The organism is Lentibacillus daqui (assembly GCF_027186265.1).
Classification (GTDB): Bacteria; Bacillota; Bacilli; order Bacillales; family Amphibacillaceae; genus Lentibacillus_C; species Lentibacillus_C daqui.
On the sequence record NZ_CP114176.1, the window covers coordinates 575925 to 633595 of the forward strand.

Genomic DNA, 57671 nt, shown 5'->3' on the forward strand with positions numbered 1-57671 from the left:
TTTTAGGGACAACAATAGCACTTACACTTTATTCATGCGGATAAACTTTAAGTAAAAAAGGAGTAGACTATTAAGGTGACAACATTTTATGATTTAGGTGTTTCGCAACCAATTATGAAAGCTTTGGAAAAAATGGGCTTTGAAGAATCGACACCAATACAAGCAGAGACGATCCCGCTGGCAATGCAAGGTAAAGATGTCATCGGCCAGGCTCAAACAGGTACAGGTAAAACCGCGGCATTTGGCATCCCGATGATTGAAAAAATTGACAAGTCTGTCCGGAAAATCCAAGGGCTGGTCGTCGCACCTACCCGGGAATTGGCTATCCAAGTTGCCGAAGAAATCAACCGATTAGGGAAATTCAAAGGGCTTCGTACACTGCCTGTATATGGTGGGCAGCACATGGAACGACAAATTCGGGCATTAAAAGATGGGCCGCATATCGTTGTCGCAACACCAGGCCGCCTGCTTGATCATATGCGCAGAAAGACAATTCATATTGATCATGTAACAACGGCCGTACTGGATGAAGCGGATGAAATGCTTAACATGGGATTCATCGAGGATATTCGGGAAATTTTAAAAGGGATCCCGGAAGATAGACAAACCCTGTTGTTTTCCGCAACTATGCCAAAGGAAATTCGTGAAATTGCGACACATTTGATGAAGAACCCGGAAGAAATCAAAGTGAAGGCAAAAGAAATGACGGTCGAAAATATCGATCAATATTTTATTGAGGTTCCGGAAAAATATAAATTTGATACGCTTACCAATCATTTGGATATTAATGGACCGGATTTGGCGATTGTGTTCAGCCGGACGAAAAAACGGGTCGATGAAATTACGGAAGGATTGCAGGCACGCGGATTTCGTGCTGAAGGAATCCATGGAGATCTAACCCAGGGTAAACGGATGTCTGTATTAAATAAGTTTAAAAACGGCCGTGTAGAGGTGTTGGTGGCAACCGATGTAGCTGCACGCGGACTTGATATCTCAGGGGTTACCCATGTATATAATTTTGATATACCGCAAGACCCGGAAAGCTATGTACACCGGATTGGCAGGACTGGACGTGCGGGTAAAACCGGCGAAGCAATTTCCTTTATTACGCCACGGGAGATCGCTCACTTGCATTTGATTGAAAAGACGACAAAAAGCAAAATGAAGCGAATTATGCCGCCATCAGGTCAGGACGCATTGCGCGGACAGCAGCAGGTTGCCGTGGACAAGCTTTTGAAGACGATTGAGAATAAGGATCTAAAGGCGTATCATGAGACTGCCAATGAACTATTGCAGGATCATGATTCAATCACGGTTATTGCAGCAGCGTTGAAATTGCTGACAAAAGAGCGACAAAACACGCCTGTACGGATATCGTCCATCCAGCCAGTCAGTGTGAAAAAAGCACAACGAGGCAAGGATAATGCAAATAGAGGGAACAAGCGCAACTTCTATGGCAAACGTAATCAAGGCGGGCGTGGCAAAGGCGGACGTAATCAATATAGCAGCCGCAATCGCAAAGGAAACTACCAAAAACACCATAGCCGTAATAATTAATGACATATAAAAAAGCTCCCTTACAAGGGGAGCTTTTTTATACATTTAACGCATGAATCTGCTAAATAGACCAAGGATTACCAGGATAATAAGAATGACCCAGAACACTTTTTTCCCCGTTTCATTTGGTAACCGTCGTCTTTTATATGGTGCCCCGCCTGCATGTCTTCGTGGTTGCGGGGTAGTGAACGGGACGGTACGATATATTACCAGCCGGGCAACAGCAAAACCGCCGATAAAGCCAAAGATATGGGCATACATATTAATCCCTGGTTGTATAAATGTCATGATTAGACCAATCACAAAGATAACCAGAATGATTTGGGCATTTGCGCGGTCAATTAAATCTTTACGAAATACAACCATATAGACATAGATTCCAAATAAACCATATATGGCTCCGGACGCACCGACATAAGAATAGAAAGCAGTCGGATTAATCAGGTATGTAGCCAGGTTACCAATAAAACCGGCAATCAGATAGGCCAGGATAAATTTACCCTTTCCCAGCATTTGTTCAAGGGCAGGTCCAAATAATACTAAAGCAAATGAATTAAAAATGGTATGCATGAATCCATTGTGCAGAAAGATTGCTGTTAACAGACGCCAATATTCCCCTTGATGGATAAATAGATTGTTTCCTGCTCCCCATTGAAAGAGCCTGATGCCAAATGGCAGATGTAACAGCTCAATAATGACCCATAAGGCTAAATGAATGATAACTAAGGTAGAGACAACAGGATAAAATTGCATGAAATCTTTTATACTTTTTTCTGTACGTATGAACATTGGTAATCTCCTCAAGGAAAGTTTTTAAAAAATGAATGATCGGGTATTATTATTGTAAGCGTCTTTTTTACATAGTATGACCAGTTTTTAGCTTACTAAAATTGGATGACAGGTTGCAAGCACAAAGACGCTGAACTGAATTCTTATAAATGGAATGACATCAACATAAAGAGGTGTAGCGGTTGATCAGGGGTATTGGGCTGGATATGATTGAACTATCCCGAATCCGGCGAAATATTGAGCGAGATTCGGGGTTAATCGAACGTGTTTTAACTGATAAAGAACAAGACAAGTTGCATTCGTTTACGAGCATATCGAGAAAAACCGAGTTTCTTGCTGGTAGATTTGCTGCCAAAGAGGCGTTCGCCAAGGCAGTGGGCACCGGCATTGGAGATTTAAGTTTTCATGATATAGAAGTATTAACAGGGAGTGCGGGTGCTCCTGAAATAACGGTTAAAGGGTATGATGATGTACATGTGTTTATATCGATTACTCATACAAAGGAGTATGCTGCGGCACAGGTTGTCATAGAAGAGGTTGTTCAAAAACTCCGGTGAAAATGACATGCCCCTGCAAAAGGGGTATGCCGACGCCTGAGCGCAAGCCCGTTTTTAGTCGGCCTCCCTTTGAAGAAGTTCGTTGGCTTGCTTTTCCGCTCCTCATGTACCTTTTATGTACACTCCGGTGCTCAGAGCTACGCCGCCTTGAACTGCTCGGTCCTTTTCATCCTCGTTTTTGAACACTCACTAGAGGATAAAAAGCATAATCGATGAGGTTGTCTCATATATTTTAGTGCGGGTAGGAGGGAACGAAATTGTATATTGTCACCGCAAAAGAAATGTACGAATGGGATCATTACACGATAGAAGAAATAGGGATGGACGGGCGATTATTAATGGAAAATGCGGGACGTGCCATCGCAAGCCGGGTAATGGAAATCATAAAAAGTCAAGACCAAATCACTGTGTTTGTCGGTAAAGGGAATAATGGTGGAGATGGGTTTGTTATTGCACGCACACTTTTGAATCTAAACTATAACATTACGGTCGTCCAAATCGTTCCAGATGAAAAAATAACAGAAGAAGCAGCTTATCATAAGCAATTATTTCTAAACATTGGTGGTCATATGACCGTAACCCGTGATCCAGAAGCGATTGCTGAATTGGTTGGTCAATCAGATGTGGTTATTGACGCGATGATTGGAATCGGGGTGCATGGGCCACTAAGAGAGCCAGTTGCATCCATTGTTTCGACAATTAATAAAAAAGCGGCATGCATTATTGCGATAGACATTCCAACTGGGCTGCCAGCCGATGAAGGTGTAACAAATTTTTCAGCTATTCAAGCGGATTATACATTTGTAATCGAAGCAGCAAAAATGAGCATGTTTCTTCAGCATACAGCACCCTATTACGGGGCGTGGGAAGTCGTTTCCATTGGGATACCGGTAAATAAGCTGGCAGGCGATCTGCAATGTAAGATTTGGGAGCAGCGTTGTTTTCGACAGACATTGCCAAAGCGAGATCCATACGCGCATAAAGGGAGTCATGGGAAAGGACTCGTTATTGGCGGCTCCAGCGTAATGCCAGGTTCGATTGCCATGACGGCCAAGGCTGCATTAAGAGCAGGTGCAGGGCTGCTCACGATTGGGACAACAGGTGAAGCCATTGTGTCTATTGCTCCGACATGTCCGGAAGCTACTTATTTGAAGCTGGATCATTCCAATGAATCGATATCGCTGGATCATTTTGATGCAATTGCTATTGGCATGGGCCTGGGACGTGGGCGTTTTGCCGGGAAATTGGTGATGCAGATGGTGCAAACAGCAAATGTTCCGCTGGTAATCGATGCTGATGGATTGTTTCATGTCAAAACAGATTTGTCCATGCTGGCGAAACGATCCCAGCCAACCATTGTGACCCCTCATCCTGGTGAAATGGCTATGCTTTTAGGGATAACCATACCTGAACTCTTGGTCAAACCTTTTCATTATGCCCGGGAATTTGCATCAAGTTACCAAACCTATGTCGTGTTGAAAGGGAAGCATACCATTATTACCGCGCCAAATGGGCAACAGGCGGTGAATCGAACCGGAAATCAAGGCCTTGCCAAAGGTGGAAGTGGTGACGTATTGTCCGGAATTGTATTGGCGATGCTGATGCAGCATGAACATACATTTGCGGCATTATGCAATGCTTGTTTCATCCACGGTGCCGCCGCTGATATCCAAGTAGAAAAGAATCATTCTTATTATGATTTACTGGCGACTGATGTGATCGATGGTATCCCTGACGTATACCGTACATTTCTTAAAAAGCAGTGACACGTTCTCTTTGTCCTGTTGAAAGAAAACTGGAGGCGTAATCGATGTTGCGCCTTTGTTCTGAAACAAGACAAGGGAGATATGTCCATGAAGAAGATTGTTAGTGTTTGGTTAGTTGTTGTCTTTGGCCTGATTACGTTACTTGTTGCCTGTGGGGAAAAATCCCAGGAAGATGTCATAAAAAAATTGGACGATAAAGTTTCATCCATGGATGGCTATAAGACAAAAGCGAAAATGAAAATGAACACCGGCCAGGATAGTCAAACATATCAAATTGATGTTTGGCATAAGAAAAAAGAATACTATCGGGTGGCATTAAAGAATGATCAGGATAAAAAAGGAAATCAAATCATCCTAAAAAATAAAGATGGCGTGTTTGTTCTGACGCCGGCATTGGATAAAAGCTTTAAATTTCAAACAGACTGGCCGGATAATAGCAGCCAGCCGTATCTTTTTAAATCACTTGTAAATGATATTAAGGAAGATACAGATGCTACATTCAAGGTTAGTGACTCCAATTATATATTCCAGACAAAAACCAACTATCAAAGCAACAATAATTTGCCATATCAAGAAATTTATTTTGATAAAAAGACATATGCGCCTAAGTTGGTAAAAGTATTGGATAAGGACAAGAATCCGCTGGTTGAAGTGAAATTTTCCGGATTTGACATGAAGCCAAATTTGCAGGAGAAAGATTTTGCCATGGATAACAATATGAGCTCTGGTACGGCTGAAGCACCTGTCTCCGGTGATAAGAATCAGAACTCGGACACCGAGAAGCAGACGGATGCCAACAAGACGAAGACAGAATCATTCAAGGTAGCACTTCCATTAGAAATGGCTGGGGCAGAGCTTTCCGAACAAAAAGAAGTGGAAACAGCGAATGGGAAACGAGTGATTATGACTTATACCGGAGAAAAGAATTTCACCTTGATTGAGCAGCAGGCAGAAGTTGAGCAAACATTAGCTGCTCCTCAGGAAGTAAGAGGCGATATTGTTAATCTTGGACATTCTATTGGAGCACTTTCCGATAGTGCGATTCAATGGAACAATGATGGGATGAACTTTTATCTGGCAAGTGAGGACTTGACAAAGGAAGAGTTAATTGATGTTGCGAAATCAGTCCAAGGCAAAGCAGTGAAGTAGAATGATCGCTTGTAAGCAGATTCTTCTGGAGAGGAGGTCTGCTTTTCTCTTATCAGAATTTCTTGACAGGCACATAAGAAAACGAAATAATTGGGACACAGGGGACGGCTCTCCTGTCCCGCGGGATAGGAGAGCCGTCCCCTGTGTCCCAAAGGAAGGAATGGTGTATGATGCAAGAGAAAGTGCACTACCGGGAGACATGGGCGGAAGTGAATTTGGATGCAATTGGTTACAATGTACAGCAAATGAAGCAAAAATTACCTGAAGAAACGAAAATGTTCGCTGTAGTAAAAGCGGATGGGTATGGTCATGGGGCCGCGGAAGTTGCCAAACGTGCGCTCAAAGCGGGTGCAGATGCATTGGCTGTCGCGCTTTTGGAGGAAGCGTTGGAGCTTAGAGAAGCAGGTATAACAGTGCCTATTCTGGTATTTGGCTGGGTTGCCCCGGAGGATACCCCGATTGCTGCTGATCATCAACTTACTCTGACATTCTTTCAAAAGGAGTGGATGGAGCAAGTGAAATTGTACCAGTTTGCCCAGCCGCTTAAACTAAACATGAAATGGGACACTGGCATGGGTAGGGTAGGAATTCGTACAGAAACCGAATTAGAGGAGTTAGTCGACGAATTGGCCGATGCGCCAAACGTTCGGTTAACCGGCATCTATACCCATTTTGCCACAGCAGATGAACAAGATTTGACCTATTTCAAACGACAGCAAGCAAGATTTCAATCGCTATGGCAGACATTTCACAAACGATGGCGGTCACCTGTGGCGATTCATATAGGAAATAGCGCTGCATCGATTCGCTTTCCTGATGACATGTATCATTTTATTCGGTTTGGCATTGCCATGTATGGTTTATACCCGTCAGAAACCGTGAAACAAGAAGATATGATTGACTTAAAGCAAGCATTTTCGCTACATAGCCGGCTCATTCATGTGAAGCAAATAGATGCCGGTGAATCCGTTAGTTACGGTGCAACCCATACAGCGGAAAAACCGGAATGGATTGGTACGATACCAATCGGGTATGCTGATGGTTGGATTCGTAAGCTACAGGGGTTTGAAGTATTGGTTGATGGAAGACGCATGCCGATTGTTGGAAGAATTTGTATGGATCAAACGATGATTCATTTGGACAAGGAATATCCAATCGGGACAAAGGTAACACTAATCGGCAAACAGGGCAATGAAGCAATCAGCATGGATGAAGTCGCCCGTTACCTGGACACGATTAATTATGAGATTCCCTGTAACATCGGCAAACGGGTGCCAAGAATTTATGTAACCGAAGAATGATTCAATAAGCTTGTCTTTTACCACAAGATGGTATAATTTTGATAAAATAAAATAAGTATAATAATACAGCCCTATAACCGTGAAACCTGTAAAATGCTTTTGTTAGAAAAAAAGTTCTCAGGTAGCCTTTGCAAACCAGGGGAGACAATGATATTATTAAATGGAAAAATGTATATTCGTTCGTTCAACAGTTGGCGGAGGTGTAAATCTTGTCAGAGAGCTTGCAAGAAGTCTTAGTACGGATACCAAAAAACCTGTTAAATGAGGTGGATGGATTAATGAAGTATGAAAATAGCGATTTGAGCGATTTCATATGTGAAGCAACCAGAAATTATTTAGAATCCAAGAAAGAGGAGCACATCCAACAATTCCGTGATTCCATGATCAAAGGCTACACGGAAATGGCTAGAATTAATCTAACAATCGCTTCAGAAGCATTTCAGGCCGAAGAGGAAGCAGAAAAGAACACCGTAGAGCGCTCTGTCATCGGGGTGTAAGTTTTGATTGTGCAAAGAGGCGAAGTTTATTTCGCCGATCTATCTCCTGTTGTCGGATCAGAACAGGGGGGCATCCGCCCGGTATTGATCTTGCAAAATGATATTGGTAACAGGTTTAGCCCAACCGTTATCATTGCAGCAATTACCGCACAAATTCAAAAAGCAAAACTTCCGACTCATGTCGAGATAAACGCAAAACGCTATGGATTTGATCGGAATTCTGTTATCCTGCTTGAACAAATCAGAACACTTGATAAGCAGCGATTAACTGACAAAATAACAAAGCTGGATAAAGAAATGATGGAAAAGATCAACCATGCATTGGAAATAAGCCTAGGGCTGAAGGATATGTATGGATCATAACAAAACCCTTGTTAAACAGTTTAACAAGGGTTTTGTTATGCCTTGGAAGAATGTTGTATGATACAATACAAACAGATAATATTTTGACGGAAGATGATTATGTATGTGGAATTTTGACGGCTGGCCCGGAATAAGAAATGATACAGGGGGTATGTGAAAGTGGATGACAAATTTAAAAAGTTAGTATTGGAACATAGTGATTCCATCGTTCAATTATGGATGGATGAAGTTGATTCCAAGAAAGACGGCAATTATACTTCGGCAATTTCCGATGATTTGTTTGAAAATACGAACCGAGAGTTTGTCAATGTGATTTTTTCCAGCATTAAAAGTCAGGGTTCCACAGAAACGCTTGAGACTTTTTCGGAAAAACTGATCAATTTGGGCTGGCCATTAAGTTATATCACGGACGGTCTGCAAACATTCCGTCGCGTAACCATTGATTATATTCTCAGCCAATCTGACCAGGTTGATTCTACGTATATCTCCAATGTTCTGCAAAGTGTGGATCAATGGGTTGAACCAATCATTCGACAACTGGTTAATGAGTATTCCGGCAGCTGGGAACATATCGTCTCTTTACAGCGGATCGCTTTACAGGAATTGTCAGCACCATTGATCCCGGTTATGGACAATATCACGATTATGCCATTGATAGGTACCATCGACACAGAGCGGGCCAAATTGATCATGGAAAATTTGCTTGATGGTGTGATTAAACATAATTCAGAAGTCGTTTTAATGGACATTACAGGTGTTCCAGTTGTCGATACCATGGTGGCACATCATATTATTCAAGCAGCAGAAGCAGTCCGACTGGTGGGTGCAACCTGCATCTTGGTAGGAATCCGTCCCGAGATAGCCCAAACAATTGTAAATCTGGGTATTGATCTGGGGAAATTCCCGACTAAAAGCTCATTGAAAAAAGGCTTTGCCAAGGCTTTGGAAATGACCAATCGAAAAATTGAAGACCTGGATACAAGTGAATCAGAGATTGAGAAACTGCTTAAAACGTTGGACAGGGAGTGATACTTGTTGCGAATCCCAATTTTAAAATTACATCACTATTTGCTGGTGTCGATCCAAACAGAAATTGACGATCATACCGCTATACAATTTCAGGAAGATTTACTGAATCAGATTCACAAGAGTGGTGCAACTGGCGTAGTTATTGATTTGACATCAGTAGAAATGATTGATTCGTTTATTGCCAAAGTGTTGGGCGATGTGGTGACTATGTCAGATTTGATGGGGGCAAAAGTAGTTTTGACAGGTATTCAGCCTGCTGTTGCTGTAACACTTATCGACCTCGGAATTGAAATGAAAAGTGTTTCCACTGCATTAAATTTAGAACAGGGATTGATTAAATTACATCAGGAATTGGGGGATTAGGATGAGTCTCCAAACCTGTGTGAACATAAAAAAAGAATGGGATATTGTCGGAGCACGTCAAGTCGGCCGTGATATAGCAAAAGAAACAGGCTTTGGCACTGTGGATCAGGCCCGCATTGCTACTGCGATATCCGAGCTTGCACGTAATATATACCTATATGCTGGCTCCGGTCAAATTTATTTTGAAGTAGTCGAAGAAATGAATCGTAAAGGGATTTGCATGACAGCTGTAGATACCGGTCCCGGAATTGACGATTTGAGTCAGGTAATGGAGGATGGCTTTTCAACCTCGGGTGGACTCGGTGCGGGTTTACCGGGTGTCAATCGCCTGATGGATGTGTTCGACATTAAATCAGAAAAAGATAAAGGCACAGAGGTAAAAGCAATTAAATGGGTGCGTTGAAAATCCGGGATGACTTTACAGCAGGTCATCCCTGGCTAGCAGGGTAATGATTGAGCGCCAAATAGAAACGGGGGTATATTGAGATGAAAACAATCGAAACGGATATTGAGCATTACAAAGATCTCCTCAAACGGTATATTGAAACACAAGACGAACAATCGTTGTACGGAGCTGAGCAAATCAGTAAATCTTTTATTAAAAATAATATACTTCCCGAAGACATTGTCAATCTGCATATTCAGGCTTTGGCAGAATTGTTCCCGGACTTATCCAAGGAACTGAAGATGTCCATGAAATTTCTTTTGGAAACAATGATTTCCTATGGCCTTGCCCTTCAGGAATTCCAGACATTAAGGGAAAAACAACTGGAATTGAAATCAGAAATTGAGGTTGCTGCCGGAATGCAAAGAACCCTTTTGGGGACAAGTAAACCTGCCATTGAGGGATTGGATATCGGCGTGGTCAGTATTCCCGCCCACCAGATGAATGGCGACTATCATCATTTTATCAAAGGCGAGGATGGTACACTGGGAGTTGCCCTGGCAGATGTCGTTGGTAAAGGGGTACCAGCGGCTTTGTGCATGTCCATGATTAAATATTCCATGGATAGTTTCAAGGAAGAAATGATGCAACCGGAGTCAATTTTGGAAAGCCTCAACCGGGTTGTGGAACGAAACGTTGATCCAAGCATGTTTATCACCATGATTTACGCACAATACCTCCCTGATAAAAACCTGCTCCGTTATGCCTCTGCTGGCCACGAACCTGGTTTCATCTATCATAAAAAAGAAGATCGATTTGAGGAAATGGAAACCAAAGGGCTTGTGCTCGGTGTTACCGGGAATACGACGTATCAACGGTATGAGCGTAAAATTGAACCGGGTGATATGGTCATTCTGTTGACAGATGGCGTAACTGAATGCAGAGAAGGAGACCGTTTTATCGAAACAGAGGAATTGCTTGAAGTGATCAAGAGCTATTCCCATTTACCGGCACAGGACATGGTCGATCAGGTATATAAATATTTTGAACGAATGCAGCATTTTGAGCTTCGTGATGACTTCACCCTGATTATTTTGCGAAAAGATGTTTAACAGGTTGTTTCAACGGGTAGTCATACAGTGTTGAATATGGTGTAACCTATGAGTTTGAACTTCATCTTGAAGGGAGAAGAAATAATGGACTTGGAAATAGAAGTAATCGAGGAATCCGACAAGTCAAAGATCGTTTTGTCGGGTGAGGTTGATGCATATACTGCACCGAAGCTGAAAGAAACGCTTTTACCCCTGACAAAAGGTGCGGGACACATCGTGGAAGTTAATTTGGAACAGGTTAACTATATGGATAGTACCGGACTTGGTGTGTTTATTAGTGCATTGAAATCGACGAAAGAAAATGATAGTCAGTTGAAGCTGGTTGATTTGCAGGATCGCGTGTTTCGCTTGTTCCAAATCACCGGCTTGATTGAAATCATGGATATTAAGGCAGCGATTCGAGGTGGCAGTGAATGATGGAAGTATTTGATTTTATCGAAATGAAAATTCCCGCAAAAGTAGAATACGTGGGTGTTATCCGGTTGAGTGTTTCCGGGGTTGCGAACCGGATGGGTTTTTCCTATGAGGATATTGAAGATTTAAAAGTTGCTGTCTCTGAGGCGATAACGAATGCTGTAACGCATGCTTATGATCCGGAAGATGATGGAGAAGTTACGATCGGATTTGGTGTCTATGCCAATCGTTTGGAGGTAATGGTGGCTGATTACGGCGGCAGCTTTGATTTGGGGCAGGTGAAAGGATCCATTGGCCCATATGAACCCACAGAATCGGTCGAAACATTAAGAGAGGGCGGACTTGGCCTTTTTTTAATTGAAGCACTAATGGATAAAGTAGAGATTAACAATGATCATGGCGTTATTGTGCTAATGACAAAGTACCTTCAGGAAACCGAGGTGGGTTTTAATGGCGACCAAATCTCAACCACACAATAAAGGAGGAGACGAGGTTTACCAATGGATTGAATATCTGCAGGACGAGCCAAATGATGAAACAATACAGGAAAAAATTGTACTAACCTATCAAAATCTTGTAGAGTCCATTGCTCGTAAGTATTCCAAAAATAGTGGGATTCATGAAGATTTGGTGCAAGTTGGGATGATCGGATTACTGGCTGCAGTGAAACGTTATGATGCAACCTATGGCAAATCATTCGAGTCGTTTGCAATCCCGACAATTATTGGTGAAATTAAACGGTTTATTCGGGATAAAACCTGGAGTGTTCATGTGCCAAGGCGCATCAAGGAGTTAGGTCCGAAAATCAAGAAGGCAGTAGAAGAATTAACGACATCGAATCAGCAGCCACCGACTGTTCCGCAGATCGCCGAATATTTAGATGTGACCGAGGAAGATGTGCTGGAAACCATGGAAATGAGCAAAAGCTATAAAGCATTGTCGGTCGATCGGAAAATTGAAGCGGATTCGGATGGCAGTACAGTCTCGATCCTTGACCTGGTAGGCAGCGATGACCAAGATTTTAAAAATGCCGATCAGCGTATGCTCCTGGAGAAAATTTTGCCGACCTTATCCGAACGAGAACAACAAATCTTGCAATATACCTATTTTGACAACCGCAGTCAAAAAGAAACAGGGGAATTACTGGGTATTTCACAAATGCATGTTTCCCGATTGCAGCGACGGGCCTTACGAAAACTCCGCGAAACGATTCAGTCCGATAGCGAAGAGGTATTAGATTGAATACAGCAGCAAACAAAATGCAAGTAGCGGTTTATCAAAAAGCAAAAAACGGCAATATTCATTGCGGCGACAGTTATTATTACATCGAGACTGATAAAGAATTTGTTTGTGCGATTGCCGACGGATTGGGCAGTGGAGAATACGCCAAAGAATCATCGCAAATCGTAATTGACATCATTGAGAGCAATATTCATGCAACAGTTGGACAAATTGTAAAGCGGTGTAATCAGGAGTTGTTCCGAAAACGCGGAGTAGTGCTGGGAATACTTAAAGTTAATTATTCCTCTGAACAATACGCTTTTTCCTCCATTGGTAATATTGGTATTTTGACGGTAACGCAAGATGGAAAGAAAAAGCGGAATATCCCCAATGCCGGGTATTTGGCTGGGTATCCAAGGCCCTTCAAAGTGGTTAACGGCACATTGGAACCACAAATGAATTTTATTATGTTCTCCGACGGTGTCTCTGATGCGGATTTGACAAAGAAGTTTATCTTGAATCGGGATGTAAACGACATCATCAACGCATATGCATGCTTACATGGAGAATCGCCAAACGATGATACGACATTAATTGCAATGAAATATGGGGGATAATCATGGCTGTCAGCGAAAATGGCAGTCACTTTTATTGGAAAAGTCGTGGTATGCTCTTTTATTTGCAGGGCTGGATCATCTCAGGTAAGGATTGGGAAAATAACATATGTTTTGGTAAAATGAAAGGGCACGCTGAAAGAGGAGGAAATCATTGTGGCTGTTGAAATAAATCAGGAGATAACCAATTGGGTGGCCAAAGAAGCCCAAGTCAAAGCCAGTACGGTTGATAAAGTAATTGCAATGCTTGATGAAGGAAATACCGTACCATTTATCGCTCGCTACCGGAAAGAAGCAACCGGTGGCCTCGATGAAGTGCAAATCAAGCTCATCCAAGACAAATGGAATTATGCGGTCCATTTGGAGGAACGCAAACAGGAAGTAATCCGCCTGATTGATGAACAAGGCAAACTAACTGAAGAGCTTGCACAAAACATCAATGAAGCAACCCAGTTACAGCGGGTGGAAGATTTGTATCGCCCATATAAACAAAAACGCCGGACAAAAGCGACCATTGCCAAAGAAAAAGGATTGGAACCATTAGCCGAATTGGTCTGGAAATTGGAAGATATCGACATTCAAACGAAGGCAGTGGAGTTTTTCTCAGAGGAACACGAGGTACATACAATAGACGATGTATTAACCGGTGTGAACGATATTATTGCCGAATGGATTTCCGATGACCCGGAATTTCGCGATTACATTCGGGACGAAACATATAAAAAAGGTATCATTCGTTCAGAAGTAAAGTCGGCTGCATCAGATGAAAAAGGCGTTTATGAGATGTATTATGAATACCATGAAGCAGTTCGTTCGTTGGTTTCCCACCGGATCCTCGCATTGAATCGCGGTGAAAAAGAAGGAATTTTAAAAGTCAGCATTGAACCACCGATCGAACGAATAAGCGAGTTTTTACGAAAGAAACTGATTAATAAGCAAGCCAATCAGCATGTTACGGAGGTGATGGACGCCGCAATTGCCGATAGTTATAAACGGTTAATCCAGCCTTCGATTGAGCGTGAGATTCGTAATAGCTTAACAGAAAAAGCGGAAACACAGGCAATCGATGTGTTTGCCAAAAACTTAAAAAATTTGTTGCTACAACCACCGCTTAAAGGAAAAACTGTTCTTGGTGTTGATCCTGCTTTTAGAACTGGCTGCAAACTGGCAGTGGTTGATGAAACTGGAAAGGTCCACAAGGTTGGGGTCATGTATCCAACCGCACCTAAAAAAGATGTGGCAGGTGCTGAAAAAATTGTCATGGAACTTATTCAGACATACAAGATCGAGCTTATTGCGATTGGGAATGGAACGGCATCACGGGAAACCGAACAATTCATTGCGGACACCATTGGCAAACATCAATTACAAGTCCCATATATTATTGTCAATGAAGCGGGGGCAAGCGTGTACTCCGCCTCCAAGTTAGCCCGTGAAGAATTCCCTGATTTACAAGTTGAGGAAAGAAGTGCAGCATCCATTGCCAGACGGGTACAAGATCCACTTGCCGAACTGGTTAAGATTGATCCAAAATCGATTGGGGTAGGGCAATACCAACATGATGTCAGCCAGAAAGCACTAAATGAATCACTGACATTTGTAGTTGAAACAGCCGTTAACCAAGTCGGGGTCAACGTCAATACAGCGTCAACCTCATTATTGCAGTATGTATCCGGATTAAGTAAAACGGTAGCCAATAATATTGTGACCAAACGGAATGAAGAAGGAAAGTTCACGAACCGGAAACAATTGAGCAAGATCCCGCGGTTAGGTGCTAAAACATATGAACAAGCAATCGGTTTTTTACGGATTATCGATGGAGATAACCCACTGGATCGAACCCCTATCCATCCGGAAACCTATGAGCAGGTAACCGAACTCTTGCGTATACTTGATGCTGAATTAACGGATATCGGATCAGATACATTAGACGAGCGTCTGCAATCAGTGGACAAGAAGGAGATTTCAGAACAGCTTGGTATTGGCGAGCCAACATTGATTGATATTATGAGCGCCTTAAGCCGTCCAGCACGAGATCCGCGGGATGATTTCCCACAACCATTATTAAAGCAAAATGTGCTCTCATTGGAAGATTTACAGCCAGGCATGGAAATGCAAGGCACAGTACGAAATGTAGTTGATTTCGGTGTGTTTGTGGATATCGGTGTAAAGCAGGACGGGCTTGTGCATATATCCAAAATGGCTAACAAATTTGTCAAACACCCAATGGATATAGCATCTGTCGGGGATGTGGTAACGGTTTGGGTTGAGAATGTTGACACCGAAAAAGGTCGAGTGGCGTTATCGATGATAGGAAATAAGTAATCAAAAGCTGAATTACGTTGTTTAAACGTAAAAAAAGAGGGCTTACCCATGTGCTGGGAAGTCCTCTTTTTAGTTGACGATCTATTATTTTACCCCTTCAGGAACAGATAGTCCTAAACCGGCAGCGATTCGCTCGCCCCATTCCGGATCAGCTTTATAGAAATGCTCGATTTGGCGTAATTTGATTTCATCTTTTTCAACTGGTTTCATGTGTTCTACAAAGTTTTCAATGAGACGTGTTTTTTCATCTGCACTCATTAAACGATATAGATCTCCAGGTTGTGTGTAATGATCTTCTGAGTCATGGGCGACACTTTCAGCCAAACCTTGTACTTCAAAAGGTGTATTTTTGCTTGCTGGGTCTTCTTTTGGCCCATCAAAGCTGTTTGGTTCATAGTTTGGTGCACCGCCGCCATTGCCGTCTACACGCATATAGCCATCGCGTTGATAGTTGTTAACCGATACTTTTGAACGGTTGACAGGAATTTGTTGATGGTTGACACCAAGACGGTAACGGTGTGTATCTGCATAACTGAAAAGTCGGCCTTGTAACATTTTATCTGGAGATGCTTCAATTCCAGGAACTAGATTAGCTGGTGTGAAAGCTGCTTGCTCCACATCGGCAAAATGATTTTCCGGATTACGGTTTAATACCATTTTTCCTACTTCAATCCGAGGGTAATCTTTTTTGGAAACTGTTTTTGTGACATCAAACAGATCCCATTTATACGTTTTATAATCTTCGTAAGGAATAATTTGCACGTATAATGTCCATGATGGGAAATCACCCTCCTCGATTGCGTTGTAGAGATCCTCACGATGGTAATCAGGATTTTCCCCGGAAAGCTTATCTGCCAGGTTAACATCCATCCCTTTCACACCCTGGTCACTGATGAAGTGGTATTTTACCCAGAAAGCCTCTCCTTTATCATTGACCCATTTAAATGTATGACTGCCATAGCCGTTCATATGACGGTATGTTGCCGGGATACCACGATCTCCATGTAAATAAGTGATTTGATGCAATGATTCCGGTGACAAGGACCAGAAATCCCAAACCGCATTCGGGTCTTTTAAACCTGTGCGCGGATTACGTTTTTGTGTATGGATAAAATCAGGGAACTTAATGGCATCACGAACGAAAAAGATCGGCGTATTATTACCAACTAAGTCATAGTTTCCTTCATCGGTATAAAATTTTAAGGCAAAGCCGCGTGGGTCACGAACTGTATCAGCTGAACCAAGTTCGCCGGCAACAGTTGAGAAACGGGCAAACATTTCGGTGCGTTTTCCTTTTTCACTTAAAAAGTCGGCTTTCGTGTATTTGGAAATTTCATCATTGGTCACTTCAAAGTAGCCAAAAGCACCCGCTCCCTTGGCATGCACCACACGTTCCGGAATACGTTCTCTATCAAAATGTGCCAGCTTCTCCAACAGATGAAAATCCTGAATCAGACTAGGCCCATTATGTCCTGCAGTAATAGAGTTTTGGTTGTCTCCTACTGGAATTCCTGCTCCGGTAGTTAAAGTTTTACGATTATCGCTCATAAATTAAAGCTCCTCTCCTTTATTCATAATTGATATCTCTAATACTAATTGTAATATAAACTTTTTGAAAGTCAATATTTAATTATAATTGTTTTAAATAAAATCGGTTGCAATGCTCTCTTGGATAACCCATTCTTTTAAAAAACGACGATATGATCTATTACCCGTAAAGCGTATGATGTAAACATGGACCTATTATAAAAACTAAACAGACTGAATGAGTATTTCCGGCAAAGCAACCCGGTATCCTTTAGAAACGTATTGCACTGTCCTAATATTTACTTGTCGTTATTAATCGATTATATGCTAGAATAGTAATGATGATTATTGTGCATATAAATGGGAAGGGATATTGTTAAATGGATTTATTAAATGATAATAAGTCATTATATAAGCTGGTTAATGAAGTATCCATACAGTACTTTCAAAAGCCGTTTTTACATCAGGTACAATTCAATCATCGGCTGCGAACGACTGGAGGACGATATATTCCGGCTAAAAAGATCATTGAACTCAACCCCAAGTATTTGACCGAGATGGACGAACATGAGTTTATTGGCATAGTCAAGCACGAATTATGTCATTATCATCTTCATATTGAAGGAAAGGGATATAAACACGGGGATGCAGAATTCAAGAACCTATTGAGAGCAACCGGATCACCAAGACATTGCCGTCCATTACCATCCAATGAAGACAGGTATAAGTACAAGTATGTTTGTAATAACTGTAAACATGTTTATAAAAGAGCCCGGAGAATCAACGTGAATCAATACAGATGTGGTAAATGTAATGGAAGACTGTCCATGTTAGAGGGATAAAGTTAATGCTTGCAGCTTGGGGTTGAGGAGGTCATTTGTATTAAACGACAGCATTTTTCTTCATTTATTATAGATTCAGATCTTGTTTCAATGACGTTTGGATGGTTGTTTTTAACTTTTTTGATGAAAGGTATTGACGAAACTTGTTAGAACTGGTAAATTAAATAGGTCTTGAGCAAACGGGAAGCGTTAGAAAATGTCTTGAGAAAAAATGTTGACAATGAGCAAAAATTAGTGTATTATAATTTTCGTTGTCGTTATCAGATTGTATTTTGTGCAATGGGAAATTACATATTTATCAATCCACAGTAGCTCAGTGGTAGAGCTATCGGCTGTTAACCGATCGGTCGTAGGTTCGAATCCTACCTGTGGAGCCAAACGGAGAAGTACTCAAGTGGCTGAAGAGGCGCCCCTGCTAAGGGTGTAGGCCGTGTAAGCGGCGCGAGGGTTCAAATCCCTCCTTCTCCGCCATTTTTATGGCCCGTTGGTCAAGTGGTTAAGACACCGCCCTTTCACGGCGGTAACACGGGTTCGAATCCCGTACGGGTCATCTTATTTGAATAAAGTAAAAATATTGCTTTGGTTTGGTCCGGTAGTTCAGCTGGTTAGAATGCCTGCCTGTCACGCAGGAGGTCGCGGGTTCGAGTCCCGTCCGGACCGCCATCATTGGGCTATAGCCAAGCGGTAAGGCAGCGGGTTTTGATCCCGTCATTCCCAGGTTCGAATCCTGGTAGCCCAGCTTTATTTTATCCATATAAGTAAGAAATAGAATACGATGAGCCATTAGCTCAGTCGGTAGAGCATCTGACTTTTAATCAGAGGGTCGGAGGTTCGAATCCTCCATGGCTCACCATTACATCATAGCGTTTAGCGGGTGTGGCGGAATTGGCAGACGCGCTAGAATCAGGCTCTAGTGTCCTTTACCGGACGTGGGGGTTCGACTCCCTTCACCCGCATTTATGAAATACGAGGTGCTGTGGCAATCACGGCATTTTGTTTTTGCCTTTTAAAATACGCGGTCGTGGCGGAATGGCAGACGCGCTAGGTTGAGGGCCTAGTGGGTGTATAACCCGTGGAGGTTCAAGTCCTCTCGACCGCACCAAAAATACTTGTAATCGACTTCTGAATGTGCTAATATAATAGAGTTCGCTTAAATGCGCCCGTAGCTCAATTGGATAGAGCGCTTGACTACGGATCAAGAGGTTAGGGGTTCGACTCCTCTCGGGCGCGCCATTTAACGGGAAGTAGCTCAGCTTGGTAGAGCACATGGTTTGGGACCATGGGGTCGCAGGTTCGAATCCTGTCTTCCCGACCATGCGAGATATAAAATTTTATGATGCGGGTGTAGTTTAGTGGTAAAACCTCAGCCTTCCAAGCTGATGATGAGGGTTCGATTCCCTTCACCCGCTCCATACCATTTGTTGGGCCTGTAGCTCAGCTGGTTAGAGCGCACGCCTGATAAGCGTGAGGTCGGTGGTTCGAGTCCACTCAGGCCCATTTGCTTTTAAAAAGCAAAATAAAGGGTTGACAGTAACGAGGTTAATTGTTATACTAATTAAGTTGCTGTTAAAAACAGCGTTATGAAATTTGCTCTTTGAAAACTGAACAAAACAACCAGTATGTAATAGATGTCAGAGGTTGAGGTTAGAAGTTAGATCAATTGATTTGATGGAAAACGCAGACCCTGGAATCAATTTTTGAAGCTAAGAATTTAGATGAAATTAATTGGTGTTAATTTTATCACAAACTTTTTTGGAGAGTTTGATCTTGGCTCAGGACGAACGCTGGCGGCGTGCCTAATACATGCAAGTCGAGCGCGGGAAGCAAGTAGATCCTCATCTGAGGTGACACTTGTGGAACGAGCGGCGGACGGGTGAGTAACACGTGGGCAACCTGCCTGTAAGATCGGGATAACTCGCGGAAACGTGAGCTAATACCGGATAATACTTTTTCCTGCATGGGAGGAAGTTGAAAGATGGCTTTGGCTATCACTTACAGATGGGCCCGCGGCGCATTAGCTAGTTGGTGGGGTAAAGGCTCACCAAGGCGACGATGCGTAGCCGACCTGAGAGGGTGATCGGCCACACTGGGACTGAGACACGGCCCAGACTCCTACGGGAGGCAGCAGTAGGGAATCTTCCGCAATGGACGAAAGTCTGACGGAGCAACGCCGCGTGAGTGATGAAGGTCTTCGGATCGTAAAACTCTGTTGTGAGGGAAGAACAAGTATTGTTCGAACAGGGCAGTACCTTGACGGTACCTCACCAGAAAGCCCCGGCTAACTACGTGCCAGCAGCCGCGGTAATACGTAGGGGGCAAGCGTTGTCCGGAATTATTGGGCGTAAAGCGCGCGCAGGCGGTCTTTTAAGTCTGATGTGAAATCTTGCGGCTTAACCGCAAGCGGTCATTGGAAACTGGAGGACTTGAGTGCAGAAGAGGAGAGTGGAATTCCACGTGTAGCGGTGAAATGCGTAGAGATGTGGAGGAACACCAGTGGCGAAGGCGACTCTCTGGTCTGTAACTGACGCTGAGGCGCGAAAGCGTGGGTAGCGAACAGGATTAGATACCCTGGTAGTCCACGCCGTAAACGATGAGTGCTAGGTGTTAGGGGGTTTCCGCCCCTTAGTGCTGAAGTTAACGCATTAAGCACTCCGCCTGGGGAGTACGGCCGCAAGGCTGAAACTCAAAAGAATTGACGGGGGCCCGCACAAGCGGTGGAGCATGTGGTTTAATTCGAAGCAACGCGAAGAACCTTACCAGGTCTTGACATCCTCTGATGACGGTAGAGATACCGAGTTCCCTTCGGGGACAGAGTGACAGGTGGTGCATGGTTGTCGTCAGCTCGTGTCGTGAGATGTTGGGTTAAGTCCCGCAACGAGCGCAACCCTTAATCTTAGTTGCCAGCATTAAGTTGGGCACTCTAAGGTGACTGCCGGTGACAAACCGGAGGAAGGTGGGGATGACGTCAAATCATCATGCCCCTTATGACCTGGGCTACACACGTGCTACAATGGATGGAACAAAGGGCAGCGAAGCGGCGACGCATTAGCTAATCCCATAAAACCATTCTCAGTTCGGATTGCAGGCTGCAACTCGCCTGCATGAAGCCGGAATCGCTAGTAATCGCGGATCAGCATGCCGCGGTGAATACGTTCCCGGGCCTTGTACACACCGCCCGTCACACCACGAGAGTTGGCAACACCCGAAGTCGGTGAGGTAACCTTTTGGAGCCAGCCGCCGAAGGTGGGGCCAATGATTGGGGTGAAGTCGTAACAAGGTAGCCGTATCGGAAGGTGCGGCTGGATCACCTCCTTTCTAAGGATTATATTACGGAACGGGAAGTTTATTCCTAAGACATACTCGGTTGTTTGGTTCAGTTTTGAGAGAGTAAATCTCTCTATTTGTACCTTGAAAACTAAATAAGAGCAAGACAAACAACGACATCAACTTTTAAAGTTCTTAAATATAGTTAAGTGAAAAAGAGCGCACGGTGGATGCCTTGGCACTAGGAGCCGATGAAGGACGGGACTAACACCGATATGCCTCGGGGAGTCGTAAGTAGACTGATCCGGGGATTTCCGAATGGGGAACCCGCTGCTCGTAATGGAGCAGTACACCTATCTGAATACATAGGGTAGGTGAGGCAGACCCGGGGAACTGAAACATCTCAGTACCCGGAGGAAGAGAAAGCAAACGCGATTTCCCAAGTAGCGGCGAGCGAAACGGAAACAGCCCAAACCAACAGGCTTGCCTGTTGGGGTTGTAGGACACTCCAATGGAGTTACCAAGAAATTCTTTAGATGAATCGATCTGGAACGATCAGCCATAGCGGGTAAGAGCCCTGTAATCGAAAGAGAATTTCCTCCGGAGTGGATCCTGAGTACGGCGGAACACGTGGAATTCCGTCGGAATCCGGGAGGACCATCTCCCAAGGCTAAATACTCCCTAGTGACCGATAGTGAACCAGTACCGTGAGGGAAAGGTGAAAAGCACCCCGGGAGGGGAGTGAAAGAGAACCTGAAACCGTGTGCTTACAAGTAGTCGAAGCCCGTTAATGGGTGACGGCGTACCTTTTGTAGAATGGACCGGCGAGTTACGATCGTATGCAAGGTTAAGTGGAAGACACGGAGCCGTAGCGAAAGCGAGTCTGAACAGGGCGTTTGTAGTATGCGGTCGTAGACCCGAAACCGTGTGATCTACCCATGTCCAGGGTGAAGGTCAGGTAACACTGACTGGAGGCCCGAACCCACGTATGTTGAAAAATGCGGGGATGAGGTGTGGGTAGGGGTGAAATGCCAATCGAACACGGAGATAGCTGGTTCTCTCCGAAATAGCTTTAGGGCTAGCCTCAAGAAAGGGAAGTACTGGAGGTAGAGCACTGATTGGACGAGGGGCCCTCACCGGGTTACCGAATTCAGTCAAACTCCGAATGCCAGCTACTTGATCTTGGGAGTCAGACTATGGGTGATAAGGTTCATAGTCGAAAGGGAAACAGCCCAGACCGCCAGCTAAGGTCCCAAAGTATACGTTAAGTGGAAAAGGATGTGGCGTTGCTTAGACAACCAGGATGTTGGCTTAGAAGCAGCCATCATTTAAAGAGTGCGTAATAGCTCACTGGTCGAGTGACGCTGCGCCGAAAATGTACCGGGGCTAAACGTATCACCGAAGCTGCGGATTGTTCTGAAAGAACAATGGTAGGAGAGCGTTCGAAGTGCTGTGAAGTCAGACCGTGAGGACTGGTGGAGCGCTTTGAAGTGAGAATGCCGGTATGAGTAGCGAAAAAAGAGTGAGAATCTCTTTCACCGAATGCCTAAGGTTTCCTGAGGAAGGCTCGTCCTCTCAGGGTTAGTCGGGACCTAAGCCGAGGCCGACAGGCGTAGGCGATGGACAACAGGCAGATATTCCTGTACCACCTCATGACCGTTTGAGCAATGGGGAGACGCAGAAGGATAGGGAAAGCGCACCGATGGATGTGTGCGCCCAAGCAGTAAGCGAGTTGGATAGGCAAATCCGTCCAGCAATCGCAAGCTGTGATGGGGAGTGAAAATGGTCACGAAGTTCCCGATTTCACACTGCCAAGAAAAACCTCTAGCGAGGTCACAGGTGCCCGTACCGCAAACCGACACAGGTAGGCGAGGAGAGAATCCTAAGGTGATCGGGAGAACTCTCGTTAAGGAACTCGGCAAAATGACCCCGTAACTTCGGGAGAAGGGGTGCTTCTTGCATGAGAAGCCGCAGTGAATAGGCCCAAGCGACTGTTTAGCAAAAACACAGGTCTCTGCGAAGCCGAAAGGCGAAGTATAGGGGCTGACACCTGCCCGGTGCTGGAAGGTTAAGGGGAAACGTTAGCTCACAGGAGCGAAGCGTTGAACCGAAGCCCCAGTAAACGGCGGCCGTAACTATAACGGTCCTAAGGTAGCGAAATTCCTTGTCGGGTAAGTTCCGACCCGCACGAAAGGTGCAACGACTTGGGCACTGTCTCAACGAGAGACCCGGTGAAATTATACGATGCGTGAAGATGCGCATTACCCGCGACAGGACGGAAAGACCCCGTGGAGCTTTACTGTAGCCTGATATTGCATGTTGGTACAGCTTGTACAGGATAGGTGGGAGCCATTGAAACCGGAGCGCCAGCTTCGGTGGAGGCACCCGTGGGATACCACCCTGGTTGTACGGACATTCTAACCCAGAACCGTGATCCGGTTCGGAGACAGTGTCAGGCGGGCAGTTTGACTGGGGCGGTCGCCTCCTAAAAGGTAACGGAGGCGCCCAAAGGTTCCCTCAGAATGGTTGGAAATCATTCGCAGAGTGTAAAGGCACAAGGGAGCTTGACTGCGAGACCTACAAGTCGAGCAGGGACGAAAGTCGGGCTTAGTGATCCGGTGGTTCCGCATGGAAGGGCCATCGCTCAACGGATAAAAGCTACCCCGGGGATAACAGGCTTATCTCCCCCAAGAGTTCACATCGACGGGGAGGTTTGGCACCTCGATGTCGGCTCATCGCATCCTGGGGCTGTAGTCGGTCCCAAGGGTTGGGCTGTTCGCCCATTAAAGCGGTACGCGAGCTGGGTTCAGAACGTCGTGAGACAGTTCGGTCCCTATCCGTCGTGGGCGTTGGAAGTCTGAGAGGAGCTGTCCTTAGTACGAGAGGACCGGGATGGACACACCGCTGGTGTACCAGTTGTTCCGCCAGGAGCATAGCTGGGTAGCTACGTGTGGCAAGGATAAGTGCTGAAAGCATCTAAGCATGAAGCCTCCCTCAAGATAAGACTTCCCATCACTTCGAGTGAGTAAGATCCCTCAGAGACGATGAGGTTGATAGGTCCGAGGTGGAAGCGTGGTGACACGTGGAGCTGACGGATACTAATCGATCGAGGACTTATCTATATTGTTTGATTCGTTGATACCATCTTCTCTTATTTAGTTTTCAGGATATAAAAACATTTGCATTTTTTATCAGAAATGCATATAATATATCTTGTCCTTGTTTTTAACACTTCTGTAAAGAAAAGATAAACAAGGTGATCATATCTAAAGGTCTGGTAGCCATAGCGGAGAGGCCACACCTGTTCCCATGCCGAACACAGCAGTTAAGCTCTCCAGCGCCGATGGTAGTTGGGGCTTTGCCCCTGCAAGAGTAGGACGTCGCCAGGCTTTACATTTTCATTATATCGCGGGGTGGAGCAGTCTGGTAGCTCGTTGGGCTCATAACCCAAAGGTCGTAGGTTCAAATCCTGCCCCCGCAACCAATTCAATAAAAACTGTATACCTGATGTAACTATGCTGAATTATTTATCAGTAAATACATAGGTCTGGTAGTTCAGCTGGTTAGAATGCCTGCCTGTCACGCAGGAGGTCGCGGGTTCGAGTCCCGTCCAGACCGCCATTAACTTAGAGACGTTCAAACACATGATTTCGCTTTACGAAGTCATGTGTTTTTTATTGTGTAACCAATATTCCAAGCAGGCACGTTGTCTACAAGGATTCCCCGTTGGACGAAAGCTGTTTCTGCTGCTGCCTCCATCAAGTCTAATGGTTCATCTTCCGTACCCCCGCTTTTTGCGAATGAGGTATTCAACCTGGATTCCCGAAATTTGTAACGAGTATTCGTAATGAAAGCCCTTATTTGCAACATTTATAACGCATTTTCTTCATAATACCTCATTACATATTTTGAATATATAACGTGTAGGAAATCCTGTGTTTTCAGGGATTCTGAAGGCCCCTCGTTATACAATCCGGTAATGTAGGATTCAAAAACGATGTATATCAGCATGTTTAATTCATGAATAGGCAAAAGCTTCCACAAGTTCGGGTCTTTCCAGGAAGAATCTGCCGACAAAATAGGGGTTTTTCAAAATCGAAACCGGTTTTCCATAGTTTGCGGCTCCTTGTAGGCTTTCAATGCCAAACGCTAAATCAGGAAACTCATGTTAAAAACTGGTATGGCAATTAAAAACGTTTTATACTATAATGAAGTTTAAATTAATAGTCATTTCAAAAATGAAACAATATTGCAATTTTGAAATAAAAGACGAGAGCTGTGATTTATCAACATCTATTTTACTTCCATGAAAAAGCTAGGATTAAGAGATTTCATAATTGAAATTACACCACTGTTCCCCAAATTTCGATTGTCAAAATGTAGGGTTTTAAGTTGGCATAAATATTGCATTAAATAAAGTGATTCGAAATATTAAAATTTAATTTGTGAGGTGAATGTATTTGGCGACTCGTTATGAGTATGGTGGTGATGAGTTTTTATTCGTAGAACTAAGCGAGGAAATGAGTCTCGAGGCTAATTTTACAGCGATGGCGATTACTAAAAAGCTAAGTGAGATGGAAATTGAAGGAATTCAAGATATTTGTCCATCCAACGCTTCGTATATGGTGCGTATTGATCCGGATGTGATAAAAGCGGATGATTTAATTCAAGAGCTAAAAAGAATTGAAAAATCCGTTGAAAATCTTGACAATGTGGAAATTCAGTCGCGTTTAGTAGATGTTCCGGTTTTGTTTGAAGACCCTTGGACACATGAAACCGTGATGCGGTTTAGAGAACGTCATCAAGATCCGGAATCTACAGATATCGAGTATGCCGCCAGGATTAATGGTTACGACTCAAAAGAAGATTTCATTGAGGCAATGACCAGTTCTCCCTTTTTAGTGTCGATGATTGGGTTTGTTCCCGGCTTACCATTTTGTTTCCAAATTGTCCCCCGAGAAAAAGCAATTGAGGTTCCTAAATATGTGCGTCCACGTACTTTTACTCCCGAACGCTGTTTTGGGTTTGGTGGAGGTTTTTCGGTGGTTTACCCTGTTGACGGGGCGGGTGGATATCAAATGTTTGGAATTTCCGCTTCTCCAGTGTTTGATGGAGAACAAAAGCTGCCTGATTTTCAGGATTCAATGGTTTTCCCGCGTCAAGGGGATATTTTCAGGTATCGTCGTATTGACAGAGATGAATATGATTCAGTGAGAAATCAAGTGGAAAACGGCACCTTTGAATATCGAAAAAAAGATATGAGCTTCACCCCGGCTGAAGTCTTGAAGGATCCGGAAGCATTTTCTCAAATGGCTTTGAGGAGGTTATACAATGATTAAGGTACTTAAGCCAGGGATAGAGGCTACTGTACAGGATAATGGAAGAATTGGATATTATGAATTAGGTATGCCGCCCTCGGGTGCTATGGATAAGTTTTCTTACTCCGTGGGGAACTGGCTGGTAGGAAATCAAGATGGAGCGGCTTCTTTGGAGGCTACCTATATGGGGCCTGCGTTAGAGTTCCAGGAAGATGCTACCATTGCTTTGACCGGCGGGGAATTGCCTCCCAAGGTTAATGGAAAAAGTGTTTCGATGTGGGAAACATTAAAAGTGAAGTCTGGAGACATTTTATCTTTTGATTTTGTTAAAAATGGGGCGAGAATTTATTTGTCAGTAGCCGGGGGAATTAATGTACCGGAAATAATGGGTTCGCGATCGACATATACCCTCTGTGGCATAGGAGGTTTTGAAGGGCGAAGTTTGAAAGAGGGAGACACGCTTCATATCGGTAATGACCAGCAGGATGATGTAAAAGAAGGCACAAAAGTCTCCTCAGAATTTGTTCCGCAATATACAAAACAGCATGAAATCCGGGTTGTTGTAGGTTTATGCAGTTACAGGTTAACAGAGCATAGTTTACAGAACTTCCTTAAAACTGAATGGACAGTAACACCCGAGGCTAATCGTGTTGGATACCGTTTTAAAGGTGAGAAGGTGGAATTTATCCCGCGTGAGCAGCCCTTTGGTGCCGGAAGTGATCCATCCAATGTCGTGGATCTGGGTTATCCAGTCGGTTCAATTCAAATACCGGGAGGAGTGGAACCCATCGCTTTATTAAATGACGCCGTGACCGGTGGCGGATATGTAACCGTTGCCACCATTACGAGCACAGATTTAAATCGTATCGCTCAAACCAAAACGAATGAAAAGGTAAAATTCGAATCCGTAACGTTAAATCAGGCTTTGGAGGAACGTAATGCCCATAGAAGCAACTTATCAAAAATCAAGGATAGTATTCAGCAACAACAATAAATCTGGAGAGGAAGATTCAAATGGCGGGAAATAAACAAGTTGTATCACCATTACCGGGGGTTTTTTATCGCAAGCCAAGTCCGGAAGAGGAAGAATTCGTTACTGAGGGACAGAAGGTTAAGCCTGGGGACGTTATTGGTATAGTTGAAGTCATGAAAAGCTTCACTGAAATCAAATCGGAAGTTGAGGGAATTGTATCGAAATTCACCGTGGAAAGTGAAGAAGTCATAGATGTGGGACAGGTTATTGCCGAAATCGAATGATAATTTAAATGATGGAGGTGTAAAATTGAGTTATTTTAATAAAGTTCTTATAGCAAACCGTGGTGAAATCGCCCGCAGAATTATTGGCACATGCAGGAAATTGGGAATTAAAACAGTTGCAGTATATTCGGATGCGGATGCAAATGCCCCTTTTGTTAAAGAAGCAGATGAGGCGTATTTCATTGGCCCCGCACAGGCGAAAAAGAGTTATCTGGATGTTGAATCAGTCATGGATGCAGCCAAGAAATCGAAAGCTGAGGCGATTCATCCAGGCTATGGATTTCTCTCGGAGAATCCTGATTTTGTAAAGGCATGTGAGGATAATGACATTGTATTTATAGGGCCGGATTATAAAACAATTGATGTGATGGGAAGAAAGATTGAAGCCCGTAAATATATGCGACAGGCTGGCGTACCAATTGTACCCGGATGGGATGGAAAACTGGAATCAGCCGATGATGCATTGAGCATTGCAGAGGATCTGGGGTACCCCTTAATGCTGAAGGCAAGTGCTGGTGGTGGCGGTATAGGAATGCATGTGGTCCACGACGAAGATGAATTGAAAAAAGTGTTTTCATCCGCAAAACAAAGAGCTTCCTCTGCATTTGGAGACGACGCTGTGTTCCTGGAAAGATATATAGCCAATGCGCGCCATATTGAGGTGCAAGTGTTTGGTGACCATTCGGGTAATGCCATCCATTTATTTGAGCGGGAATGTACGATCCAAAGAAGAAACCAAAAGGTAGTTGAAGAGAGTCCTTCCTCTTTCTTGAATCCGGAATTACGAAAGGAACTTTGTGAGAAAGCGGTCAAGGGTGTAAAGGAAATAGGCTATACGAACGCAGGCACGATGGAGTTTGTTGTTGATGATGATACAGGGGAGTTCTACTTCCTTGAAATGAATACCAGGCTGCAAGTCGAGCATCCCGTAACGGAAAAAGTCACTGGACTGGATCTTGTCGAATTACAACTAAAAATAGCTGCGGGTGAAGAATTAGGCATAGATCAAAGCGAAGTTCGACAAAAAGGATATGCGATTGAGACCCGTCTGTATGCCGAAGATCCAAAAACCTATTTCCCATCTCCTGGAACCATCAGCAAGCTGAATCTCCCCAAGGATGAAGGCCGATTTGATTTTGCTGTTGAACAAGGTGATGCTGTAACACCATTTTATGATCCAATGATAGGTAAAATTATTGCATACGGTGAAGACAGAGCTGCGGGAATTAATAGTATGGAAAGGATTCTTGATACTATTGAAGTGGAAGGTATTACAACAAATTTGCAGCTGTTGAAGAATATTGTGAAGGATTGTGACTTTAAGATTGGTAAATATACAACCAGTTATCTGGAAGAAAAGCAAGAAGCGGGTGCAGCCTTCTCAAGTTAGGGGCAGGTATGAAGCGCGATAAGCACCTGAAACAACATACGTTATTGTAAATGAAATCAGAATAGATGAAGCGTTGACCTTTATGATCAAATTAAATGGGGTGATAGACATGCCAATGATAAATGTTGAATTACTTGATGGCCGAACGGATGAGATGAAAGTTAGATTGATTCAGGAAGTTACCGAAGCAATGAGTAAGACGCTTGAAATAGAAAAAGAAGAGATTGACGTCATTCTGCATGAGGTAGAAAGGAAACATTGGGCAAAAGGCGGGGTTCTCTGGCCATGGGGCAGGGACTATCGATAATATAAACGATAACCAATAGCATGTTGTTTTGACCGGACAAGTGAACGAAATTAGGCTTAATAGCTGTACTTACGAGGAGGAGCAGAGATGCCTTTTTTACGAATTGAAATGCTCGAAGGTAGAAGTGAGAAGAAAAAGCAATCATTGGCAAGGGAAGTCAGTAAAGCTGTTTCGAGAGCCCTGAAAATTGACCAGGAAGAAGTAAACATCGTCATCAAGGACGTAGGCAGTGAAAATTGGACAAAAGGCGGAACACTGTTGACAGACAGGGAGAAATCCCAGTAAAAATTCGACCCTTCCGATCAATTGGATAGTTTATTATTATATGTATTGGAGGAATAAAAGTGTATAAAGTTGATTTGAATTGTGATATGGGGGAAAGTTTCGGATTATACGAATTAGGTAATGATGAAGAAATGATGCAATACATTACTTCAGCAAATATCGCTTGTGGCTTTCACGGGGGAGACCCGCAAGTCATGCGGAAATCGGTGAAACTTGCAAAGGAGCACGATGTAAAAATTGGCGCTCACCCTGGGTTCCCGGATTTGATAGGATTTGGACGCAGGCGTATGGATGCTACGCTTTCGGAGGTTAAGGATTATGTTACCTATCAAATGGGAGCATTACGGGAATTTGCTAAAGTTTACGGGGTTAATCTTCAGCATTGCAAACCTCATGGGGCTTTGTATATGATGGGGCAGGAAAATGAGGATATCGCAACAATTATATTGGAAGCGATTGCAGATGTGGATTCAGATATTATCGTGTTTGCGATGAACCATTCAGCGTTTGTAGAGGCGGAAAAGAAAGTCGGAATCCGTGTAGCAAGGGAGGTATATTCCGATCGTGAGCATACTAAAACTGGATCTATTGTGTTAACAAGGACAGGGGATGTTATTGAGGATTACGAGGAAAAAGCGGATCGCGTCGTACGCATGGTTAAAGAAGGAAAAGTGCTTGCCCATACAGGTGAAGATGTCTCACTCAAGGCGGAGACCATTTGTATTCATGCGGATACCCCAGGCGCCACTACCTTAGCCAAATCTATTGTTCAGGCATTCAAAAAGGAAGATATAGAGATTACGCCTGTTAATAAAGTAATAAACAGGTAAGTATAGTCTAATTCAAAAGGAAAAAACGGTCGCTTTAACGTATATTTAAAGTGGCCGTTTCATTAATCATTCCACTCTTTAAAAGCAGTATGGGTACAATAATATGTAATTACTTATGACAACCGGAAAGTTTCTTAGTTTGATATTAACTTGCAAAATCATTAATCAGATGGTTACTATTTTTGTGAGAGCTTACTTGCTCTTTATAGAATTAGTTTTTGGAACATGATGTAGCAGACAAGAAATAATAACAGCGGAGGGATACCATGTTGAATTGGGAGCAAGTATTACGACCGGCTCCACCTATCCTGACGTCCAAGGCAACTGTCCAAGATGTTTTATATTATATCACGGAAAACAATGCTGAACTTGTATTGATTAAAGAAAATGGAGTAGTGGTAGGGTACGTGGATAAAGATTTACTCCTTCAGCAAATTCAACACTATCCTAATCTGCGAAGGACAGTGGAATATCAGTTGGATTTACTACAAGTGCCCTTATACCGTAAAGCAGAAATTTATCATAATATATCGGTATATGTCGGGATAAATGACAGCGGAGAGTTAACAGGGTATAGTACGAAGGAACAAATTCGCCAACTAAGGGATGAAACATCATACTATCATTTGAAGCAACTTAGCATTAGAGCGGGAATCGGCATGGTAACCACAAATGAATCATTGGAAATTACTTTCGCAAACGAAATGGCGGAGAAATGTTTAGGCTTGTCTTCGGATTACTTGATAGGTCGCAATTATGGCACATTAATAGAGATAGGGCATTCTTTGGAGAACGTGCTGGAAGGCAAATCCTTAATGAATGTGAACAGTTATTTTAATAATAAAGATATGATTGGTAATTTCACCTCCCTTGAAACCAATCGATTGATCATGGGATTGATTCACGTATTTTTTCCCAGGGAACAATGGGAAGAGGCTGTTAAAGAACTGGAGTTTGTACGGGATATGTATGAAGATATGCAGGCAATTTATTCATCTTCTCAGGAACAAATTATGGTTGTAGATTCGCAGGGAACGATCCTCCGTTTTATGGGTAAGTTTCTATCGGGTTTTTGAGGGACAGAAAACGTTGATGAACTTATCGGCCACAACATTTTTGAATTGGAGGAAAATCAAAACTTGTTCCAGCCAAACATAGTGGCCGATTGTTTAAAAAAAGAAAAGAAGATTACAATTATGCAGGAAGGTAGAAACGGCAGCCGTGTCTGGTCTGTAGCCAATCCTGTATTTTACGAAGGACAGATAACCAAAATAGTAGTTATCTCACGAGATATTACTGAAGTAAGCATGCTTCAACAGAAATTGAATAAGGTCCAAAAGGAATCTGAGGGGTTTAAGCAACAACTTCATGAATTAAAAAATCATTCGGTGGGGAAAAATAAGCTGATCTATCATTCACAAAAGATGGCACATGTGGTTGAACAGGTAAAAAAGGTTGCAAATGTAGACTCAACTATCGTTATTCTCGGCGGGTCCGGGGTGGGAAAAGAAGTAGTTGCCCAGGCTCTTCATGAGTGGAGTAATCGTAATGTATACCCATATGTGCGTGTGAACTGTGGCGCGATTCCCGAACAGCTGATAGAAAGCGAACTGTTCGGCTACGAAAAGGGTGCTTTTACCGGTGCAGATCCTAAAGGGAAGGCCGGGTATTTTGAGCAGGCCCATCAAGGAACTGTTTTCCTGGATGAAGTTTCGGAATTGCCATTGAATATGCAAGTCAAATTATTAAGGGTTATACAAGAACAAGAAGTAACCCGGATAGGTGGAACCAAAACAAAATCAGTCGATACACGAATTATTGCGGCGACAAATAAAGACTTGTGGAAGCTCGTTCAAGATGGGAGATTTAGAGAAGACCTATATTATCGTTTAAACGTCATTCCTATTCGTATTCCTCCCTTGAGAGAAAGAAAAGAAGATATTGCACCGTTGTCCTCTTATTTTCTAAGTAATTTGAATCAACTTTATAATAAAGATAAATCCTTGTCGGCAGAGGCATTGGAAGTCTTGGAAGGTTATGAATGGCCGGGTAACGTGCGAGAATTGCAAAATGTGATTGAACGTCTGGTAGTAACATCCCATGATGACTTCATTCAAGCGGAAAACACGCTACCAGTTCTCTACCCGGATACCGAAGCTAAAACGAAAACAAAAAAAGCAGCCATAACACTAGATTTTATGCCATTGAAGCAAGCAATAGAAGAAGTGGAAACGAAATTGATTTCATTAGGACTGGAAAAGTACGGTACAGCGGCTAAAGTATCTGAAGTACTGGGTGTAAGTCCCGCGACTATCAGCCGGCGCAGAAAAAAATTATTGGATAAGGGGGACTAAACATGCTTACATTTCCTGAGACCCATTTCCACTTTGGGGGAGATGAGTATATCTTTGCGGAAATATCCAAAGACATGCGGCTGGAGAGCAACTTTAAAGCTATATCCATCACAAGAGAAGTGCGGAACCGTCAAATACCCGGTGTCATCGATGTTTATTCGGCAAATGCATCGTATCTTGTTCATTTTAATCCGGATATCATTTCTGTCAATGATCTACTGGAGATTTTAAGGGAGATCGATATCCAGAAAAGCAGTTCTTCCGAATTGAATATAACCGTACGTATTGTGGATATTCCTATTTGGTATGACGACCCTATTACCCGTGAATATTCCAGGGCTTTTAAAGATCGTCATCCGGATCCATCACTTTCAAATTTTGAATTTGTGATGAAGGTAAATGGATTTAAAGATAAAGAAGCATTTATAGAGGCACATTCATCATTACCGCATGTCATCACTATGATAGGATTCAATCCCGGTGGAGCATATGAATTTCCTTTAGGTAAAGCACAAGACCGAATTATCCAAACTCCCAAATATATCAGTTCCAGAACGGATTCCCCGAGGCAGGCCGTTAGTATGGGTGGGGCTTTTACATTGATATATCCCTTTTCGACGTGGGGCGGGTTTCAATTAATTGGAATGTGCCCTGTACCGATTTATCACAAAAAGGGGATCTTGAAGGATTTTAAAAACTCTATGTTTCTTGCCAGATTGGGAGATTTATGGAAACATAGGCCAATTAATGAATCAGAGTATCAAAAAATCTCTGATGAAGTCGAACAGGGAACATATCAATTCAGGAAAAAGACAGTAAGTTTTTCACCACAAGAATATTTTCAAAAAGGTCGCTCTTATATTAACGAGCTTATGAAAGGGTTTTAATATTGTTGAAAATTATCGAAGCTGGTAGTACAACTGTTCAGGATCTTGGACGCTTTGGCTATTATTATTATGGTATCCCCCCAAGTGGTGCAGCGGATAAATATTCGTTTATGGCTGGAAATATATTGCTCAATAACCCCATTGATTCAGCAGGCATCGAAATCGCGCTTTTTGGGCCTAAAATACTCTTTGCAAAGGAAACAGTCATTTCTATTACGGGAGCGCCAATGACACCATATAGGAATAATAGGAGCATACCTATGTGGGAGAATATCAAAGTGAATGCGGGGGATATTTTACATTTTTCTCCCCCGGAAAAAGGCGCAAAATCATATCTATGTGTCTCAGGGGGGATACAAGTACCAAAAGTATTGGAAAGTCGATCCACCTGTATAAAAAGCGGATTGGGGGGCTTCCGAGGACGAAACCTTAAAGTTGGGGACAAGCTTCCAATCGGGGAACCCTTGCCGGGTGTTTTTGAACGAGTGGGACAATCTCTTCATGATAAATTATTACCTGACTTCAGGGAGTATATTGAACCCCGTGTTATTATGGGGATATCAGTTGGATTGATCAGTGATGAGGGAATTAAATCTTTTCTTGACACAGAGTGGAAAATATCAAATGAGTCCAATCGGGTCGCATACCGCCTTCAAGGAAGTTTCGTTAAATTTAAAACCTTTAGGTCACCCTTTGGAGCAGGAGACAGCTCTTCCAATGTCGTTGATGCCCCATATCCAATAGGGGCAGTTTTGATACCCAATGAGGAAGAAGTAAATGTCATATTGCACGATGGAGCAATTGGGGGAGGTTTTGCTATGATCGGAGCAGTCATTAGTGTTGATTTGGATGAGATTGCCCAATCCAGGCCTATGCAGACAATCCGGTTTTCAGCAGTTACCATGAGTCAAGCATTGGAAGCCCGAAAGAATCGACAAAGAAAGATTAGTGAGTTGAAAGATTTCTGCAAATAAATTTTGGTTAAGAGCCTAAATGTTACTTCACCCGACACCTTTCGAATGTGTCGTTCTGTTTAATCATTCCATTCACCCTTTGGAATGATTTTTCTACTTACTACAGGCATCAAAATCTATAAAGATACGCACATCATATTTCAATATTGATATCACAAAACTCTACTTTACGAATATTACCCAAGTAAACATTGATACGACAGGGGTTTATTTTATTATTCCATTATTGAAATTTATTTTCTGTTCTGAAATAAATAATGTAGAAAGATATGTAATGGGGTAAAATTTTCGCTCCTCAGATAATATTTACTCATTAGTATACCGGGCAAATTACAAATATTCAATTTGATTGGAGCGGAAAATAACATGATCTGAAGCGCTTCATCAACACAAATGATAAGAAGTTACATCGTAAAAATACGTAGGGATGAAAAATTTGGCATGCTTATTGCAATGTTTTATGTAAGATGCTTTTGCAGCATCAAATAAAAAACAGGAGGTAAAAAGCACATGCCCAAACTTGACAGAAGTGAGTACTATGACCTGACCCGGGATATGAACTGGAAGCTCAGCTACGTTACCGAGGAAGAAGCATTCCCGGAAACGCAAGTAGCCAAGTGTAATATTCCGCTGGAAAACTGGTGGGGCTGGGATGAACCGTTTAAATTATCCTATCGCGAATATGTATATAACCAATCGGATAAGGAGGCTTCGACTTACTCCATCAAATCGGCGATAGGGCGTTCAAAACTGTTTGATGACCTGGATAACGGATGGAAAACGACACTGACACTGCATTATGGTGCTGTTGCATTCGGAGAGTGGTTGGCCTCTATTGGGGAAGCACGGATGGCGCGATTCGGATTGGCCGCGTCATGGAGAAACACGGCAACGTTCGGCTGCCTGGACGAACAGCGGCACGGACAGATTCAAGTATATTTCCCCCATGGGTTAATCGATAAGCATCCACAGTTTGATTTCGCCCATAAAGCGTATCACACGGAAAATTGGGCTGCGATTGCTTCAAAAAGTCAGTTCGACGATATGGTTGTGGCTAATGATGCGACCTCAACGGCGCTGCAAATGCCATTTACGTTTGAAACAGGATTTACCAATCTGCAATTTCTTGGAATGGCAACAGATGCGTTAAGTGTAGGTGATGTCGAATTCGGGTCGCTTATATCCAGTATCCAGACCGATGAATCTCGACACGCGCAGATTGGCGAACCTACACTCCGTATCATGATGGAAAATGGTAAAAAAGAAGAAGCACAAAAAATGGTCGATTTAATGTGGTGGCGTTCATGGAGATTGTTTGCCATTTTGACAGGGCTTTCCATGGATTACTATACACCGCTGGAACACCGGACCATGTCCTTTAAAGAGTTTATGGAAGAATGGATAATGAAACAGTTCCTTGACATGTTTACTGACTTTGGCATGAAAAAACCATGGTATTGGGACATCTTCCTGGATGAACTTGAATGGTTCCACCACGGTCAACAACTGGGTGTGTGGTTCTGGAGAAATGCCGTTTGGTGGAACCCTGATGCTGGTGTGTCACCAGAAGAAAGAGAATGGCTGGAGGAGAAATATCCTGGCTGGAACGCCAACCACGGCAAAAAGTGGGACGTAATAACGAAGAATGCACGAGAAGGCAAGACGGAAAAATTAGCACCCCAGACATTGCCGATGATCTGTAATACGTGTCATCTTCCAATCGTCCGACCATCCGATCCGCAAAAGAATCATATTCATCCGTATGTATCGGAAGTAGACGGCAGGAAATATTCCTTCTGTTCGGAGCCGTGTAAATGGATTTTTGACACGCAGCCTGGTCGGTATGACAGCTTTGAGAGCATTGTTGATCGTATGGTTGGCGGTCAAATTCAGCCTCCAACGCCTGCGGGGGCCATCTCTTATATGGGTCTTACACAAAAAACGATGGGACAAGATGCAGACAACTTTGCCTGGGCAAAAGGTATAAAAGTTTAAGTGAAACTGGTTTGATTGTCCCTGGATATGTAAATGACGACGTTGCCTTCCGGGGTATGCAGAAAATATTCTGGAAGGTAGCGTAAATATTGCTAATGAATGGAGATGAAGTCGTATGGCAGTGGTTCCGTTAGTGGCTGCTCATAGTGAAGATTTTGTTCAAATATTGGTGCAAGTAGAATCAGATAACACAATGTCCGAAGTAGCTGAAGTAGTTGCGTATCACACGGTTGGGACCCGGGTGGAGCCCCAACATGCGCCATTGAAAGTGATATTCAATGGCGAGGTACAAAGGGATAATATGACGGTTACAGATGTCGGCATGAAACCGATGGACTTTGTCGAGGTGTCGTACCATGGTTAAAACTGACACAATTCAATGGTTTCCGGCGATGACACTGGATGATTTATGGGAGTGGGAAATGGACGACGTAGAAATTGAAGGGCACACTGTATTACTGGCACATTTAGATGGAGGTGATATTGTTGCCTATCAAGGTCTCTGCCCGCATCAGGAAATGTATCTTGCGGATGGAGATTTGGAAAACGGCGTCCTTACTTGCCATGCACATCACTGGCAATTTGCAATAAACGATGGAGGTGGAGTAAATCCGAAAAACTGCCAACTCTATCAATACGAAGTAAAAGTAGAGGGGGAACAAATTTATATCGGGTTCCCCAAAGGAGATACAAACAGGTATAAACGTTGTACCGCTGATTGATGGACTGATCAAAAACATGAAATCGGTAGGAGGTCGCATTGACTTTGGAAAAAAGAAAAAAATTAGTAGGGCCCATAACCAGGGATCCTGATATGGCTGAGGCACTGTTGGATGCGATAGAAAATGATAACCCGGATGCCGAAGTAACTTTTGAGGAAGGCGCTGCATATACCCGGATTCATACACCCGGAACATGCTATTTAACGTATGACAGTTTAAAAGAAGCATTGGGCCGACCGTTTACTTGGTTTGAAGTTACGAACACCTTCGTTTCGTTCGCTGGACGAATGAAAGAAAACGGCGATGAAGGATTGATCTTCTATTTAGAAAGGGAGGAACAATAAAATGGCGAATAGATCTAAAAGGGGAAGGAAAAGAAAAGCGACATGGAGTTTATGGACAGAACGACGCGTTCCAAGTGAATATGAGGTCGTCAGCCATAAGCTCAACCATACTTTTGGAAACAACCCTGCTCCTTTCCACCTTGATAAAAATGCACCCATGAATCAGTGGTATTTGAAGTACAGGGAAGGCTCGCAGTTTCAGGTAGATGATTGGGAGGCGTTCCGTGACCCGAAACGGTTAACCTATCGTGATTATGTCACATTGCAAAATGAAAAAGAATTATATCTTGGAAACCTGATTGATGACTTTGAGAAAGATGAAGATCATTACACAAAGCTATCGGAAGGCTGGATCAATACGCTCGAATATCTTTATATTCCGTATCGTTTTTCAGGACACATTTTACAAATTGTTGCTTTATATATGGCTCAAATTGCGCCATCTGCTTACATTTCCAATGTTGGTTATTTCCAGGGTGGCGATGAATTACGTCGTTTACAGCATAATTCATATTTTGCAAAAGTATTGTCACTCGAACTTAACAGGCCAAAACTTGCGGATACAGAGTCGACCCGGACGATTTGGGAAAAAGATCCCCATTGGCAGCCAATGCGTGAACTGTTGGAAAAACTGATGATTGCATATGATTGGGGCGAAAGTTTTGCCGCGTTGAATCTTGTTGTGAAACCATTATACGATGCCCTGTATAATGTACAATTTGCACAATTGGCATACAAAAATGGAGATGAGCTCCTGAACTTGATGCACAATAATTTTAATTTGGATACCGATCGTTTTAAAAATTGGACAAAAGAATTGGTCAAATATTCAGTTGAGCGGAGATCAGAGAATCAGGATCTTCTGAAAAATTGGATCGAAGACTGGAGAGGTCTTGCCTATCGTGCAATAGATGGACTGGCACCTTTGTTTGAACAGGCTCCTCATCAGATGAGTGCTGAGGATGTAACCAAAGCGGTCCGCAAAAGTCACCATGATTTTCTAGTGGACTTGGGGCTTGAACAGTAATGAGAGAGTATGTAGTTACCGTTCAAAACACAGATGTATCGTTTGAAGTACAAGATGGCGAGACGATATTGACTGCTGCAAGAAAACAGGGAGTATGGCCCCAGTTTGAATGCGGATGGGGAAGTTGCGGTACCTGTAAGGCGACACTGGTAGATGGCCAGGTAAAGAATTTATTACCGGACGCGCCCGCTCTTACTAAACGGGATAGCAGGAAAAATCGTATCATTTTGTGTCAAAGTATTCCTGAAAGCGATGTCACTTTAAAAGCCAGGTTATTGGAAGAGCCTGAAGAGCATCTTACAACCGCTGATTATAACGCGGTGGTAACTGATGTTAAGCTTCTGACGGATGAGATAGCATTAATTCGTTTGGGATTAAACCGACCAGCCCCTTATCAACCTGGACAGTATGCAATCCTTAACCTGGGTGGGGGATTGCGCAGATGTTATTCAATGTCAAATTTGCCGGGGGGACATGAACTTGAGTTTATCGTTCGGCGTTACCCAAATGGGCCTGGAAGTCAAACGATGCATACCTTAACCCCCGGCATGGAATTAACGTTGGAATTGCCTTACGGAGCAGCTTTTGTAAGGGAGACGAAACGGCCGAAAATATTTGTAGCTGGTGGTACAGGTATTTCTGCCATTCTATGTATGGTACGTCAAATGTCATTATGGGGTGATTCAATGGAACAAGAATGCATGATGTTCTACGGTGCTCGCACACCGAATGATTTGGTTCTGATGGATGAGATTAATGAGTTGTTTGAATCGATTAAAGACGGTTCAATTATACCCGTGGTAGATAAGGCTGACGAAGACTGGGATGGAGAAGTAGGTTTTGTTAACAATGTAGTTGGAGACTATATCAATAAACCCTGGGATCAATATGAATTCTATATCGCTGGCCCGCCAGTGATGGTTCAAGCCATGCGAAAGTTGCTTGGAGAAAGGGAAGTGGACGTAACCCGCGTTCACTATGATAGTTTTGGATAATAAAAAGCAAAGAATTACAGTTGATATTCCTCCAATTATACAAGAACTGCCAAAAAGGGAAGGAAAAGCCCCTGAAGTAGAAGTGAAATATCCTTGTCTGCAAAAAGAAGAAATGTCGCCGGAGCATTTGCGGAATGAGCTGTTGGACAGGGCAGCGGGTTTGCCTGGTGTTTCCTTAAAACCGACAGATCTGAATGTACCGGCGTTGGCTCTCAACATGGAGGACACCACAGACGGAACGGAGGAGGCTTTTATCAGGGATAAGGAATTTGCGCTGATCCGGACGGACGGGAGTATCCATATGCCTCTTGAACTTGCATGGGGAGAACATGTACTTAAAAGGGGATGGGCATGCATACATCCTCTTGTAATCTATATGGCGGGGGCACTTCCACCCCAGAACTTCATTGTATATGCACCAAGAGACGAGGAAGAGTTGAATATCGTGTGGCGCATTGTACAATGCTCCTATTATTACGCCACCGGTTGGATTGAACCCGTAGAATTGTAGAGAGGGGTAAGATAATGAAAACAACTTGCAAAATCAATTTTGTGGCAGCAGATATAATTTCATTGCACGGAACAGACGGAACAATGAAAGATTTGATAGAGTTATGAGTGAACATTATCCAGTCCATGTAAACCGCCCTGATTGTGAAGTCGATTTTGAGGCTGATTCCGAGGAGTACCTGCTCTATGAAGTATCAAAAACGGACCTGTACTGGCCACGTGCATGTGAGCAAGGCTGGTGTCTGTCCTGTGCTGCCAAGCTTCAAAAAGGAGAGGTTGACCAAAGTGGAGCCTACCTTTATTATCCGGAGGACTATGAAGCGGGTTTTGTGCTGATGTGCTCAGCTAAACCCCGTTCTCCGTTGGTAATTAACCATGATCCTCATAAAACAAGGCGGGAAATGATACAGCATCGTATCCAAAACGGGCTGCTGACCAGGACTTTTCCGAAACCTGGTTGGCGTAGAGGGCCCGCAAAAGGGAAAAAGAATTAGGTAGATTCATTGTCGTGGGGCAGGATGGGTAATATTACCTATATATCGATAGAAGCTGTATCGTGTTTCGACGCAATTGCAGTAACCAAAAATAAATCTACGGTCTGAGTTGGTGACTATACCACTTGCAGAGAGGAGAATTTTAATGAAAAACAATGTACCTTTTACAGGGATGCCCAGGAATAAGTGGGCTATCCCCCCTACCCCCCAATTAATCAGAGATGCCTGGATGCTAATCATGGGATATAAAGCAGATACGAACGCGCTTCGTGAAGTGCTTCCCCCAGGATTGAAGCCGCATCCTAATGGTTTGGTTCAGCTGAACATGTATGAAGTGCCCGATGCAGATCAGACCAGCGGATTTGGCTCTTTTGGCTTGTCATACTTAACAATAGAAATAGCTGATCATGATAGCTTGGCTGCAAATGGGACAATCAGTATTCCTGGACGGTTTTTTGCCCATTATTTCAATAGCTCAAGTTTGATGAGAACCTATGTACGTGAGTCCATGGGAGTACCTGCATTGCCCGGTTCGTTGAAAAGGGAATTCAATGGTAACGAATTAACCTCAACGATGACTGTTGATGGAAGCCCCGTAATTAAGGCTACTGTAGATGTTGGGAATGAAGTGGTGGATAAAATGGGAGGACATTTGAATTATTATGCCCATCGCCAAATCCCTAAACCAGAGGGTGGGAGTGCAGCAATTAGCGAAGTGATTGAGTTTCCTTTGCCTTTTACGGCGGAAACATATGATATCAAGGTAAAGGATATCATATTTAATTTCCCTGAGAGCGATCCGGCATCCCTTTTGAAGCCAATTGAGCCTTTGGAAACACCTTCTGTTATGTATGGTAAATTTTCATTTACGTATTCAATGGGCAGAACAATTATTGACTATCTGGAAGAGGATTATTGATAGGTCATATGGATACAGGTATTTCCTTCACCCCCACTGATAAGTAAAGGATTTTATTTGCTAAGTCCCTAATTAGCTAGAGGTATTGTAAAAAGTACGATGAAAGAAAACTATAAATCCAGTTTTCGGGTTTTCGCAGCATGAAAGCGCCCGTCATCAACATGGTTTTAAATAGTATCAAGGGTGATGGGGACAAAAAAGTATGCATGTGTAAAAAACAGTCAGTTGAATGTTGATGTTGTTTCATTTAGCGGTTTCGCTAACATAGTAGAGACACCTCTTCTGTTTAGGTAGTGATTTTCGCCAAATCAACTATACCAAAAGTAGGGGTGTTTTTTGTACTCAATTGTTAATTGCAAAATATCGTTCCCAGTGGACGCTTATGGATATTAGCTCTACTGCAATTTTCTTGGTGTGAAAGCTAGGTTAAATAGCTTGAAATCAACGAAAGTGAAAATTTTAACTTAACAACTTTTCATGATACGGGAAAAAATCACAAAAGGGGGTTGACAGATATGAAGACAATGACGAACTTCTTTGACCGTTTTGTACAGCGCTATTTGCCTGATGCTTTTTTATTTGCGATCACGCTAACAATTGTCGTGTTTTTGATAGGTATGTTCGTGATGGGAAATACACCGGTTCAAATGATTGACTATTGGGGCAATGGATTCTGGGATTTACTAGAGTTTGCCATGCAGATGTCCCTCATTGTCGTAACTGGTAATGTGCTGGCTAACACACCGGTCGTGAAAAGGTTATTGGAAAAACCGAGCGCATTGGCAAAGTCACCCGCACAGGCGGTTATACTTGTAACAATTACCGCAATCGTTGCTTCTTTGATTAACTATGGATTTGGACTGGTTGGAGGAGCATTGTTTGCTCTCCAGGTCGCCAAACGTGTGCCATCTGCCGATTATCGCCTGCTCATTGCTTAGTGCGTACAGCGGCTTTTTGCTTTGGCATGGGGGATTGTCCGGAGCTATTCCATTGTGGGTAGCAACTCCAGGTCACTTTTTGGAAGATACGATTGGGACGATACCAGTTACGGAAACTTTGTTCAGCGGTTCTAATTTGTTCATCATCCTTATATTGCTCATTACGTTACCATTCTTGAACAGGATGTTGCTCAAGACACAAGAGGGAAAAATTCAAAACCAAATTGACTGGAAGGATACCGGTTTTAAAGAGGAATTTGAAGAGCCGGAATTACAGGCCCAGACACCCTCAGAGCGTTTGGAGAACAGTCGGATTGTTTCACTTATTATTGGAATCTTTGGTCTTACATATATTATTTACCACTTTTCGGCAAATGGTTTTGATTTAAACATTGATATTGTCAATTTAATCATGTTGTTTCTGGGAATTCTGTTACACCGAACACCCAGGAGATTTTTAAACAGTGTGAATCATGCGGTCAGGGATGCTGGCGGCATCATCATCCAGTTCCCATTCTATGCGGGTATTATGGGGATGATGGTGGACTCAGGACTGTCAGAGAGCATGTCACTATGGTTCGTCAGTATCTCAAATGAATTTACCTATCCTTTATTTGTTTTCTTAAGTGCTGGTTTGGTAAATTTCTTCGTACCATCTGGCGGGGGGCAATGGGCTGTACAAGGACCCATGTTGGTTTCGGCTAGTATTGATATTGGCGTCGATCCAACCAAAACAGCGATGGCAGTGGCTTGGGGATCTGCGTGGACAAATATGATTCAGCCATTCTGGGCACTTCCGCTTCTTTCTGTTGCGGGTTTGAAAGTGAAAGATATCATGGGTTTTTGTTTCATTATCCTGGTTTATAGTTTCTTCCCAATCGCCATCGGGCTGTTGTTTTTCTGAAGATGACGAAGGATAGATAATATGATGCTGAATACAAGGGGGATTTTCAAATGATAAACTAATTAGCTACGGAAAAAACACGGAAAGCGTAGTGTTTTTCCGTAGCGATCGCCTATAAATTACATCTAATCTGTCAACTATAGATTTTGGTTAAGAGCCGTTTTTATCATTCACTTTTTCTGATTAAGTTCCCCATAAATTGTTACAGAATGCCCTGTTCATCGTGCCCCTCACCGAATGAAGTTTCACTTTATAATTCTTTTTGCTATGATGGAGATAATTCATTAGTAAAGATTGGTGATGAAGATGGATGAGTTTGCTTTTATTAATACCATTAAACAAGCTTCCTACAAACAAGCATCCTTAATAAAGGGAGTGGGGGACGATGCCGCTGTATTCAGACAAACCAGTCAGGACATCGTTACAGCGGTTGATACGTTTGTAGAAAATATACATTTCTCGTGTAAAACAATGGACCCTTTTCATATTGGTTACCGGGCACTCGCAGCGAATGTTAGTGATCTGGCTGCCATGGGCGCACAGCCAGCTTTTTATCTTGTATCGATTGTTATTCCATCACATTGGAAGCCTCAAGTGATTCAACAAGTCGTGACAGGTATGCAAGCACTGGCTGGAACCTATCGAATGGATTTGATTGGCGGAGATACGGTTGCCGGTAAAGAATTATCCCTCTCAATTACAGTTATTGGCTATGTTCCCAGAGGCAAGTCGCGTTATCGTCATGCTGCAAAGGCCGATGATGTAGTGTTTGCTACAGGGACACTTGGGGACTCTCGTGCAGGGTTGCACATACTAACAAATCCAGGTAACTATAATGATCATGAATTTTATGTGAAGCGACATCAAATGCCTTCACCACGGGTTGCTTTTGCCTGGAATTTGGAAGGACTTTCCCGATTGGCATTGAACGATATTAGTGATGGGATAGCTAATGAGGCTGCGGAAATTGCTGAAGCATCAGAGGTAACCATTGTATTGGATTTTGCCAAATTACCTGTGAGCGATGCATTCCATCAATTTACGGCGGAACAGCAGCGAACATGGCAATTATTCGGCGGAGAGGATTTTGAACTGCTTGGTACTGTTCCGAAAAGTGATTGGTCAAAGGTTGTTCAAGCTGCACAGGAAACAGGAGTCAAAGTAACAAAAATTGGCTATGTGACAGAGAGAGATCATGATGCGGTTTATTTACAGGATCATGGACATCAGGTACCATTAAAAAAACAAGGCTATACACATTTGAAGCAGGTGAAACGCAGATGAGTAATCATACAATAGAAACCCGTTCGGAAAGTGAAACCGTGACATTGGCACAACAACTCGCTAAACTATTAATGCCAGGTGATGTCATTACATTGGAAGGTGACTTGGGTGCCGGGAAAACTGCCTTTACAAAAGGGATTGCTAAAGGACTTGGCGTGAAACGTACCGTAAACAGCCCAACGTTTACGATTATCAAGGAATATCAGGGGGTACTTCCACTGTATCATATGGATGTTTATCGGTTGGAGGATTCAGATGAGGATATAGGTTTCTCCGAGTATTTTAATGGTGAGGGTATTTCCATTGTTGAATGGGCACAATTTATTAAAGAATTTTTACCGCCTGAACGGCTGGATATAAGCCTGACATATTTAGATGAACATTCGCGTTTATTGGCGTTTTCTCCATACGGTGCTCATTTTGAAAAAGTTGTTGCTGAAATCATTGGTTCATAAAGCGGTTGTTCAATGCGGAAACGCTGCAATCATCACTTTGCACACACTTATAATCTATGTTTTGAGGAGTTACAGGAATGAATTTACTTGCGATAGATACATCCAATCAAGTACTCGGTATCGCATTACATAAAGATGGCGTTTTGATTGGTGAATTAGTAACAAATATAAAAAAGAATCATTCAGTTCGGTTAATGCCAGCGATTGACCAATTGATGCGGGATACGGGTGTGCCCCCTGATATGTTGGATAAAATCGTTGTTGCCAAAGGACCAGGATCGTTTACTGGTGTACGGATTGGTCTTGCTACAGCAAAGGCGATGGCATGGGCTTTAGATATTCCCATCAGCGGTGTTTCAAGCTTGCAGGTGTTAGCTCATCAAGGAAGTTTAACTGATTTATTGATATGTCCATTTTTTGATGCACGACGAGGAAATGTTTATACAGGTCTATATCAATGGCGCAATGGTCAACCGGTATTGGTTAAACAGGAGCAAAATGTGGCAATGTTTGACTGGTTGCAGCAATTGGCAGCCGACGAACAAAAGGTACTATTTTTGAGTCCGGATATATCGGCCTATCAGGAAATAATCAATCAGGAGATGAGGTCGTTAGCCGTAATTCCGGAGGGTTCCTGTCATTTGGCAAATCCGTCACACTTGGCTTTGGCAGGACTGAACAAAGCCCCTGACAACACGCACACCTTAACACCACAGTATCTGCGTTTGGCTGAAGCTGAAGCAAAATGGTTAGAGGCACAAAAAGGACAGAAATCGAATGGCTAATTTGGTGATTCGTCCCATGAAAGTTACAGACATTGATCAGGTGATGGAAGTGGAAACAGCAACATTTGCAACACCATGGACGGTGGATATTTTTCAACAAGAAATGGTGGATAATCAGTTTGCTCATTATTTTGTTGTCGTAATAGATGATAAAATTGTCGGTTATGCTGGTCTGTGGGTGATTGCAGATGATGCGCAAATAACGAATATTGCTATCTTGCCTGGTTATCGGGGAAACAAGCTTGGCGAGAAATTATTTCAGTATGTGATGATGCAGGCTGTTCGTTTGGGTGGCCAACGCTTGTCCCTGGAGGTTCGGACATCAAACTTGGTTGCTCAACATCTATACCGGAAATTTGGGCTTGTGCCGGGTGGTATACGGAAAAATTATTATGTGGATAACCAGGAAGATGCAATAGTAATGTGGGTGAATTTAAATGGAAAAAGATAAATATATACTGGCGATTGAGACTAGCTGTGATGAGACAGCTGTGGCTATTATTAAAAATGGCCGGGAGATTATTGCCAATGTGGTTGCTTCACAAATTGAGAGCCATAAACGGTTTGGTGGCGTTGTGCCGGAAATAGCATCAAGACATCATGTAGAGCAAATGACGGTCGTGCTGGAAGAGGCCTTTTCAGAGAGCCTGTTGACATGGGATGATATTGATGCGATTGCAGTTACGGAGGGGCCGGGCTTAGTTGGTGCGTTGTTGATAGGGGTGAGTACGGCAAAAGCACTAGCATTTGCCAAGCATAAGCCACTCGTTGGCGTACATCATATTGCTGGACATATTTATGCAAATCGGTTCGAACGTGAATTTGCATTTCCTTTGTTGGCTTTAGTTGTTTCCGGTGGGCATACGGAACTGATTTTGATGCGTGAGCACGGAAACTTTGCAGTCATTGGAGAAACCCGGGATGATGCAGCCGGCGAGGCCTATGATAAAGTTGCCCGAATGCTGGAGTTACCGTATCCCGGTGGTCCGCAAATTGACCGGCTTGCAAGTACAGGCAAAGAAACGATTGCCTTTCCGCGTGCATGGCTGGAGGAAGGAAGTTATGATTTTAGCTTCAGTGGATTAAAATCATCAGTTATCAACACGATTCACAATGCTAAACAGCGTGGAGAGAGATTAAGAAAAGAAGATATTGCAGCCAGTTTTCAGGCAAGTGTTGTTGAGGTATTGACGGAAAAAACCTATAAAGCGGCAATGGAATATGGGGTAAAACAGTTGATTGTTGCCGGCGGGGTCGCGGCGAATCAAGGTCTCCGCACCGCACTTGATCAGCGGTTTGCTGATACCGGTATCCCATTATTAATACCACCATTGAAACTATGCACCGATAATGCAGCGATGATCGGTGCTGCCGGAACAATTTTTTACGAACAAGGCAAACGTGCAGGCTGGGATATGAATGCCCATCCAGGACTGTTATTAACTTAATAACAGGCTATCAACAGAGGTGTGGATATCTAAATCGATGTCCTTTATATTCCCTCATGAATGTGTGGACAATAATTGTGGATAAGTCACGAAAAATCTGTTGATAATGTGCATAACTCTAAACAAGACAGTATTCATCTTTTTTGAACTGTGGATAACTGCGGAATAGACACACACAGTTCTCAACTTAAGATAAAAAAGCACACCAAGCGGTGGATAACCGTTTGGCGTGCTTTTTTTCAAGCTAAGAAAGTTCCTCTTTATTGTAATTCCGTCCATTCTTCCATTAGTTGTTCGATTTCTCCACGTAGTTTATCCGTTTTTGTAGTTAGTTCTAATGCCTTTTCATGATCTTGATAAATTTTTGGTTCCGCCATTTTATGTTCTAAATGGCTTAGTTCTGTTTCTAATTGTTCAATGGTTGTCTCAAGCTCCGCAATTTTACGTTCCTTCTTTCGCTGTTCACTTTGTCGCTTCTTTTCTTCCTGGAAGGTGGAGGCCGATTTGTTTTTTGGCTCGCGTTCAGGTACGATTTTGTTCGCTTGTTTTAATTGCTCCCGTTCCGCTTCTTCTTGCTTCTTCTCCAGATAGTAGTCATAGTCACCTAAATAGACGGTAACCCCATCATGTTGCATCTCGACGACTTGATCGGTAATTTTATTGATAAAATATCGATCGTGGGATACGAAGATAATGGTTCCCGGAAAATCCATTAATGCTGCCTCCAGTACCTCCTTACTATCAATATCCAAGTGGTTTGTCGGTTCATCAAGGATAAGTAAGTTGGCTTTTTGCATCATCAGTTTGGCTAATGACAGACGGGCTTTTTCGCCGCCGCTTAAGGAATGTACCTGTTTTAAAACATCATCCCCGGAGAATAAAAAGTTGCCCAAAACGGTTCGAATATCTCGTTCATTGATGGTTGGATAGTCATCCCATAATTCCTGCAAGATGGTTTTTGTCGGGGTTAAGGTCATTTGTTCCTGGTCATAATAGCCAATTTGTACACCGGTACCAAGCTGGATCGTTCCATGATTTGGTTTTAAGGTTCCAAGTATTATTTTAAGCAGGGTCGTTTTCCCCACACCATTGGGTCCAACCAGTGCAACCCGATCTCCGCGGTTGACATGCAAATTGACGTGGGAAAACAGCTCTTTTTTATCATCGTCATAGCGAAAGGAAACATCATTTAATTTTAGTACATCATTTCCGCTTCTGCGGGCAATCTCAAATGTGAAATGTGCTGATGATTCCTCCCCGGCAGGTTTATCCAGTTTCTCCATTTTTTCCAATTGTTTTCGTCTGGATTGGGCGCGCTTCGTTGTCGATGCCCGGACAATATTTTTTTGAATAAAGGTTTCCATTCGTTTGATTTCTGTTTGCTGTTTTTCATATTCTTTCATTTTCTGTTCAAATTGCTGGGCCTTTTGTTCTAAAAATTTACTATAGGTTCCATGATATTTTTTTGTATGATGGTAAGAGATCTCATAAACAATCGTCACGGTTTTGTCCAAAAAGTAGCGGTCATGGGAAACAATAGTAACCGCTCCGGGATAACCGACTAAATAATTTTCCAGCCATGCAAGTGTATCAATATCAAGATGGTTGGTTGGTTCGTCAAGGATAAGCAGATCTGGTTTCATCAACAGCAGTTTACCCAGGGCAAGCCGGGTTTTCTGGCCGCCACTCAATGCATTGATCGGGGTGCTGTCATCATAGTCCTGAAAGTTTAACCCCGTCAGTACAGATTTTATCTCTGCCTCGTAACGATATCCGCCACCTGCTGTAAAGGCCTGTTGTGCCCGGTCATAGTCATGTAATAGCTGTTGATAATCCTCTTGGGAAAGCGAATCTGTATCTGCCATTTGTTGTTCCATGATACGCAAGCGTTTTTCTTGTTTCATTAAGTCTTGAAAAACCGTCAGCATTTCTTCCCAGATGGTTTTATCGGATTCAAGTCCTGTATGTTGGGACAAATAGCCAATGGAAAGATCTTTCGGTTTGTGTATTTCCCCTTCATCATGGGAAAGTTCTCCAGCCATTATTTTCAGCAAGGTAGATTTCCCTGCTCCGTTTCTCCCGACAATAGCAATTCGGTCTTTATCTTTTATTTCCAATTTTATATTCGATAATATTTGTTCCGCGCCAAAGGATTTGGAAATGCCATTTAGTTGCATGATAATCATAAATCGTTCACCTCATCCACATTAGTGTATCGTATTCTTGGAAGGTTAGAAAGTATAAGGTAGGTCATTTCGACTGCGGTTTTTGAATGTGAAATAAATCACGACTTCTGTTCCTGTTTCTGTTAAACTATAAGAAGTACGGTTGAAAGCGAAATGGAGTTGAAAAAATGGCGGATTTCACACACTTTAATCAACAGGGACGAGCCCGTATGGTGGATATAAGTGAAAAGGCTGAGACAGAACGAACGGCCATTGCTGCGTCCAGTGTTAAAGTCTCAGAAGAAATTTATCAAAAAATCAACGATCATCAAATAGAAAAAGGCGACGTACTAGCGGTCGCTCAAGTAGCCGGTATTATAGCGGCAAAGAAAACATCTGACTGGATTCCCATGTGTCATCCATTGTCATTGAAAGGGATCGATATTTCATTTGATTGGCATGTCAAAGATGACGTGTTTGAATTGAAAATAGAAGCGTTTGTCAAAACAAAAGGCAGTACGGGAGTGGAAATGGAGGCATTAACTGCTGCTACTGCGACAGCATTAACCGTCTATGATATGTGTAAGGCGATTGATAAGGGCATGATCATTGGAGAAACACGCTTATTAGCGAAGAAAGGCGGAAAATCCGGTGACTATCATCGCGAACAAGGGGAGGATAACGGTGGAGCAAAATAAGATTCCGCAAGCAACAGCAAAAAGATTACCTCTATATTATCGGTTTTTAAACAATCTGCACATTCAGGGGAAAATGCGCGTCTCCTCCAAGGAATTAAGTGATGCAGTTAAAGTGGACTCAGCCACCATTCGTCGTGATTTTAGTTACTTTGGTGCTTTGGGAAAAAAAGGTTATGGCTATAATGTAGAATATTTGCTTGGCTTTTTCCGGAAAACGCTGGATCAGGATGAAACAACCGAGGTTGCCCTCATTGGGGTCGGAAATCTTGGTACGGCTTTTTTGCACTATAATTTTATGAAAAACAACAACACCAAAATCGTAATGGCGTTTGATACCAATAAAGAAAAAGTGGGAACCGATATTGGCGGGATACCTGTCTATCATATTAGCGAGCTGGAAGAAAAGCTCGGCGACGTACAAGTGGCTATCCTGACTGTACCGGCAAGCGAAGCGGATGGAATTACAGAAAGGCTTGTCAACCAGGGAATCGCTGGCATTCTGAATTTTACCCCAGCCAGAATAACAGTCCCCGACAATGTCCGTGTCCATCATATTGATTTAGCTGTAGAACTGCAAGCACTCGTCTATTTCTTAAAACATTATCCATTGTAGGGACAGAGGGCCGGTTTCGGGTCGGTTCTCCTGCCTCACCTTTAGGGACAGAGGGACAGGATCCTTGTCCCACCGTTTTTTTCCATGTGAAAGATTGCCGGAACAGAAGAACCGTCCCTTTGCCCCGGAACAATTTGGGTTATCTGTCATATAGTATAGTGATCGTTCAACTTTGGAAAAGGATTGGTTGTAAATGGCGGTTGTGCAAACATCTAAGTGGCTTGACGCGTACATGGCAAAAAAAGATAAGGAAACATCCCAAATAAAGGTAAGAAAACATCACCAAGAGCAAATAAGCGGCAGACTAAAACCCTATTTTCATCATGCAAATACTGTTGAAATTCATGAGCATTTACTGAGAAACGGGCTGTTTTTGCCAAGCCCGGACGATAAGTCAATCATCAAATCGTTAAAAGAAAAAAATTGTTGGGAGACCGTGAAGACATCACTAACCAAGCTGCGAAAAGATTGGCATGGCCCCGATGTCCCTGTCTTTATATTGCCTTCCAATGTGCAAAATCGAAAACTCCAGGCTGATTTTAACGGGCTATCCGGTTTGTCCTATCCGGATAAAGTGTTTTTGTTTGTCACCCCATACAATAAAAAAGTTGAGCTGGAGAAACTGCTGATTCATGAATATAATCATGTATGCCGGTTAAAACACCTTGATAAATCCGAAGCAAACATGGATTTGCTTGATTCTATTGTTCTGGAAGGTTTGGCGGAAATGGCCGTGGAAGAGCGCCTGGGCAAGGAACACCTGGCAAAATGGGCAACCCTTTATCCATCCAAAACGGCCTTGTATCACTGGGAAAAATGGCTTCAACCAAATTGTACCGTAAAAAGAGCCGAACGCAGGCACTATGAATTGCTGTATGGAAAAGGATTTATTCCGCGATGGGCCGGTTATAATGCCGGCTATCATATGGTTTCCTCCTATGTAGCGAATACAAATAGTACCATTGAGCAGATGTTGGATGTCCCAGCAGAAACAATTCTAAAGGAGTCCGACTTTCCAAAATAGTGTTACAAAGCCCGCTATATTGGCAGGCTTTGTAACATGTGGCAAGCAGCCGGTAAGGTATTTAAAGGGAGGGCAAACGAATCATCCACACATTCCGTCGTCTTGGTACGTTTTTTTACCAGAAGAAAAGTGGGGAAAATGCTGCAATGGCACCAAGGGCAATTCCTGAGACAAATCCCAGCCCAAACCCACCAAATCCCCATCCGTAGCCGTACCCGCCAAGACCTCTGTGCATTGGACGAAGGTAGACATGGGTAGGTGTGACCCGATCAACAATCCCATGATGTACCCGACCATCTTTCGTTCTAATCCTTACTGGTCTGCCCCTGCATTCCATGCATCGATGATAATAAGGATTTACAGGCATTCTTCAATTTACTCCTTTCTTAACCATAAAGGTATCCTTCTATTGATGTGTTTTCTCACAATAGATAAAGCAAACAAGTGAAATCAATCATTCACTGCTGTAATAATACCTTATGTATTTACCCCCCCTGATGATTGGACAATAGTCTCGGGGAATTCATTAAATTACGTTAAAACGGAGGGATAAAGTGGATGGAAAGGTACACGTATCATGATTTGTTGGCGTACCTTGGTGTGGGTGGAGCGCATCCAGGCGGGCTACCGCTTACTAAAGAAATTGTCCGGGAACTTCCGATTAAATCAACGGATCATATACTAGACGCTGGTTGCGGGACAGGACAAACGGCTGCTTTCCTGGCTGATAAATATGGCTGCCATGTAACAGCGATGGATCAGCATCCAATCATGATTGAAAAGTCAAAAGAATGATTCACCGATCGGGAAGTTACCGTTGATTTGGTCAAAGGGAACATCGAAAACAGTCAACTGGAAGCAGGCACTTTTGATTGGATTATCGTTGAGTCCGTTACAGTATTTACCAATATTCAGAAAGCGGTAAATGAATATTGGCGGCTTTTGCGCACAGGGGGAGTTCTGATTGATTTGGAAATGACGGCAGCTGATTCACTTTCCAAAGAGGAACTCGGTGAATTCCAGTCGTTATATGGACTTCACGAAATTCCAAAAGCGTCCGATTGGAAAAGAATCTTTAAAATGGCTGGCTTTCGTACAGTTGACAGTTTTAAGGAAGATACAGTAGCTGAGGTGCTGATGAGGCAGTCTTTTGATACAGAGGCATTTGCCCAGCAGGAAATTGATTTTTCCGTTGCTCTGGATCCTGCATTATATGAAATTTGGGATCATCATCAGTTGTTGACCGAGGCGTTCGCCAATAGATTGAAATATGTAGTTTACCGGGCCAAAAAGGGATAGTTCAGGCACATAAGTCTGTCGAGGCTACCATGAAGTAAGTAGAAGAGAGCATCAATTTTTGACAGGAAGAAGACCACTACTTCTTCCTGTTTTTTCGTTTGAGCCGAAAATGAATCAGCATTAATCTAATTGCTACACCAAACTGAAGTGTTGCAATAATGGCCAGTACGATAGTGGAAAAGTTCCACATGGTGTTCGTCACCGTTTTCGTAGCGATATATGTAAAAAAAATTCCCATTACAAAGTAAATAATGGCCATGATTTTCGGTGATGTTTGCATTATTATCCTCCAATAAAGTGAAACTTCAATCAGGGGGTTTTTCCCCCCTTAGCAGTTAATATATGATAAGAATCATTTGCACTTTGTCGGCTTGTTCCATCATTTTTTGCAGATCCTCCGGAGACAGGAGCAGTTGAACGATTACGGAAATCGAGTTGAGTGTCATATGTACGAGAATCGGTGCGATGATCCGTTTTGTTTGGACATAGACAAATGCCAGTACAAATCCCATCGAAGCGTAAATCAGTAAGTGTTCTGGTTCCTGATGAATAATCGCGAAAATCAAGGCGGACAACAAAGCCGCAAAGAAAAAGTTCATTCTCTTGTAGAACCAGCCAAAAATAATCTTCCTGAAAATGATTTCTTCCAGAATGGGCGCAATCAGTGCAGGGATAATCACAAATAAAGGAGCCATTCGTGAAATATTGATGATCATATTCGTGTTTTCGGAGCTACTTTGGATGCCAAGTAATTTTGTTTCGATCCAGACGGCTATAGCCTGAAAAACATAAGCCATGACAACGCCAGCAATCACCCACACAATGGTATAACCCCAATCCGCTGCGTTGCGGTTGTTATTTGCTTTCATTTCCGGCTTCATTAATAACAATGTCACCACAAGCCCCGCAATAAAGCTGAAGATTGTCCAATAAATGGATATGTCAAATTTATTCAACGAAGTAGTAAAATAGATGAGTGGCACAAATACAATGGCAGAAAATTGCATGATGATATAGGTTAGAATGACGTACCAATATCTTCTTGTCAAAATGAAACGACTCCTTTTGCGTTAAGTTGTATCAAAATAGTATATGCAAAAACACTAACCAATATTTTAGCATATTTTTCACCGGGATAATAAATACTATTGACTTGTGTTAAGGATTTTATTTAATTTGACTTTCTACAAAACAATCATCATACCATTTGATGCAATGTGTACAAATGGGAATATGACACCACCTCGAAATGTAGCAGTAACATGGATATTAGAAAAATGGATAAAAAAATAGAAGAGATTACTTGCATTTTTGTTCAGTATTATTTATTATATTAAGTGGAATTAGCACTCGGCATTCTTGAGTGCTAATAAAACAAAAAATACTTAGTAGAAACGAATTAAGGAGGTCGTCTCATTGATTAAACCACTAGGAGATCGTGTTGTAATCGAGCTTGTTGAACAAGAGGAAAAAACGGCAAGCGGTATTGTACTTCCAGACTCGGCAAAAGAAAAGCCTCAAGAGGGTAAAGTTGTTGCAGTTGGTGCTGGTCGTGTAACCGATAACGGTGAAAGGGTAGCCCCGGAAGTTGCAGAAGGTAATTTGGTCATCTTCTCCAAATTTGCAGGCACGGAAGTAAAATATGAAGGCACTGAGTACTTAATTCTTCGCGAAAATGACATTTTAGCTGTTATTGGCTAAAACAATGATAACATACGATTTTTTAAGGAGGGCATTTAAAAATGGCTAAAGAAATTAAATTTTCAGAAGACGCTCGCCGTGCAATGCTTCGCGGTGTAGATACATTAGCAGATGCAGTTAAGGTAACATTGGGGCCAAAGGGTCGTAACGTTGTTTTAGATAAAAAATTCGGTTCTCCATTAATTACCAATGACGGTGTAACAATCGCCAAAGAAATCGAATTGGAAGACCACTTTGAAAACATGGGAGCACAGCTTGTATCTGAAGTCGCATCGAAAACAAACGACGTTGCTGGTGACGGTACAACTACGGCAACTGTACTTGCCCAATCCATGATCAGTGAAGGTTTGAAAAACGTTACATCCGGAGCAAATCCTGTAGGTGTTCGTCGTGGAATTGAAAAAGCGGTTGAAGCAGCTGTTACAGAATTAAAGACTATTTCAAAACCAATTGAATCCAAAGAATCAATCGCTCAAGTTGCATCCGTTTCTTCAGATGATAAGGAAGTTGGCGACCTGATTTCAGAAGCAATGGAGCGCGTTGGCAATGACGGTGTTATCACTATTGAAGAATCAAAAGGATTTAACACTGAATTAGAAGTTGTCGAAGGTATGCAATTTGATCGCGGCTATTCTTCTCCATACATGGTAACTGACCAGGATAAGATGGAAGCAGAATTGGAAAATCCATATATCTTTATCACAGATAAAAAAATCAGCAATATCCAGGAAATCCTTCCAGTACTTGAACAAGTGGTACAACAAGGAAAACCACTTCTTCTCATTGCCGAAGATGTAGAAGGAGAAGCTCTTGCAACATTAGTGCTGAACAAACTTCGCGGTACATTTAATGTTGTTGCTGTCAAAGCTCCTGGTTTTGGTGATCGTCGTAAAGCAATGCTTGAAGATATCGCTGTATTAACTGGTGCAGAGGTCATTACAGAAGATCTTGGCCTGGAACTTAAAAACACAACTATCGAACAATTAGGTCGTGCGTCTAAAGTTGTTGTTACAAAAGATAACACAACCATTGTGGAAGGTTCCGGAAACCCTGAAGCTATTTCTTCCCGTGTGACACAAATCCGTGCACAAGCAGAAGAAACAACTTCTGAGTTTGATAAAGAAAAATTACAAGAACGCCTTGCTAAACTTTCCGGCGGAGTAGCTGTTATCAAAGTTGGTGCTGCTACTGAAACTGAGTTGAAAGAACGTAAACTTCGTATTGAAGATGCACTGAACTCAACTCGTGCAGCTGTTGAAGAAGGTATCGTTTCTGGTGGTGGTACTGCACTAGTGAACGTCTACCATAAAGTTGAGGGATTAACACTTGAAGGTGACGAAGCAACAGGTGCAAGTATTGTTCTTCGTGCTTTAGAAGAACCAGTACGCCAAATCGCACATAACGCTGGTCTGGAAGGATCCATCGTTGTGGAACGCTTAAAAGGCGAAAAAGTTGGTGTTGGTTTCAATGCTGCATCTGGTGAATGGGTAAACATGATTGAAGCTGGTATTGTTGACCCAACAAAAGTTACCCGTTATGCACTGCAAAATGCAGCATCTGTAGCAGCTATGTTCTTGACTACCGAGGCTGTAGTAGCCGACAAGCCAGAAGAAAACGCTGGCGGTGGTGCCCCTGACATGGGTGGCATGGGCGGCGGAATGCCGGGCATGATGTAAGCCAAACCCAGTTTTAAAGAAATAATAAGAAAGACACCCTCTTGTATGCTTGTTGATGCAAGAGGGTGTCTTTGTGTTTTACTGCATAGTTCCCTTTTGTTGTATAAGATAGGGTGTACAAATGAATGTACACCTTTCCATATTAATTTCCAAAGTTGTATGTTTGTCTTTAATCCATCTTATTCTAAATTATCACTGGCATATTGTGCTTCTTCTTCCGTAAATTGTTCCCCGTGTTCAGATATTAATGTATAAGCTGGATTCGTATTCAACTATGCTGGGGAATATCAAACAGAATTTGAATTATATTACCGTTCTCCAAATAGACATCACCATTTCGCATATGTTATAAATGTATTGATCCGGAACAATATTGATGATGTGAAAAAAACTAATTAAATGCCAGATCAATTAGAAGTAACTGTAGCATATTTTAATCAAATGAAATTCACAACAACGGGATAATGGTAGTTAAAACCATCATGCATATATGAAACTTCATGATGGTTTTTCATGTTAATAACGCGTACATCATGCCCGGCATTCCACCGCTCGTGTACCTGGATTTTTCCGTTAAAAGATGGACAACAAGTATAGTATTCATGGTACGGGAAGGATAAGGAATAAATAAAATTAAAGTGAGATAGTGAGGAGGGAGAGGAAGATGACAGCGGAAAAAAACGCGGCAATCCGATTGAATCGTGTAAATTATACGGCAGGTGATACGCCGATTATCAAAAATGTTACCGGTGATTTAACAGAAGGTGCGATTACTACCATTGTCGGACCATCTGGAGCGGGGAAGACGACATTATTCAGGCTATGTAACGGTCTGTTATCGCCCAGTACTGGAGAAATTTATATTAAAGATAAACGTACTTCTGACTATGATCCGGTAACATTACGCCGAACAGTTGGTATGGCCTTGCAAAGCGCGACAATGATCCCTGGAAGTGTACGGAAAAATTTAGCCTTGCCGCGTAAACTGCAAGGAAAGG

General features: G+C 42.8%; 56 protein-coding genes, 14 tRNA genes, 3 rRNA genes and 3 pseudogenes (1 of these 76 only partly in view). 69 read left to right on the forward strand and 7 right to left on the reverse strand.

Going from position 1 to position 57671, the window contains the following annotated elements; all coding sequences use genetic code 11:
- Positions 1–75: 75 nt before the first annotated feature.
- Positions 76–1557, forward strand: coding sequence for a degradosome RNA helicase CshA (cshA, locus tag O2S85_RS03055; protein WP_269411282.1), 1482 nt, complete (start codon positions 76–78; stop codon positions 1555–1557).
- A 45-nt stretch (positions 1558–1602) separates the two neighbouring features.
- Here the strand turns inward: cshA and O2S85_RS03060 are convergent, their stop codons facing one another.
- Positions 1603–2346, reverse strand: a complete 744-nt coding sequence (locus O2S85_RS03060) for a rhomboid family intramembrane serine protease (protein ID WP_269411283.1) — start codon at positions 2344–2346, stop codon at positions 1603–1605.
- 182 nt (positions 2347–2528) lie between these two features.
- Here O2S85_RS03060 and acpS point away from each other — a divergent pair, with 182 nt between their 5' ends.
- The 16 genes from acpS to O2S85_RS03140 all read left to right on the forward strand — a co-directional run bounded on the left by acpS (position 2529) and on the right by O2S85_RS03140 (position 15442).
- Positions 2529–2903 (forward strand): holo-ACP synthase, encoded by a 375-nt coding sequence (gene acpS / locus O2S85_RS03065; protein ID WP_269411284.1) that lies wholly within the window; start codon positions 2529–2531, stop codon positions 2901–2903.
- Positions 2904–3160: 257 nt separating this feature from the next.
- Positions 3161–4669, forward strand: coding sequence for an NAD(P)H-hydrate dehydratase (locus O2S85_RS03070; RefSeq protein WP_269411285.1), 1509 nt, complete (start codon positions 3161–3163; stop codon positions 4667–4669).
- 87 nt (positions 4670–4756) lie between these two features.
- Entirely contained in the window at positions 4757–5818 is a 1062-nt protein-coding gene (locus tag O2S85_RS03075) for a LolA family protein (protein WP_269411286.1), read from the forward strand.
- A gap of 170 nt (positions 5819–5988) precedes the next feature.
- Positions 5989–7119 carry an alanine racemase gene (gene alr / locus O2S85_RS03080; protein WP_269412454.1) on the forward strand — a complete coding sequence of 377 codons (1131 nt, stop codon included), beginning with the start codon at positions 5989–5991 and terminating at the stop codon, positions 7117–7119.
- Between the two features lie 209 nt (positions 7120–7328).
- The gene (locus O2S85_RS03085; protein ID WP_269411287.1) at positions 7329–7616 is read left to right on the forward strand and encodes a CopG family ribbon-helix-helix protein; all 288 of its coding nucleotides are present in this window, start codon (positions 7329–7331) and stop codon (positions 7614–7616) included.
- Between the two features lie 3 nt (positions 7617–7619).
- Positions 7620–7979 carry a type II toxin-antitoxin system PemK/MazF family toxin gene (locus tag O2S85_RS03090; RefSeq protein ID WP_269411288.1) on the forward strand — a complete coding sequence of 120 codons (360 nt, stop codon included), beginning with the start codon at positions 7620–7622 and terminating at the stop codon, positions 7977–7979.
- A gap of 159 nt (positions 7980–8138) precedes the next feature.
- Entirely contained in the window at positions 8139–9008 is an 870-nt protein-coding gene (gene rsbRA / locus O2S85_RS03095) for an RsbT co-antagonist protein RsbRA (protein WP_269411289.1), read from the forward strand.
- A 6-nt stretch (positions 9009–9014) separates the two neighbouring features.
- Positions 9015–9371, forward strand: coding sequence for an STAS domain-containing protein (locus O2S85_RS03100; protein ID WP_269411290.1), 357 nt, complete (start codon positions 9015–9017; stop codon positions 9369–9371).
- A gap of 1 nt (position 9372) precedes the next feature.
- Positions 9373–9774, forward strand: coding sequence for an anti-sigma regulatory factor (locus tag O2S85_RS03105; RefSeq protein ID WP_269411291.1), 402 nt, complete (start codon positions 9373–9375; stop codon positions 9772–9774).
- Between the two features lie 83 nt (positions 9775–9857).
- Positions 9858–10868 (forward strand): PP2C family protein-serine/threonine phosphatase, encoded by a 1011-nt coding sequence (locus tag O2S85_RS03110; RefSeq protein ID WP_269411292.1) that lies wholly within the window; start codon positions 9858–9860, stop codon positions 10866–10868.
- Positions 10869–10952: 84 nt separating this feature from the next.
- Positions 10953–11285: an STAS domain-containing protein gene (locus O2S85_RS03115; protein WP_269411293.1), complete on the forward strand. Its 333-nt coding sequence runs from the start codon at positions 10953–10955 to the stop codon at positions 11283–11285.
- The gene (gene rsbW / locus O2S85_RS03120) at positions 11285–11761 is read left to right on the forward strand and encodes an anti-sigma B factor RsbW (RefSeq protein ID WP_269412455.1); all 477 of its coding nucleotides are present in this window, start codon (positions 11285–11287) and stop codon (positions 11759–11761) included. The genes O2S85_RS03115 and rsbW overlap by 1 nt, the downstream gene beginning before the upstream one ends.
- Entirely contained in the window at positions 11733–12524 is a 792-nt protein-coding gene (sigB, locus tag O2S85_RS03125) for an RNA polymerase sigma factor SigB (RefSeq protein WP_269411294.1), read from the forward strand. Before rsbW ends, sigB begins: the two co-directional genes overlap by 29 nt.
- A complete protein-coding gene (locus tag O2S85_RS03130; RefSeq protein ID WP_367748896.1) occupies positions 12521–13120 on the forward strand; it encodes a SpoIIE family protein phosphatase in 600 nt (199 codons plus the stop codon). Before sigB ends, O2S85_RS03130 begins: the two co-directional genes overlap by 4 nt.
- A gap of 2 nt (positions 13121–13122) precedes the next feature.
- Positions 13123–13284, forward strand: coding sequence for a hypothetical protein (locus tag O2S85_RS03135; protein ID WP_269411295.1), 162 nt, complete (start codon positions 13123–13125; stop codon positions 13282–13284).
- Entirely contained in the window at positions 13274–15442 is a 2169-nt protein-coding gene (locus O2S85_RS03140; protein WP_269411296.1) for a Tex family protein, read from the forward strand. The genes O2S85_RS03135 and O2S85_RS03140 overlap by 11 nt, the downstream gene beginning before the upstream one ends.
- An 84-nt stretch (positions 15443–15526) precedes the next feature.
- On the opposite strand, the gene O2S85_RS03145 is transcribed toward O2S85_RS03140, so the two are convergent.
- The gene (locus tag O2S85_RS03145; protein ID WP_269411297.1) at positions 15527–16990 is read right to left on the reverse strand and encodes a catalase; all 1464 of its coding nucleotides are present in this window, start codon (positions 16988–16990) and stop codon (positions 15527–15529) included.
- Between the two features lie 359 nt (positions 16991–17349).
- On the opposite strand from O2S85_RS03145, the gene O2S85_RS03150 reads away from it, so the two are divergent.
- The 44 genes and pseudogenes from O2S85_RS03150 to tsaD all read left to right on the forward strand — a co-directional run bounded on the left by O2S85_RS03150 (position 17350) and on the right by tsaD (position 47497).
- Positions 17350–17811, forward strand: a complete 462-nt coding sequence (locus tag O2S85_RS03150; RefSeq protein ID WP_269411298.1) for a SprT family protein — start codon at positions 17350–17352, stop codon at positions 17809–17811.
- 302 nt (positions 17812–18113) lie between these two features.
- Positions 18114–18188: transfer RNA gene (locus O2S85_RS03155), tRNA-Asn, on the forward strand.
- 3 nt (positions 18189–18191) lie between these two features.
- Positions 18192–18282: transfer RNA gene (locus tag O2S85_RS03160), tRNA-Ser, on the forward strand.
- Positions 18283–18289: 7 nt separating this feature from the next.
- A tRNA-Glu gene (locus tag O2S85_RS03165) sits at positions 18290–18361 on the forward strand.
- Between the two features lie 36 nt (positions 18362–18397).
- Positions 18398–18474 (forward strand) — tRNA-Asp (locus tag O2S85_RS03170).
- 4 nt (positions 18475–18478) lie between these two features.
- A tRNA-Gln gene (locus O2S85_RS03175) sits at positions 18479–18550 on the forward strand.
- A gap of 38 nt (positions 18551–18588) precedes the next feature.
- Positions 18589–18664, forward strand: a tRNA-Lys gene (locus O2S85_RS03180).
- A gap of 17 nt (positions 18665–18681) precedes the next feature.
- Positions 18682–18767, forward strand: a tRNA-Leu gene (locus O2S85_RS03185).
- A gap of 59 nt (positions 18768–18826) precedes the next feature.
- Positions 18827–18913, forward strand: a tRNA-Leu gene (locus O2S85_RS03190).
- Positions 18914–18967: 54 nt separating this feature from the next.
- Positions 18968–19044 (forward strand) — tRNA-Arg (locus O2S85_RS03195).
- Between the two features lie 5 nt (positions 19045–19049).
- Positions 19050–19126: transfer RNA gene (locus tag O2S85_RS03200), tRNA-Pro, on the forward strand.
- 23 nt (positions 19127–19149) lie between these two features.
- A tRNA-Gly gene (locus O2S85_RS03205) sits at positions 19150–19223 on the forward strand.
- An 11-nt stretch (positions 19224–19234) separates the two neighbouring features.
- A tRNA-Ile gene (locus O2S85_RS03210) sits at positions 19235–19308 on the forward strand.
- A gap of 252 nt (positions 19309–19560) precedes the next feature.
- Positions 19561–21126, forward strand: a 16S ribosomal RNA gene (locus O2S85_RS03215).
- A gap of 152 nt (positions 21127–21278) precedes the next feature.
- Positions 21279–24197: ribosomal RNA gene (locus O2S85_RS03220) — 23S ribosomal RNA — on the forward strand.
- A gap of 151 nt (positions 24198–24348) precedes the next feature.
- Positions 24349–24464: ribosomal RNA gene (gene rrf / locus O2S85_RS03225) — 5S ribosomal RNA — on the forward strand.
- Together the 16S, 23S and 5S rRNA genes with 14 tRNA genes alongside form the textbook arrangement of a ribosomal RNA operon.
- An 18-nt stretch (positions 24465–24482) precedes the next feature.
- Positions 24483–24559, forward strand: a tRNA-Met gene (locus tag O2S85_RS03230).
- Positions 24560–24619: 60 nt separating this feature from the next.
- Positions 24620–24696 (forward strand) — tRNA-Asp (locus O2S85_RS03235).
- A gap of 833 nt (positions 24697–25529) precedes the next feature.
- On the forward strand, positions 25530–26414 hold the full coding sequence (locus O2S85_RS03240; RefSeq protein WP_269411299.1) for a 5-oxoprolinase subunit B family protein: 885 nt from the start codon (positions 25530–25532) through the stop codon (positions 26412–26414).
- Positions 26407–27387: a 5-oxoprolinase subunit C family protein gene (locus O2S85_RS03245; protein ID WP_269411300.1), complete on the forward strand. Its 981-nt coding sequence runs from the start codon at positions 26407–26409 to the stop codon at positions 27385–27387. Before O2S85_RS03240 ends, O2S85_RS03245 begins: the two co-directional genes overlap by 8 nt.
- 20 nt (positions 27388–27407) lie before the next feature.
- On the forward strand, positions 27408–27650 hold the full coding sequence (locus O2S85_RS03250) for an acetyl-CoA carboxylase (protein WP_269411301.1): 243 nt from the start codon (positions 27408–27410) through the stop codon (positions 27648–27650).
- 25 nt (positions 27651–27675) lie between these two features.
- Positions 27676–29040, forward strand: a complete 1365-nt coding sequence (locus tag O2S85_RS03255; protein WP_269411302.1) for an acetyl-CoA carboxylase biotin carboxylase subunit — start codon at positions 27676–27678, stop codon at positions 29038–29040.
- A gap of 109 nt (positions 29041–29149) precedes the next feature.
- Positions 29150–29347, forward strand: a complete 198-nt coding sequence (gene thmT / locus O2S85_RS03260; protein WP_269411303.1) for a 2-hydroxymuconate tautomerase — start codon at positions 29150–29152, stop codon at positions 29345–29347.
- Positions 29348–29434: 87 nt separating this feature from the next.
- Entirely contained in the window at positions 29435–29632 is a 198-nt protein-coding gene (locus O2S85_RS03265) for a tautomerase family protein (protein ID WP_269411304.1), read from the forward strand.
- Between the two features lie 59 nt (positions 29633–29691).
- Positions 29692–30462 (forward strand): LamB/YcsF family protein, encoded by a 771-nt coding sequence (locus tag O2S85_RS03270; RefSeq protein WP_269411305.1) that lies wholly within the window; start codon positions 29692–29694, stop codon positions 30460–30462.
- A gap of 266 nt (positions 30463–30728) precedes the next feature.
- Entirely contained in the window at positions 30729–31538 is an 810-nt protein-coding gene (locus O2S85_RS03275) for a PAS domain-containing protein (protein ID WP_269411306.1), read from the forward strand.
- A 120-nt stretch (positions 31539–31658) separates the two neighbouring features.
- Positions 31659–32816, forward strand: coding sequence for a sigma-54 interaction domain-containing protein (locus tag O2S85_RS03280; protein WP_269411307.1), 1158 nt, complete (start codon positions 31659–31661; stop codon positions 32814–32816).
- Positions 32817–32818: 2 nt separating this feature from the next.
- On the forward strand, positions 32819–33703 hold the full coding sequence (locus O2S85_RS03285; RefSeq protein WP_269411308.1) for a 5-oxoprolinase subunit B family protein: 885 nt from the start codon (positions 32819–32821) through the stop codon (positions 33701–33703).
- A gap of 5 nt (positions 33704–33708) precedes the next feature.
- Positions 33709–34677 carry a 5-oxoprolinase subunit C family protein gene (locus O2S85_RS03290; RefSeq protein WP_269411309.1) on the forward strand — a complete coding sequence of 323 codons (969 nt, stop codon included), beginning with the start codon at positions 33709–33711 and terminating at the stop codon, positions 34675–34677.
- A 510-nt stretch (positions 34678–35187) separates the two neighbouring features.
- Positions 35188–36672 carry a YHS domain-containing protein gene (locus O2S85_RS03295; protein ID WP_269411310.1) on the forward strand — a complete coding sequence of 495 codons (1485 nt, stop codon included), beginning with the start codon at positions 35188–35190 and terminating at the stop codon, positions 36670–36672.
- Positions 36673–36787: 115 nt separating this feature from the next.
- Positions 36788–37036: a toluene-4-monooxygenase system B family protein gene (locus O2S85_RS03300; protein WP_269411311.1), complete on the forward strand. Its 249-nt coding sequence runs from the start codon at positions 36788–36790 to the stop codon at positions 37034–37036.
- Positions 37029–37394 carry a Rieske 2Fe-2S domain-containing protein gene (locus tag O2S85_RS03305; RefSeq protein ID WP_269411312.1) on the forward strand — a complete coding sequence of 122 codons (366 nt, stop codon included), beginning with the start codon at positions 37029–37031 and terminating at the stop codon, positions 37392–37394. Before O2S85_RS03300 ends, O2S85_RS03305 begins: the two co-directional genes overlap by 8 nt.
- Before the next feature lie 44 nt (positions 37395–37438).
- Positions 37439–37738, forward strand: a complete 300-nt coding sequence (locus O2S85_RS03310; protein WP_269411313.1) for an MmoB/DmpM family protein — start codon at positions 37439–37441, stop codon at positions 37736–37738.
- A gap of 1 nt (position 37739) precedes the next feature.
- The gene (locus tag O2S85_RS03315; protein ID WP_269411314.1) at positions 37740–38765 is read left to right on the forward strand and encodes an aromatic/alkene monooxygenase hydroxylase subunit beta; all 1026 of its coding nucleotides are present in this window, start codon (positions 37740–37742) and stop codon (positions 38763–38765) included.
- Complete coding sequence (locus tag O2S85_RS03320) at positions 38765–39760, forward strand: 2Fe-2S iron-sulfur cluster binding domain-containing protein (RefSeq protein ID WP_269411315.1); 996 nt, start codon at positions 38765–38767, stop codon at positions 39758–39760. Before O2S85_RS03315 ends, O2S85_RS03320 begins: the two co-directional genes overlap by 1 nt.
- The gene (locus O2S85_RS03325) at positions 39753–40271 is read left to right on the forward strand and encodes a luciferase domain-containing protein (protein WP_269411316.1); all 519 of its coding nucleotides are present in this window, start codon (positions 39753–39755) and stop codon (positions 40269–40271) included. The genes O2S85_RS03320 and O2S85_RS03325 overlap by 8 nt, the downstream gene beginning before the upstream one ends.
- A gap of 103 nt (positions 40272–40374) precedes the next feature.
- Complete coding sequence (locus O2S85_RS03330) at positions 40375–40764, forward strand: 2Fe-2S iron-sulfur cluster binding domain-containing protein (protein ID WP_269411317.1); 390 nt, start codon at positions 40375–40377, stop codon at positions 40762–40764.
- A 145-nt stretch (positions 40765–40909) separates the two neighbouring features.
- A complete protein-coding gene (locus O2S85_RS03335) occupies positions 40910–41683 on the forward strand; it encodes an acetoacetate decarboxylase family protein (RefSeq protein WP_269411318.1) in 774 nt (257 codons plus the stop codon).
- A 515-nt stretch (positions 41684–42198) separates the two neighbouring features.
- Positions 42199–43525, forward strand: a pseudogene (locus O2S85_RS03340) (short-chain fatty acid transporter).
- Between the two features lie 300 nt (positions 43526–43825).
- Positions 43826–44809 carry a thiamine-phosphate kinase gene (thiL, locus tag O2S85_RS03345; RefSeq protein ID WP_369420067.1) on the forward strand — a complete coding sequence of 328 codons (984 nt, stop codon included), beginning with the start codon at positions 43826–43828 and terminating at the stop codon, positions 44807–44809.
- Positions 44806–45264, forward strand: a complete 459-nt coding sequence (gene tsaE / locus O2S85_RS03350) for a tRNA (adenosine(37)-N6)-threonylcarbamoyltransferase complex ATPase subunit type 1 TsaE (protein ID WP_269411319.1) — start codon at positions 44806–44808, stop codon at positions 45262–45264. The genes thiL and tsaE overlap by 4 nt, the downstream gene beginning before the upstream one ends.
- 77 nt (positions 45265–45341) lie before the next feature.
- A complete protein-coding gene (gene tsaB / locus O2S85_RS03355) occupies positions 45342–46049 on the forward strand; it encodes a tRNA (adenosine(37)-N6)-threonylcarbamoyltransferase complex dimerization subunit type 1 TsaB (RefSeq protein ID WP_269411320.1) in 708 nt (235 codons plus the stop codon).
- Complete coding sequence (rimI, locus tag O2S85_RS03360; protein WP_269411321.1) at positions 46042–46500, forward strand: ribosomal protein S18-alanine N-acetyltransferase; 459 nt, start codon at positions 46042–46044, stop codon at positions 46498–46500. The genes tsaB and rimI overlap by 8 nt, the downstream gene beginning before the upstream one ends.
- On the forward strand, positions 46487–47497 hold the full coding sequence (gene tsaD / locus O2S85_RS03365) for a tRNA (adenosine(37)-N6)-threonylcarbamoyltransferase complex transferase subunit TsaD (protein WP_269411322.1): 1011 nt from the start codon (positions 46487–46489) through the stop codon (positions 47495–47497). Before rimI ends, tsaD begins: the two co-directional genes overlap by 14 nt.
- A gap of 260 nt (positions 47498–47757) precedes the next feature.
- Here tsaD and O2S85_RS03370 read toward each other — a convergent pair whose 3' ends face one another.
- The gene (locus O2S85_RS03370; protein WP_269411323.1) at positions 47758–49683 is read right to left on the reverse strand and encodes an ABC-F family ATP-binding cassette domain-containing protein; all 1926 of its coding nucleotides are present in this window, start codon (positions 49681–49683) and stop codon (positions 47758–47760) included.
- 167 nt (positions 49684–49850) lie between these two features.
- Between O2S85_RS03370 and moaC the strand changes: the two genes are divergently transcribed.
- From moaC to O2S85_RS03385, 3 genes are all read left to right on the forward strand, one after another.
- Complete coding sequence (gene moaC / locus O2S85_RS03375; RefSeq protein ID WP_269411324.1) at positions 49851–50360, forward strand: cyclic pyranopterin monophosphate synthase MoaC; 510 nt, start codon at positions 49851–49853, stop codon at positions 50358–50360.
- Positions 50341–50973, forward strand: a complete 633-nt coding sequence (locus tag O2S85_RS03380; RefSeq protein WP_269412458.1) for a redox-sensing transcriptional repressor Rex — start codon at positions 50341–50343, stop codon at positions 50971–50973. Before moaC ends, O2S85_RS03380 begins: the two co-directional genes overlap by 20 nt.
- A 232-nt stretch (positions 50974–51205) precedes the next feature.
- Positions 51206–51997 carry a DUF2268 domain-containing putative Zn-dependent protease gene (locus O2S85_RS03385; protein ID WP_269411325.1) on the forward strand — a complete coding sequence of 264 codons (792 nt, stop codon included), beginning with the start codon at positions 51206–51208 and terminating at the stop codon, positions 51995–51997.
- 115 nt (positions 51998–52112) lie between these two features.
- Here the strand turns inward: O2S85_RS03385 and O2S85_RS03390 are convergent, their stop codons facing one another.
- Positions 52113–52364 (reverse strand): hypothetical protein, encoded by a 252-nt coding sequence (locus O2S85_RS03390; RefSeq protein WP_269411326.1) that lies wholly within the window; start codon positions 52362–52364, stop codon positions 52113–52115.
- 191 nt (positions 52365–52555) lie between these two features.
- On the opposite strand from O2S85_RS03390, the pseudogene O2S85_RS03395 reads away from it, so the two are divergent.
- Positions 52556–53296: pseudogene (locus O2S85_RS03395) on the forward strand (class I SAM-dependent methyltransferase).
- A 76-nt stretch (positions 53297–53372) separates the two neighbouring features.
- On the opposite strand, the gene O2S85_RS03400 reads toward O2S85_RS03395, so the two are convergent.
- Together O2S85_RS03400 and O2S85_RS03405 are read right to left on the reverse strand one after the other, a co-directional pair.
- The gene (locus tag O2S85_RS03400) at positions 53373–53576 is read right to left on the reverse strand and encodes a YdiK family protein (protein WP_269411327.1); all 204 of its coding nucleotides are present in this window, start codon (positions 53574–53576) and stop codon (positions 53373–53375) included.
- Between the two features lie 55 nt (positions 53577–53631).
- Positions 53632–54345, reverse strand: coding sequence for a CPBP family intramembrane glutamic endopeptidase (locus O2S85_RS03405; RefSeq protein ID WP_269411328.1), 714 nt, complete (start codon positions 54343–54345; stop codon positions 53632–53634).
- A gap of 367 nt (positions 54346–54712) precedes the next feature.
- Between O2S85_RS03405 and groES the strand changes: the two genes are divergently transcribed.
- On the forward strand, positions 54713–54997 hold the full coding sequence (gene groES, locus O2S85_RS03410; RefSeq protein WP_269411329.1) for a co-chaperone GroES: 285 nt from the start codon (positions 54713–54715) through the stop codon (positions 54995–54997).
- A gap of 41 nt (positions 54998–55038) precedes the next feature.
- A complete protein-coding gene (gene groL, locus O2S85_RS03415) occupies positions 55039–56673 on the forward strand; it encodes a chaperonin GroEL (RefSeq protein ID WP_269411330.1) in 1635 nt (544 codons plus the stop codon).
- A 179-nt stretch (positions 56674–56852) separates the two neighbouring features.
- On the opposite strand, the gene O2S85_RS03420 is transcribed toward groL, so the two are convergent.
- A complete protein-coding gene (locus tag O2S85_RS03420; protein WP_269411331.1) occupies positions 56853–56945 on the reverse strand; it encodes an Ltp family lipoprotein in 93 nt (30 codons plus the stop codon).
- Positions 56946–56997: 52 nt separating this feature from the next.
- On the opposite strand from O2S85_RS03420, the pseudogene O2S85_RS18730 reads away from it, so the two are divergent.
- Both O2S85_RS18730 and O2S85_RS03425 read left to right on the forward strand, forming a co-directional pair.
- Positions 56998–57072, forward strand: a pseudogene (locus O2S85_RS18730) (hypothetical protein); the annotation flags it as partial.
- 265 nt (positions 57073–57337) lie between these two features.
- Positions 57338–57671: the beginning of an ABC transporter ATP-binding protein gene (locus O2S85_RS03425; protein WP_269411332.1), read on the forward strand. 398 nt of this gene lie beyond the right edge of the window; only the first 334 of its 732 coding nucleotides appear in the window; it begins with the start codon at positions 57338–57340; the stop codon falls past the right edge of the window.

Coding starts and splice junctions, on each gene's coding strand:
- O2S85_RS03390 (WP_269411326.1), bottom strand. CDS start 52,364: ATGCCTGTAAATCCTTATTATCATCGATGCATGGAATGCAGGGGCAGA.
- O2S85_RS03280 (WP_269411307.1), top strand. CDS start 31,659: ATGCAGGAAGGTAGAAACGGCAGCCGTGTCTGGTCTGTAGCCAATCCT.
- O2S85_RS03265 (WP_269411304.1), top strand. CDS start 29,435: ATGCCTTTTTTACGAATTGAAATGCTCGAAGGTAGAAGTGAGAAGAAA.
- alr (WP_269412454.1), top strand. CDS start 5,989: ATGCAAGAGAAAGTGCACTACCGGGAGACATGGGCGGAAGTGAATTTG.
- O2S85_RS03250 (WP_269411301.1), top strand. CDS start 27,408: ATGGCGGGAAATAAACAAGTTGTATCACCATTACCGGGGGTTTTTTAT.
- moaC (WP_269411324.1), top strand. CDS start 49,851: ATGGCGGATTTCACACACTTTAATCAACAGGGACGAGCCCGTATGGTG.
- thmT (WP_269411303.1), top strand. CDS start 29,150: ATGCCAATGATAAATGTTGAATTACTTGATGGCCGAACGGATGAGATG.
- O2S85_RS03330 (WP_269411317.1), top strand. CDS start 40,375: ATGAGTGAACATTATCCAGTCCATGTAAACCGCCCTGATTGTGAAGTC.
- tsaB (WP_269411320.1), top strand. CDS start 45,342: ATGAATTTACTTGCGATAGATACATCCAATCAAGTACTCGGTATCGCA.
- rimI (WP_269411321.1), top strand. CDS start 46,042: ATGGCTAATTTGGTGATTCGTCCCATGAAAGTTACAGACATTGATCAG.
- O2S85_RS03240 (WP_269411299.1), top strand. CDS start 25,530: ATGTATTTGGCGACTCGTTATGAGTATGGTGGTGATGAGTTTTTATTC.
- O2S85_RS03400 (WP_269411327.1), bottom strand. CDS start 53,576: ATGCAAACATCACCGAAAATCATGGCCATTATTTACTTTGTAATGGGA.
- O2S85_RS03385 (WP_269411325.1), top strand. CDS start 51,206: ATGGCAAAAAAAGATAAGGAAACATCCCAAATAAAGGTAAGAAAACAT.
- rsbW (WP_269412455.1), top strand. CDS start 11,285: ATGGAAGTATTTGATTTTATCGAAATGAAAATTCCCGCAAAAGTAGAA.
- O2S85_RS03115 (WP_269411293.1), top strand. CDS start 10,953: ATGGACTTGGAAATAGAAGTAATCGAGGAATCCGACAAGTCAAAGATC.
- groL (WP_269411330.1), top strand. CDS start 55,039: ATGGCTAAAGAAATTAAATTTTCAGAAGACGCTCGCCGTGCAATGCTT.
- O2S85_RS03315 (WP_269411314.1), top strand. CDS start 37,740: ATGGCGAATAGATCTAAAAGGGGAAGGAAAAGAAAAGCGACATGGAGT.
- O2S85_RS03320 (WP_269411315.1), top strand. CDS start 38,765: ATGAGAGAGTATGTAGTTACCGTTCAAAACACAGATGTATCGTTTGAA.
- O2S85_RS03145 (WP_269411297.1), bottom strand. CDS start 16,990: ATGAGCGATAATCGTAAAACTTTAACTACCGGAGCAGGAATTCCAGTA.
- O2S85_RS03245 (WP_269411300.1), top strand. CDS start 26,407: ATGATTAAGGTACTTAAGCCAGGGATAGAGGCTACTGTACAGGATAAT.
- O2S85_RS03295 (WP_269411310.1), top strand. CDS start 35,188: ATGCCCAAACTTGACAGAAGTGAGTACTATGACCTGACCCGGGATATG.
- O2S85_RS03300 (WP_269411311.1), top strand. CDS start 36,788: ATGGCAGTGGTTCCGTTAGTGGCTGCTCATAGTGAAGATTTTGTTCAA.
- O2S85_RS03150 (WP_269411298.1), top strand. CDS start 17,350: ATGGATTTATTAAATGATAATAAGTCATTATATAAGCTGGTTAATGAA.
- O2S85_RS03335 (WP_269411318.1), top strand. CDS start 40,910: ATGAAAAACAATGTACCTTTTACAGGGATGCCCAGGAATAAGTGGGCT.
- tsaD (WP_269411322.1), top strand. CDS start 46,487: ATGGAAAAAGATAAATATATACTGGCGATTGAGACTAGCTGTGATGAG.
- O2S85_RS03135 (WP_269411295.1), top strand. CDS start 13,123: ATGGCTGTCAGCGAAAATGGCAGTCACTTTTATTGGAAAAGTCGTGGT.
- O2S85_RS03110 (WP_269411292.1), top strand. CDS start 9,858: ATGAAAACAATCGAAACGGATATTGAGCATTACAAAGATCTCCTCAAA.
- O2S85_RS03370 (WP_269411323.1), bottom strand. CDS start 49,683: ATGATTATCATGCAACTAAATGGCATTTCCAAATCCTTTGGCGCGGAA.
- tsaE (WP_269411319.1), top strand. CDS start 44,806: ATGAGTAATCATACAATAGAAACCCGTTCGGAAAGTGAAACCGTGACA.
- O2S85_RS03275 (WP_269411306.1), top strand. CDS start 30,729: ATGTTGAATTGGGAGCAAGTATTACGACCGGCTCCACCTATCCTGACG.
- O2S85_RS03285 (WP_269411308.1), top strand. CDS start 32,819: ATGCTTACATTTCCTGAGACCCATTTCCACTTTGGGGGAGATGAGTAT.
- thiL (WP_369420067.1), top strand. CDS start 43,826: ATGAAGATGGATGAGTTTGCTTTTATTAATACCATTAAACAAGCTTCC.
- sigB (WP_269411294.1), top strand. CDS start 11,733: ATGGCGACCAAATCTCAACCACACAATAAAGGAGGAGACGAGGTTTAC.
- O2S85_RS03105 (WP_269411291.1), top strand. CDS start 9,373: ATGAGTCTCCAAACCTGTGTGAACATAAAAAAAGAATGGGATATTGTC.
- O2S85_RS03060 (WP_269411283.1), bottom strand. CDS start 2,346: ATGTTCATACGTACAGAAAAAAGTATAAAAGATTTCATGCAATTTTAT.
- O2S85_RS03305 (WP_269411312.1), top strand. CDS start 37,029: ATGGTTAAAACTGACACAATTCAATGGTTTCCGGCGATGACACTGGAT.
- O2S85_RS03075 (WP_269411286.1), top strand. CDS start 4,757: ATGAAGAAGATTGTTAGTGTTTGGTTAGTTGTTGTCTTTGGCCTGATT.